The organism is Streptomyces sp. NPDC021080 (assembly GCF_044333225.1).
In the GTDB taxonomy this organism is placed as follows: Bacteria; Actinomycetota; Actinomycetes; order Streptomycetales; family Streptomycetaceae; genus Streptomyces.
In genome coordinates, this window is record NZ_JBIRQM010000005.1 from 566,743 (window position 1) to 607,942 (window position 41,200).

Annotated in this window: 33 protein-coding genes and 2 pseudogenes (1 of these 35 cut by a window edge); 23 read left to right on the plus strand and 12 right to left on the minus strand. The window is 73.6% G+C overall.

Annotated elements, in window-relative coordinates:
* Positions 1-205: the 5' portion of a response regulator gene (locus tag ACH4S8_RS15625; RefSeq protein WP_398394026.1), read on the minus strand. The gene continues 428 nt to the left of window position 1, outside the view; only the first 205 of its 633 coding nucleotides appear in the window; it begins with the start codon at positions 203-205; its stop codon lies off the left edge, out of view.
* 545 nt (positions 206-750) lie between these two features.
* Positions 751-2,025, minus strand: a pseudogene (locus ACH4S8_RS15630) (sensor histidine kinase); the annotation flags it as partial.
* Positions 2,026-2,248: 223 nt separating this feature from the next.
* On the opposite strand from ACH4S8_RS15630, the gene ACH4S8_RS15635 reads away from it, so the two are divergent.
* Both ACH4S8_RS15635 and ACH4S8_RS15640 read left to right on the plus strand, forming a co-directional pair.
* The gene (locus ACH4S8_RS15635) at positions 2,249-3,286 is read left to right on the plus strand and encodes an FtsX-like permease family protein (RefSeq protein WP_398394028.1); all 1,038 of its coding nucleotides are present in this window, start codon (positions 2,249-2,251) and stop codon (positions 3,284-3,286) included.
* A gap of 137 nt (positions 3,287-3,423) precedes the next feature.
* A complete protein-coding gene (locus ACH4S8_RS15640) occupies positions 3,424-4,110 on the plus strand; it encodes an ABC transporter ATP-binding protein (RefSeq protein WP_398394030.1) in 687 nt (228 codons plus the stop codon).
* Positions 4,111-4,184: 74 nt separating this feature from the next.
* Here ACH4S8_RS15640 and ACH4S8_RS15645 read toward each other — a convergent pair whose 3' ends face one another.
* Entirely contained in the window at positions 4,185-4,988 is an 804-nt protein-coding gene (locus ACH4S8_RS15645) for an IclR family transcriptional regulator (protein ID WP_398394033.1), read from the minus strand.
* Positions 4,989-5,334: 346 nt separating this feature from the next.
* Here ACH4S8_RS15645 and allB point away from each other — a divergent pair, with 346 nt between their 5' ends.
* Both allB and alc read left to right on the plus strand, forming a co-directional pair.
* A complete protein-coding gene (gene allB, locus ACH4S8_RS15650; protein ID WP_398394035.1) occupies positions 5,335-6,675 on the plus strand; it encodes an allantoinase AllB in 1,341 nt (446 codons plus the stop codon).
* 47 nt (positions 6,676-6,722) lie between these two features.
* Positions 6,723-7,847: an allantoicase gene (gene alc, locus ACH4S8_RS15655; RefSeq protein WP_398394037.1), complete on the plus strand. Its 1,125-nt coding sequence runs from the start codon at positions 6,723-6,725 to the stop codon at positions 7,845-7,847.
* A gap of 234 nt (positions 7,848-8,081) precedes the next feature.
* Here alc and ACH4S8_RS15660 read toward each other — a convergent pair whose 3' ends face one another.
* From ACH4S8_RS15660 to ACH4S8_RS15675, 4 genes are all read right to left on the minus strand, one after another.
* The gene (locus tag ACH4S8_RS15660; protein WP_398394039.1) at positions 8,082-8,831 is read right to left on the minus strand and encodes a 3-oxoacyl-ACP reductase family protein; all 750 of its coding nucleotides are present in this window, start codon (positions 8,829-8,831) and stop codon (positions 8,082-8,084) included.
* A 101-nt stretch (positions 8,832-8,932) separates the two neighbouring features.
* Positions 8,933-9,823 carry a hypothetical protein gene (locus ACH4S8_RS15665; RefSeq protein WP_398394041.1) on the minus strand — a complete coding sequence of 297 codons (891 nt, stop codon included), beginning with the start codon at positions 9,821-9,823 and terminating at the stop codon, positions 8,933-8,935.
* 217 nt (positions 9,824-10,040) lie between these two features.
* Positions 10,041-11,516: an ATP-binding protein gene (locus ACH4S8_RS15670; RefSeq protein WP_398394043.1), complete on the minus strand. Its 1,476-nt coding sequence runs from the start codon at positions 11,514-11,516 to the stop codon at positions 10,041-10,043.
* Positions 11,509-12,186: a response regulator transcription factor gene (locus tag ACH4S8_RS15675; RefSeq protein WP_398394045.1), complete on the minus strand. Its 678-nt coding sequence runs from the start codon at positions 12,184-12,186 to the stop codon at positions 11,509-11,511. Before ACH4S8_RS15675 ends, ACH4S8_RS15670 begins: the two co-directional genes overlap by 8 nt.
* A 150-nt stretch (positions 12,187-12,336) precedes the next feature.
* Here ACH4S8_RS15675 and ACH4S8_RS15680 point away from each other — a divergent pair, with 150 nt between their 5' ends.
* Positions 12,337-12,924, plus strand: coding sequence for a hypothetical protein (locus ACH4S8_RS15680; RefSeq protein ID WP_398394047.1), 588 nt, complete (start codon positions 12,337-12,339; stop codon positions 12,922-12,924).
* 69 nt (positions 12,925-12,993) lie between these two features.
* On the opposite strand, the gene ACH4S8_RS15685 is transcribed toward ACH4S8_RS15680, so the two are convergent.
* Positions 12,994-13,965 (minus strand): M56 family metallopeptidase, encoded by a 972-nt coding sequence (locus ACH4S8_RS15685; RefSeq protein WP_398394049.1) that lies wholly within the window; start codon positions 13,963-13,965, stop codon positions 12,994-12,996.
* A 4-nt stretch (positions 13,966-13,969) separates the two neighbouring features.
* Positions 13,970-14,398, minus strand: coding sequence for a BlaI/MecI/CopY family transcriptional regulator (locus ACH4S8_RS15690; RefSeq protein WP_398394051.1), 429 nt, complete (start codon positions 14,396-14,398; stop codon positions 13,970-13,972).
* A 141-nt stretch (positions 14,399-14,539) separates the two neighbouring features.
* Between ACH4S8_RS15690 and ACH4S8_RS15695 the strand changes: the two genes are divergently transcribed.
* From ACH4S8_RS15695 to ACH4S8_RS15710, 4 genes are all read left to right on the plus strand, one after another.
* Positions 14,540-15,925: a glycosyltransferase gene (locus ACH4S8_RS15695; RefSeq protein WP_398394053.1), complete on the plus strand. Its 1,386-nt coding sequence runs from the start codon at positions 14,540-14,542 to the stop codon at positions 15,923-15,925.
* Positions 15,922-16,722: a polysaccharide deacetylase family protein gene (locus ACH4S8_RS15700; protein ID WP_398394055.1), complete on the plus strand. Its 801-nt coding sequence runs from the start codon at positions 15,922-15,924 to the stop codon at positions 16,720-16,722. The genes ACH4S8_RS15695 and ACH4S8_RS15700 overlap by 4 nt, the downstream gene beginning before the upstream one ends.
* An 85-nt stretch (positions 16,723-16,807) precedes the next feature.
* Entirely contained in the window at positions 16,808-17,620 is an 813-nt protein-coding gene (locus ACH4S8_RS15705; RefSeq protein WP_398394057.1) for an AIM24 family protein, read from the plus strand.
* Between the two features lie 221 nt (positions 17,621-17,841).
* Complete coding sequence (locus ACH4S8_RS15710) at positions 17,842-18,450, plus strand: dihydrofolate reductase family protein (protein WP_398394059.1); 609 nt, start codon at positions 17,842-17,844, stop codon at positions 18,448-18,450.
* Positions 18,451-18,539: 89 nt separating this feature from the next.
* Here ACH4S8_RS15710 and ACH4S8_RS15715 read toward each other — a convergent pair whose 3' ends face one another.
* Positions 18,540-20,168, minus strand: a complete 1,629-nt coding sequence (locus ACH4S8_RS15715) for a protease pro-enzyme activation domain-containing protein (protein ID WP_398394061.1) — start codon at positions 20,166-20,168, stop codon at positions 18,540-18,542.
* Positions 20,169-20,289: 121 nt separating this feature from the next.
* Entirely contained in the window at positions 20,290-23,205 is a 2,916-nt protein-coding gene (locus ACH4S8_RS15720) for an AAA family ATPase (protein ID WP_398394063.1), read from the minus strand.
* Positions 23,206-23,666: 461 nt separating this feature from the next.
* Here ACH4S8_RS15720 and ACH4S8_RS15725 point away from each other — a divergent pair, with 461 nt between their 5' ends.
* The 4 genes from ACH4S8_RS15725 (at position 23,667) to ACH4S8_RS15740 (ending at position 27,650) form a co-directional block, all read left to right on the plus strand.
* The gene (locus tag ACH4S8_RS15725) at positions 23,667-24,941 is read left to right on the plus strand and encodes a sensor histidine kinase (protein WP_398394065.1); all 1,275 of its coding nucleotides are present in this window, start codon (positions 23,667-23,669) and stop codon (positions 24,939-24,941) included.
* Positions 24,942-25,235: 294 nt separating this feature from the next.
* A complete protein-coding gene (locus tag ACH4S8_RS15730; RefSeq protein WP_398394067.1) occupies positions 25,236-25,907 on the plus strand; it encodes a response regulator in 672 nt (223 codons plus the stop codon).
* Between the two features lie 44 nt (positions 25,908-25,951).
* The gene (locus tag ACH4S8_RS15735; RefSeq protein ID WP_398394069.1) at positions 25,952-27,127 is read left to right on the plus strand and encodes a cytochrome P450; all 1,176 of its coding nucleotides are present in this window, start codon (positions 25,952-25,954) and stop codon (positions 27,125-27,127) included.
* Between the two features lie 31 nt (positions 27,128-27,158).
* Complete coding sequence (locus ACH4S8_RS15740; RefSeq protein ID WP_398394071.1) at positions 27,159-27,650, plus strand: hypothetical protein; 492 nt, start codon at positions 27,159-27,161, stop codon at positions 27,648-27,650.
* Between the two features lie 115 nt (positions 27,651-27,765).
* Here the strand turns inward: ACH4S8_RS15740 and ACH4S8_RS15745 are convergent, their stop codons facing one another.
* Entirely contained in the window at positions 27,766-28,779 is a 1,014-nt protein-coding gene (locus ACH4S8_RS15745; RefSeq protein ID WP_398394073.1) for a Gfo/Idh/MocA family oxidoreductase, read from the minus strand.
* Between the two features lie 116 nt (positions 28,780-28,895).
* Between ACH4S8_RS15745 and ACH4S8_RS15750 the strand changes: the two genes are divergently transcribed.
* From ACH4S8_RS15750 to ACH4S8_RS15795, 10 genes and pseudogenes are all read left to right on the plus strand, one after another.
* Positions 28,896-29,645, plus strand: coding sequence for a GntR family transcriptional regulator (locus ACH4S8_RS15750; protein ID WP_398394129.1), 750 nt, complete (start codon positions 28,896-28,898; stop codon positions 29,643-29,645).
* 197 nt (positions 29,646-29,842) lie between these two features.
* A pseudogene (locus ACH4S8_RS15755) lies at positions 29,843-30,404 on the plus strand (ATP-binding cassette domain-containing protein); the annotation flags it as partial.
* Positions 30,401-31,588, plus strand: a complete 1,188-nt coding sequence (locus tag ACH4S8_RS15760) for an ROK family glucokinase (protein ID WP_398394076.1) — start codon at positions 30,401-30,403, stop codon at positions 31,586-31,588. The pseudogene ACH4S8_RS15755 and the gene ACH4S8_RS15760, both read left to right, overlap by 4 nt.
* The gene (locus tag ACH4S8_RS15765) at positions 31,585-32,166 is read left to right on the plus strand and encodes a sugar kinase (RefSeq protein ID WP_398394078.1); all 582 of its coding nucleotides are present in this window, start codon (positions 31,585-31,587) and stop codon (positions 32,164-32,166) included. Before ACH4S8_RS15760 ends, ACH4S8_RS15765 begins: the two co-directional genes overlap by 4 nt.
* A 125-nt stretch (positions 32,167-32,291) precedes the next feature.
* Positions 32,292-35,282 carry an SNF2-related protein gene (locus ACH4S8_RS15770; RefSeq protein ID WP_398394080.1) on the plus strand — a complete coding sequence of 997 codons (2,991 nt, stop codon included), beginning with the start codon at positions 32,292-32,294 and terminating at the stop codon, positions 35,280-35,282.
* Entirely contained in the window at positions 35,279-37,609 is a 2,331-nt protein-coding gene (locus ACH4S8_RS15775; protein ID WP_398394082.1) for an SWIM zinc finger family protein, read from the plus strand. Before ACH4S8_RS15770 ends, ACH4S8_RS15775 begins: the two co-directional genes overlap by 4 nt.
* A 212-nt stretch (positions 37,610-37,821) precedes the next feature.
* Complete coding sequence (locus tag ACH4S8_RS15780) at positions 37,822-38,085, plus strand: DUF6059 family protein (RefSeq protein ID WP_398394084.1); 264 nt, start codon at positions 37,822-37,824, stop codon at positions 38,083-38,085.
* Positions 38,086-38,190: 105 nt separating this feature from the next.
* Entirely contained in the window at positions 38,191-39,486 is a 1,296-nt protein-coding gene (locus ACH4S8_RS15785) for an alpha/beta fold hydrolase (protein WP_398394086.1), read from the plus strand.
* 97 nt (positions 39,487-39,583) lie between these two features.
* Positions 39,584-40,219 carry an MBL fold metallo-hydrolase gene (locus tag ACH4S8_RS15790; RefSeq protein ID WP_398394088.1) on the plus strand — a complete coding sequence of 212 codons (636 nt, stop codon included), beginning with the start codon at positions 39,584-39,586 and terminating at the stop codon, positions 40,217-40,219.
* A 110-nt stretch (positions 40,220-40,329) separates the two neighbouring features.
* Positions 40,330-41,109 (plus strand): exodeoxyribonuclease III, encoded by a 780-nt coding sequence (locus ACH4S8_RS15795; protein ID WP_398394090.1) that lies wholly within the window; start codon positions 40,330-40,332, stop codon positions 41,107-41,109.
* The last annotated feature ends 91 nt before the right edge of the window (positions 41,110-41,200 follow it).

Below are 41,200 nucleotides of genomic sequence, written 5' to 3' on the forward strand. Positions count from 1 at the left end.
CCGTGGCCTCCGCCCCGTGCATCCCGGTGCCGAACTGGAGGTCCATGAGGACGACGTCCACGTCGTCGGCCCCGGCCCGCTCCACCGCGGCCTCCGCCGTCGCCGCCTCCGCGACGATCTCGAAGTCGGGCTCCGCGGACAGCACCGCGCGCAGTCCGGCGCGGACGACGGGGTGGTCGTCCGCGAGCAGCAGGCGGACGGTCATGTCCGGGTCCCCCCGGCGCGTGCGGGCCCGAGCCGGACGGCGTCGGCAGACGCGGCCTCGGCCCCGGTCCCGGCGTTGGTCCCGGCCCCAGGACGGGCTCCGGTCCCGGCCCCGGAGCCGAACCTGATCCCGAACCCGGTCTCGGATGCGGCCCCGGCCCCGGCTCCGGTCTCGGCCCCGGCCCTGGACCCGGCCTTGGACCCGGCCCCAGACCCGGTTTCGGTCCTGGCCCCGGTTTCGGTCTCGGCCCCAGACCCGGTTTCGGTCCCGGCCCCGGTCTCGGCCCCGGTCTCGGCCCCGGACCTGGCCCCGGTCTCGGTCCCCGTCCCGGTCCCGGTTTCGGTCCCGACCCTGGTCCCGGTCCCGGTTTCGGTCCCGACCCTGGTCCCGGTCCCGGTTTCGGTCCCGACCCTGGTCCCGGTCCCGGTTTCGGTCCCGACCCTGTTCCCAGTCCTGGTCCCGGTCCCGGCCCTGGTCCCGGTATCGGTCCCGGACGTGGTCTCCAGCGCTGTCCCCGGTGCCGTCCCGCGCGGTTCCGTGGTGGCGGGCAGTGGCAGCGTGACCGCCACCGCCGTGCCCTGTCCGGGCGCCGACTCGACGGTGAACGTCCCGCCCAGCGACCGTGCGCGCGAGCGCATCGCGGGAAGCCCGAAGCCGCCGTCCCCGCTGTCGCCCTCCGAGCCGTCCTCGGCCTTACGGGCCCGGTCCGCCCGCTCCTGGTCCGCCCGCACCCGGTCCGCCGGATGCCCGTCCGCCCGCTCCCGGCCCGTACGGTCCCCGCCCGGGCGCACGCCGCCGGGGGTGAAGCCGGTGCCGTCGTCCACCACGTCCAGGGCGACCGAGGTGTCCATGAAGCTGAGCGTGATCTCCACGCGATCCGCGTGCGCGTGGCGCAGCGCGTTGGCGAGCGCCGACTGCGCGATCCGCAGCAGGGCCACCTCGTACGGGGTCGGCAGCTCGTCCGGGGGCCCGCTCGTCGAGAAGTGGACCTTCGGCGTGTCCACGGCGGCCGACCGGCACAGCCGTTCCAGCGCGGCGGCCAGCGAGCCGCGTTCCAGATCGGGAGGCGTGAGCGCGCGGACGAAGCGGCGGGCCTCGGCGAGGTTGTCCTGCGCGGTCGCGCGGGCCTGCTCCAGATGCGGGGCGGCCGGGGAACCGGCGGGCAGCAGACGCTGCGCGGCTCGCATCAACAGCTGGATGCTGGACAGGCCCTGCGCGAGCGTGTCGTGGATCTCGCGGGCGAGCCGTTCCCGCTCGGCGAGCGTGCCCGCCGCGCGTTCGGCCTCGGCCAGCTCGGCACGGGTGGCGACGAGCTCCTCGATCAGCTCGCGGCGGCGCTCGCTCTCCCGGTACAGCGCCTCGTACCCGAGGACCGTGGCGACCGCGACCCCCGCCCCGAGCAGCGGGCCGATGAACGCGCCGGGCGTGAGGGGCGCGCCGTGCGCCACGAAGCTCGCGACGGCCGCCCCGGCGGTCAGGGCGACCGCGGGCAGGCTCCAGCGCACCGGCAGCAGGTGCAGCTGCAGGAAGTAGAGCGGGAACGCCACCCACAGGCCGTCCGGCGAGAGCGCGACCAGCACCAGCCAGCTCGCGCTGAGGCCGGCCACCCACAGTGCGGCCGCCCGCCGTGAGCGGTGCACCGCCGGGGAGACCGCGCCCGCAGCGAGGACCGCGCCCGTCACGAGGACCGACAGGACGACCGCCGTCGGATGCCCGGTGTCCCCGGAACGGACGGCGGTCAGCAGGAGGAGGCCCGCGAGCAGGACGTACAGGCACAGCCGCAGGACGGCGACGACGGGGGAGCGGCGGCGGACATTCATGGTCGTTCCAGGGTAGGCGGGGCAGGGCCGGCCCCGGTCAACCGAAAGGTTGAAAGAGGGCTGCTCCCTTCGTCGGCGCGGCGCCGCCCCCGCGTGGCCGAGCGGTCCGTCCTCCGGTCCCGCCCGGTGCGACCCCCGGTGATCCGGGCGCCCCTCCTTCGGCCGGGGTGAAGCATGCGCCGGAGCGATGCCCCGGACACCGTCCGGGCGGCAGGGTCGAGGCATGTTCGTCGCATGGAGAGACCTCCGGTTCGCCAAGGGGCGGTTCGCCCTGATGGGAGCCGTGGTCGTACTGATCACCCTGCTCGTGGGGCTGCTGTCCGGGCTGACCGCCGGGCTCGCCGAGGAGAACACCTCGGCGGTCACCGCCCTGCCCGCCGACCACCTCGCCTTCGCCGCGCCGGCGGCCGGGCAGCCCGTGTCCTTCACCGGCGCGCGGGTGTCCGATCGTGCCCTGGAGACCTGGGCCGGCAGGCCCGGCGTCACCTCCGCCGAGCCGATCGGCGTCCGCACGCTGAACGCGGCCGCCGGGAGCCGTACGGCCGCGGTGTCCTCGTTCGCCGTGCGGCCGGGCTCGGGCATCGCCCCGCCGGGGGTGGCCCCCGGCCGTGCCGTGCTGTCCGAGAAGGCCGCCGCCGCGCTGGGGGTGGGACCGGGGGAGCGGGTACGGCTCGGCGGCGCCGAACTGACCGTCGCGGCCGTGGCCGGCCGGGCCTCGTACAGCCACACCCCCGTCGTCTGGACCTGCTTCTCCGGTCCGGCGACCGTGATCGCCCTGCGTACCGACGGCGCCGACCTGCGGGCGGCCGACCGTGCCGCGGGCACGAAGACCTTCACCAGGACCGACGCCCTCACCGCCATCGGCTCCTATCAGGCCGAGAACGGCTCGCTCCAGCTCATGCGCGGTTTCCTCTTCGTCATCTCGGCACTCGTCACCGGGGCGTTCTTCACCGTCTGGACGATCCAGCGGGCGCCCGACATCGCCGTCCTGAAGGCGCTGGGCGCCTCCACGCCGTACCTGCTGCGCGACGCGCTCGGCCAGGCGGTGTTCATGCTCACCGCCGGGACGCTGCTCGGTACCGGGCTCGCCGCCGGAGCAGGCGCCCTCGTGCGGGGCGGCGACGTGCCGTTCGCCCTGGACGGGCCGACCGTGCTCGGACCCGCCGCCGTGACGATCGCTCTCGGGGCGCTCGGCGCGGGTCTGTCCGTCCGCCGGATCACCGCCGTCGACCCGCTGACCGCGCTGGCGGGCGTCCGATGAGGGCGGGAGAGCGGAAAGCGGGAGACCAAATCGCAGAAGGCCGGAGTGCAGGAGACCGGAGTGCAGGAGACCGGAGTGCAGGAGACCGGAGTGCAGGAGACCGGAGTGCAGGAGACCGGAGTGCAGGAGAGCGTCTGATGAGCCTGACCCTTGAAGACATCACCCTCACCTATCCCGACGGCGACGGTCGTCTGACCGCCCTCGACGGCGTCGGCCTCCGGGTTCCGGCCGGAACGATGACGGCCGTCGTGGGCCCCTCCGGGTCCGGCAAGTCCAGCCTTCTCGCGGTCGCCGCGACCCTGGTCGCCCCGGACTGCGGGCGCGTGCTGGTCGGCGGTACGGAGACGCGGTCGCTCACCCCCGCCGAGCGGGCGGTCCTGCGGCGGCGTGAGATCGGGATCGTGTTCCAGCAGCCGAACCTGCTGCCCTCGCTGACCGTGCTGGAGCAGCTCCAGGTGATGGGTCACCTGGACGGGCGCCGCCAAGTGACCCGGCGAGCCAGGGAGTTGCTCGCCGCGGTCGGACTCGGGGACCTCGCGCACCGGCGCCCCCACCAGCTGTCCGGCGGTCAGCGCCAGCGGGTGAACATCGCCCGCGCGCTGGTCAACGAGCCGTCGGTGCTCCTCGTCGACGAGCCGACCAGCGCACTCGACCACGAACGCGGCGCGGCGGTGCTCGACCTGCTGCTCCGGCTGACCCGTGAACGCGCCACGGCGACCGTCCTGGTGACACACGACCGCGCCCGCCTCGGCGAGGCGGACGCGGTGCGGGAGATGACGGACGGCCGCCTGGCGGCACCCGTCACGGCGCCCGGGACGCGGTGAGCCGGCCGTGGAACGGGTGTCCCCGAGGCGGGGTGGGGCGGGGGCGGAGTGGAACGGAGTGAGTCGGCCCTCGGTCAGCCGGCACCCGGACCCGAACTGGCCAGGGCCTCCGACAGCTCGGCCGCGACCTGCTGGAGCACCGGCACGATCTTCTCGGTGGCGGCCTCGGTGACCCGGCCGGCCGGGCCGGAGATCGAGATCGCGGCGGCGGTCGGGGAGTCGGGCACGGAGACGGCGAGGCAGCGGACGCCGATCTCCTGCTCGTTGTCGTCGACCGCGTAGCCGGTCCGGCGCACCTCGTCGAGCGCGGCGAGGAAGCCGTCCGGCGTGGTGATCGTCTTCTCCGTCGCGGCGGGCATCCCCGTGCGGGCGAGCAGCGCGCGCACCTCGTCGTCCGGGGTGTGCGCCAGCAGGGCCTTGCCGACACCCGTGGAGTGCGGCAGCACCCGGCGGCCCACCTCGGTGAACATGCGCATCGAGTGCTTGGAGGGCACCTGGGCGACGTAGACGATCTCGTCCCCGTCGAGCAGCGCCATGTTCGCGGTCTCGCCGGTCTCCTCCACCAGCCGCGCCAGATAGGGGCGGGCCCAGGTGCCGAGGAGCCGGGAGGCGGACTCGCCGAGGCGGATCAGACGGGGACCGAGCGCGTACCGGCGGTTGGCCTGCTGGCGTACGTATCCGCAGGCCACGAGGGTGCGCATCAGCCGGTGAATGGTGGGCAGCGGCAACCCGCTGCTCGCGGAGAGCTCGCTCAGACCGACCTCGCCCCCGGCGTCCGCCATGCGCTCCAGCAGATCGAAGGCACGCTCGAGGGACTGGACGCCGCCACTGGCGGCGGACGATCGGGCGTCGGTGGTGCTGGCGCTGGACGGCGGCACGGCGGCGGTCCTTTCGGGGCGCGGAATCGAGCGGGATGACCCGAAGAAATCTCGAGGAGCGGCAGGTGGCGGGCGGGCAGAGACGCAGCCTACCCGGCAGCCGATCGGCTGCCGGGTAAGGTACGGCCACATTCTGCTCACCGGAAGCTCTATTTCACGTTGCGGAAACTTCCCCTGTCGAGCACGTCGGGTGCCGGAGCGGGCCGGGTGTGGAGGAGGGTGGAGAAGAGGGCCCTTGACGGCGCGGGGGCCGGAGTGAAGACTTCTTCAACAGAAAGTTGAATTCCGTTACGCGGAAGCAACCCTGCGGCAACGGGAGTCGACGGCGGCGGAGAGAGGGGTCCGGGTGTCCGATGCCGAACTGGTGCTGCGCTCGACGCGTGTCATCACTCCCGAAGGGACACGCGCCGCTTCGGTCGCGGTCGCCGCGGGGAAGATCACGGCCGTGCTGCCGTACGACGCCGAGGTGCCGTCCGGTGCCCGGTTCGAGGACTTCGGCGACGACGTCCTGCTGCCCGGCCTCGTCGACACCCACGTCCATGTGAACGACCCCGGCCGCACCGAGTGGGAGGGCTTCTGGACGGCGACACGCGCCGCGGCCGCCGGCGGCATCACCACCCTGATCGACATGCCGCTCAACTCCCTCCCGCCGACGACGACGGTCGCCGGCCTCCGTACGAAGCAGGAGGTCGCCCGCTCCAGGGCGCACGTCGACGTCGGCTTCTGGGGCGGTGCGCTGCCCGGCAACGTCGAGGACCTGCGCCCCCTGTACGACGCCGGTGTCTTCGGGTTCAAGGCCTTCCTCTCGCCGTCCGGGGTCAAGGAGTTCCCGGAACTGGACCAGGAGCAACTCGCCCGCTCCCTCGCCGAGATCGCCGGCTTCGGCGGCCTGCTGATCGTGCACGCCGAGGACCCGCACCACCTGGCCGCCGCCCCGCAGAAGGGCGGCCCCGACTATGCCGACTTCCTCGCCTCGCGCCCCCGTGACGCGGAGGACACCGCCGTCGAGAGCCTCGTCGCCCAGGCCAGGCGCCTCGACGCGCGGGTGCACGTGCTGCACCTGTCGTCGAGCGACGCGCTCCCGCTGATCGCCGCGGCCAAGGCGGACGGCGTCCGGCTCACGGTGGAGACCTGCCCGCACTACCTCACCCTGACGGCCGAGGAAGTCCCGGACGGCGCCAGCGAGTTCAAGTGCTGCCCGCCCATTCGCGAGGCTGCCAACCAGGACCTGCTGTGGCGGGCGCTGGCCGACGGCACGATCGACTGCGTGGTCACCGACCACTCGCCGTCGACCGCCGACCTCAAGACGGACGACTTCGCGACCGCGTGGGGTGGCATCTCCGGCCTCCAGCTGAGCCTGTCCGCCGTCTGGACCGAGGCCCGCAGGCGCGGCCACGGCCTGGAGGACGTGGTCCGCTGGATGTCCTCCCGTACGGCACACCTGATCGGCCTGGACGACCGCAAGGGCGCCGTCGAGGCGGGCCGCGACGCCGACTTCGCGGTGTTCGCCCCCGACGAGACCTTCACCGTCGACCCCGCCGCGCTGCAGCACCGCAACCGGGTGACGGCGTACGCGGGCAGGACTTTGAGCGGCGTCGTGAAGTCGACGTGGCTGCGCGGCGAACGCGTCTTCGCGGACGGCGAGTTCACCGACCCGAAGGGCCGGCTGCTGACCCGTACGACCTGATCCCCCGCCCCGCGGCGGCCGACTCCCGAAAGGAACCCCTGATCACCGTGACGGCGACCCAGAGCTTCACCGGAGACGCGAACCCCTACGGAGGCGGCGACCCGTACGCGGACTACCGCACCGCCGACTTCCCGTTCACCCGGTACGCCGACCTGGCGGACCGGCGACTCGGCGCGGGCGTCGTCGCCGCCAACGACGAGTTCTTCGCCCAGCGCGAGAACCTCCTCCTGCCCGGGGCCGCCGAGTTCGACCCCGAGCGCTTCGGCCACAAGGGCAAGATCATGGACGGGTGGGAGACCCGACGGCGCCGCGGCGTCTCGGCCGAGCACCCGTGGCCGACCGCCGAGGACCACGACTGGGCCCTGGTGCGCCTCGGCGCCCCCGGTGTCGTCCGCGGGATCGTCGTCGACACGGCACACTTCCGCGGCAACTACCCGCAGGCGGTGTCGGTCGAAGGCGCCTCGGTACCCGGTTCGCCCTCTCCGGAGGAACTCCTCGCGCCCGACGTGAAGTGGACGACCCTCGTACCGCGTACCCCGGTCGGCGGTCACGCAGCCAACGGATTCGCCGTCTCCGTGGAGCAGCGCTTCACCCACCTGCGTGTCAACCAGCACCCCGACGGGGGCATCGCGCGGCTGCGGGTCCACGGCGAGGTCGTGGCCGACCCGCACTGGCTGTCCGCCCTCGGCACCTTCGACGTCGTCGCCCTGGAGAACGGCGGACAGGTCGAGGACGCCTCCGACCTCTTCTACTCACCCGCCACCAACACCATCCAGCCCGGACGCTCGCGCAAGATGGACGACGGCTGGGAGACCCGCCGGCGACGCGACCACGGCAACGACTGGATCCGCTACCGCCTCGTCGCCCGGTCCGAGATCCGCGCCATCGGGATCGACACCGCGTATCTGAAGGGCAACAGCGCCGGATGGGCGTCGGTGTCGGTGCGGAACGACGACGAGGGCGACGCGGGGGAGTGGACGGAGATCCTGCCCCGCACCCGTCTCCAGCCCGACACCGACCACCGCTTCACGCTCGCCGTACCCGCCGTCGGCACGCACGCGCGCGTGGACATCTTCCCGGACGGCGGCATCTCCCGCCTGCGTCTCTTCGGCTCCCTCACGCAGGAGGGGGCGGCGGCGCTGACGGCACGGCACCAGGAACTGGGCGGCTGAGCCGTCGGGCCCCGGCCGGTCCAGGTTCGGGGCCGGGGCCGTGCCGGGACCCTCGCACTCCTGACGAGGGCCCCGGCACGGCAGGCAGGGACCGCCCGCAGCACCCCCTGGCCCACAGCGCCCGCAGCGCCTTCCGGCGTGCGGGGACCGCCCACCGTGCCCGGCCTGCCTCCCCGCCCGCCACCGCCCGCGACGGCCGGCCCGCTCCCGTGCCCTGCTAGGCCGCGTGCCCTGCTAGGCCGCGTGCCCTCCGTCCACCGCGAACTCCGCCCCCGTCACGTACCCCGCCTCGCTCCCCGCCAGATACGCGACCATCGACGCGACCTCCTCGGCGACGGCGAAGCGGCCCACGGCGGTCATCGCGCTCTGGCCCGGGGCGTACGGGCCGTCCGCCGGATTCATGTCCGTGTCGACGGGGCCGGGATGGACGATGTTGGCGGTGATCCCGCGGGCGCCCAGTTCCCGCGCGAGTGCCTTGGTCAGGCCGATCAGCGCGGACTTGCTCATCGCGTAGAGCGTTCCCCCGGGGCCGGGGACCCGCTGTGCCATGCAGCTCCCGATCGTGATGATCCGCCCGCCGTCCCCGAGGTGCGGTGCGGCGGACCGGGAGGCCAGGAAGACCCCCCGGACATTCACGTCGAGCACCCGGTCCACGTCCGCCAGGGACAGGGACTCCAGCGGCCCGAGCACACCGACCCCGGCGTTGTTGACGAGGACGTCGAGCCGCCCGAACTCCGCGACGACCCGGTCGGCCGCCGAGCCGGACGCCGCCGGGTCGGCGGCGTCCGCGCACAGCGCCAGCCCCCGGCGCCCGAGCGCCTCGACACCCCGTACGACGTCCTCCGCGGCCTCCTTGCCGCTCACGTAGGTGACGGCCACGTCCGCACCCTCGCGGGCCAGGCGCAACGCCGTCGCGGCCCCGATGCCCCGGCTGCCACCGGTCACGAGGGCCACCCTGCCGTTCATGTTTCCCTGAGAAGTCATGCACCCATCCCAGCGGCCGCGCGGGTCCGACGCTGGCGGCGAACGGACACCGAATTCCCCGGGCGGGGGTGTGAATCCCGTCTGACTCGGCCTTTGACGGGTCAGCATCGGCGGTCGTGGATCGTTCGCAGCCACGGTTCCCTGATCGCCGGCATGCGTGTGAGCGTGTACCGGAACGCCTTCATGGACGGCTGGAGCGGGTAGTACGGGTGCGGTGGCAGGGGATCGTCCCGTTCCACGCCCGGCGGCAGCCCGCCGACCACCGGCAGCCGGGTCCGGTGCGGCGGGAAGGCGAGCTCGGCCCAGAGAGCGGCGTCCATGGGGACCGGCACCGCTCCGGCGCGCGGCTGCCAGGCGTCTCCGGTCTGAGGATGAACCGGCACCAGCGCCAGGTCGGTGGCCGGCTCGCCGTACCCCGGCCCCGCCAGGTCCAGTTGCTTCGCCCCTTTCCCGGCGGGCAGCAGCGCGCCGAGTGCCCGGCCGAGGAGTTCGGCGACCGGCCCGGGTGCCACCTCGACCGGCGCGCCCCCGGAGGCCACCACCACCTGGGCGAGAGCCGCGCCCGCCGGGATGTCCCGGTACCTGCTCAGCCGGTGCCACAGCGCGTCGGTGGCCAGCAGCTCCGACCACTCCATGACCGGGCGCTCCGGCGGGCCGGGCAGCCGCACCACGGCCTGCGGGACGAGCCGGACGACCTGCCAGCACCCGCAGTCGTCCATCCTCGTGCCGACCGGCAGATCGCAGCCCAGACAGGCAAGGTTCGGCCCGTCCCTCCCGTCGATCCCCATGCAGTAGCCCGCCACCCGCTCCAGGATCAGCCGGGTGCCGCGGATGTCGCCGGGCGCGAGAAGGACGGTGTCCGACGGTCCGTCGGACAGTGTGCCGAACGGCGGCCCGTACGGAGCGGGGTCGACGGCGTAGGTCCCGCCTTCCAGCAGCGGCGGATGCAGCGTCTCCCAGTGGGTGTCGGCCAGGTGGACCGGCAATGCCACCTGGGACACCGCCGCTGTCAGGACCGCACCGCAGCCCGCGCACCCGAACACCGCCAAGCCGTCCCCCCCGACCTCGAAACCCTTGGATCCCACCAGGCCGGCGGACCGGGGAGCAAGGGGTTTTCGGACGACGCCCCCACAGCCGGGCAGGGCGGGCTTCGCAGTCGCAGCCCGAGCCGGAAGCCGCCCCGGGCCCGTTCGGTGGTGCCGCCCGACCTCAGTCCCGGGTGCCCGTGCCGAGGCGGGTGCGGAAGGTGGTGCCGTCCGGGGTGTCGAGGACGGTGATCGTGCCGCCGTGGAGGGCGGCGATGTCCAGGGCTATGGGCAGGCCGAGGCCGGTGCCGCCGTCGTCGCGGCTGCGGGCGTCGTCGAGGCGGGCGAACCGTTCGAAGATCTTCTCCCGGTCGGAGGGGGCGATCGGGGAGCCGTCGTTGGTGACGTCCAGGACGGCGTCACCGGTCTCCGGGTCCGCCGACAGTCGTACGGCGACGGTGTGCCGGGCGTGGCGCTGGGCGTTGTCGAGGAGGTTGGTCAGCAGCCGGCCGAGCCACAGGGCGTTGCCGGGGACGGTGATGTCGTCCGGTGCGTGGAGGGCGACCGGGTGCGGGTCGGTGGAACGGACCGCCACGGTGGTGCGGGCGAGTTCGGCGAGGTCGACGGGTTCGGTGGGCCGGCTCTGTCCGGTGGCGTCGAGGCGGGCGAGCAGCAGCAGGTCGGCGGAGAGTGCCTGGAGCCGCTCGGTGTCCTGGAGGGCGCCGGCCACCAGGGTGTCGCGCACCTGCGGATCGGGGTGGGTGAGGGCGACCTCCAGCTGGGTGCGCAGTACCGCCAGGGGGCTGCGCAGTTCGTGCGAGGCGTCGGCGATGAACCGGCGCTGCCGCGCACCCGCGGCCTCCAGCCGTTCGAGCATGGCGTTCATGGTGTCGGCGAGGCGGGCGATCTCGTCGTCGCTGCGCGGGGCGGGGACCCGGCGGTCCAGGCCGCGGTCGCCGATGGCGGCGACCTCGGCGCGGATGGCCTCGACCGGCCTCAGCGCGCGGCCGGTCGTGCGCCAGGTCAGGACGCCGACGGTGGAGATCAGCAGGGCGCTGAGGGCGGCGAGGGCCGCGCCGGTGATGTCCTCGGCGGCGTCGGCGGTGCGCAGCGAGGCCCCGACGTGGATGGTGACCCGACCGCTGGGGCTGGTCGTGGTGACCGTGGTGACGCGTTGGTGGTGTTCCTTGCCGAGGACGTCGAGGTTGTACGTCCGGTGGCCGTTGTCGGTGCCGGTGGGGGTGAGGGCGGGCCGGCCGGTGAGGTTCTGGCTCTGCGCGACGACCTTTCCGTCGGCGTCGACGACCTGGATGAAGTCGGTTCCCGGCCCGAGCGCCAGCGGTTCGGGCAGGCGGCCGGCCGCGGCGAGCCGGGCGACGTCCTTCGCCTGCGCGCGGCCCCCGGTCTCCACGGTGCGTTCGAGGTTGCCGCGCAGCAGCAGCAGGACGACGGCCGACGTCGCGAGCAGGACGACGGCCACGCTCGCGCACGCGGCGAGGGTGGTGCGGGTACGGACCGAGCGCGGCGCCAGCCGGCGGATCAGCGCGGCCGCCCGGGGGTGACCGGTGAGGCGGTGCAGCACCGTACGGACCCGGCGGCGCGTTGCTGCGACGATCCCGGGGTGCCTCGGTCCTCGGGTGGTGGGATCCGTCTCAGCCACCGTCGGCCGCCAGCCGGTATCCGGCGCCTCGGACGGTCTGGACCGCGGCCCGTCCGAACGGTGTGTCGATCTTGCGTCGCAGGGCGCTGACATGGACCTCGACGGTGTTGGGGTCGCTGTCGGCGCCGCTGTCCCAGACCTCGTCCAGGATCTCGCGCTTGGAGACGGCCTCCCCGGCCCGCCGGGCGAGGTGGTCCAGCACGGCGAACTCGCGCGGCGTGAGCGGAACGGACACGCCGCCGCGGGCGCAGGTGCGGGCGGCGGAGTCGATCACCAGGTCGCCCAGCACGGTGCGCCTCGGGGCCCGGCTGCCGATCCGGCGGGCCAGTGCCCGCAGGCGGGCGACGAGCACCACGAAGGAGAACGGTTTGGACAGGTAGTCGTCGGCGCCGGTGTCCAGCGCCTCGGCCTCGTCCCACTCGCCGTCCTTCGCGGTGAGCATGAGGATGCCGACGTCGCTGCCGGTGGCCCGCAGCCGCTGGCACACCCGGTAGCCGTTGAGGCCGGGCAGCATGATGTCGAGCACGACCACGTCGTACGCGCGCTCGGTGGCCTTGGCGAGCCCGGACAGGCCGTCGTGGGCGACGTCCACGCTGAAGCCCTCGGCGCTCAGCCCGTGCCGAAGCGCCAGGGCCAGTCGGCGCTCGTCCTCCACCACCAGTACACGCATGCCCCCAGGGTGGCAGGTCACCGGGCGGGGCATGCGCCAAGCTGAAGGCGCCTTCAGGTCTTCAGGAAGTCTTCAGCACCCTCCGGCGATGCTGTGCCCGGACGACCGGGCACAGGGCCCGGACCTTTCCGGGAGATCGGGGTGGGCGCAGTGAGCGAATCCATGGGCGCGGGGGAACCGCAGGAACCGCTGGACGAGGACGGTCCGGACACGACGGAGACGAAGCCGGCCGGCGGGCGCCGGCTGCGCGGCCGCGGAGCGCGCTGGGCCGTGGCCGGCGCGGCGGCCGTTGTGGTGATCGGCGGCGGCGTCGCCGCGGCGGCGATCCACCATCACGAGGAGGACGGCCGCGGCGAGCGCAAGATGGTGTCCGCCGAGGGACCGGGATGGCGCGGCGGGTTCCGGGCGGAGTCCGAGGGCCGTGACGGGCACGACGGCCCGAAGGAGTTCGACGGCCGGATCCGGGGCGGCGAGCGCGGCTCGTTCGGCGAGGACGGCCGTGAGCTGTCGGTCGGCGAGGCCCCGGCCCCGCTGCCCTCGCTCTCCGCGGCGGACGCCGTGGACAAGGCCGCCGCCGCGGTCAAGGACGGCAAGGTCGAGTCGCTGGCGCCGGTCACGGAGCAGGGCGGCGGCCGGGCCTGGCGGATCGTGGTCGTCGGCCCCGACGGGGTACGGCACGCGGTGACCGTCGACGGCACCGGCGGCACGGTGACCGGCAACACCGTCCTGAACGGCTGAGCCGGAGCCCCCGAGCGGCGCGGCCCCGGCCGCGCCGCGCAGGAACGAGGGGGCCTTGGTCCGAGGGAGCTACGGCCTGCCGTCGTGACAGACGCAGTGCGGCCCGGCCGGGTGCGGTGCGACGGCCTGGCACTGGGCGCGTTGCGCGTCGTCGAGCAGGTCGTCGCTGTCGGCCGCGGCGTTGGCCAGGCCGGCACAGCAGAGGAGCAGCAGCAGCGCTCCGGCGGCGATGGGCAGCATCCGGCGCGGCGGGGGCGGTGCCAGCAGGGCGCGTACCCGCTGAGGTACGGCACCGCCGGTGGCGGCGAGTGCCCCGGTGCTGCCCGACGGGCGGGCCGCGGTCGCGAGGGCCGCGTGTCCGACCGCCCGGGCCACCACGGCGCGGTCGCCGACACGGGCCGCGGCGTCCTCGTCGGCCCAGCGTTCCAGAGCGAAGCCGCCGGCGGCGGCGAGGGGCCGCAGCAACGGGTTGGCGGCGGCCGTGAGGTGCCACAGGGTCTGGAAGTGGTGGTGGCGGTGGAGCAGGTGGGCCCTCTCGTGGGCCAGCAGGGCCTCGCGTTCGTCGGGGGCGAGGCACTGGAGCATGCCGCGCGAGACGACGATCCGGCCGGGCGATCCGGGAAGGGCGAAGGCCTGCGGTCTGTCGTCGTCGATGACGGACAGCTCGCTGTCACCGGTCAGCGCGGCGCATTCGCGCCGTGCCCACAGGATCTGGCGGGTGCGCCGTACGGCCGCGCGGCCCAGGGAGACGAGCTGGGCCGTCAGGACGAGGGCGCTGACCACCGCGACCGTGAGGTGGACCGGATCCTCGGCCCGCAGCGTGGGCACGGACCAGCGTCCGGCCTCCGCCACCTCGGGGATCTGGGCGACGGCGGTGAACGCGAGCAGCGCCATCGAGCCCATCCAGCCGACCGTCGTCACCGACGCGGCGCAGGCCAGTGCCCGGACGGCGGGGCGCGGGGGGAGCAGGCGGGCCACCGGGGGCGCGAGCACGGTCAGAACGGCGGTGACGACGAGCGGAACGTACACGCTGATCAGCACCGGTTCACTTCCCGCCGTCGATGTCGCCCCGGCGGCCCTGGTGCCCCTCGTGCGAGGACAGCAGTTCGTGCAGCAACCGCTCGTCCTGATCGGACAGTTCGGATACGAAACGGCTCAGCACCGCCTCGCGGTCGGAGCCCTCGTCCAGCAGTGACCGCATGCGCCGCGCCGTGTGCGAGGCCTCGTCGCGAACCGCCGCGTAGGCGTATCCGCGGCCCTCGGGCCGCCGGACGAGCATGCCCTTGTCGTACAGCCGGGACAGGGTCGTCAGGACGGTCGTGTAGGCCAGTCCGGCCGGCAGCCGCTGAAGCACCTGACGGGCGGTCAAGGGGTGGTCGGCCGACCAGAGAGCGGCGAGCACGGAGCCCTCGAGTTCGCCGCGGGCGCGCCTGCCGGTCGTACCGGAGGCTCCCTCGCTCCTGGGTTCCTTCACCGTTCGCCCTTCCGACGCCGTGCCTTCGGGCAAGGCTACCCCGGTGACCTACTACTAGTTGTAGGAGGTATGCTCCGGTCTCGATCTCGGCCTACTACATCTTGTAGTTGCTCGGTCTCCCACCTACGCAGAGGACAGCCCATGGCCAACGGCGGACGAGCGCACCTGACACCGGCAAGCGTGGGGCTGCCCCCTGGACGGGGCCCGGCGGCACACCCGGACCGCGTCGCGATCGTCTCGGCGAGTGTCGGCGCCGGCCACGACGGCGCCGCCGCCGAACTCCAGCGCCGCCTGACGGCGGAGGGGATCGCCGTCGACCGGTACGACCTGCTCGACCTCCTGCCCGCTCGTCTCGGCCGGACCGCCAGGGACGCCTACCACCTGATGCTCGACCGCGCCCCCTGGCTCTACCAGCGGATCTACTCCGCCACCGAGCGCGCCGGAGGCGGTGGCCGCGGCGCGCGTGCCCTGCTGAGGTCCGCCGAGAACCGTGTCCTGAAGGCCCTGCACCCGGGGACCGGCGCCGTCGTGTCGACCTACCCGGGTGCCAGCCGCGTCCTGGGGAACCTCCGGCTCGACGGACGGCTCGGCATCCCCGTACTCACCTATCTCACCGACTTCTCGGTGCACCCCTTGTGGGTGGCGGACGGCGTGGACGTCCATCTCGCCGCCCACGCCGTACCCGCCGCGCAGGCGCGGGCCGCGGGGGCCGAGGACGTCCGCGTCTGCGGACCGGTGGCCGACCCCCGCTTCCGCCCCTGCGACCCGCGGGAGCGTCTCCTCGCGCGGGAGCGGTTCGGGCTTCCCGCCACCGCCCCGCTCGCGCTCCTGGTGGCCGGATCGTGGGGAGTCGGCCCCGTGCGGCAGGTCGCCCGGGAACTGCGCGACTGCGGCGCCGTCGTCCCGGTCGTCGTGTGCGGCCGCAACCAGGCGCTGGCGGCGCGGTTGCGCGCCGACGGGATCGAGCACGTCCACGGCTGGGTCGACGACATGCCCGCCCTGATGCACGCGGCCGACGTCCTCGTGCAGAACGCGGGCGGACTCACCACGCTCGAAGCGTTCTCCGCGGGGCTGCCCGTGGCCAGTTACGGCTGCATACCCGGTCATGGCCTGACCAACGCCGACGCCCTCGACGAGGCCGGTGCGGCGGTCTGGATCCGCGACCGGGCCCAACTCAAGGACATCCTGAACGACTTGGTCAACGGTCCGCTCGGACTGCGCCAACGCGCCGCGGGACGCGCGCTGTTCGCGGACTCACCGGACCGCGGCCCGGCGGCGGAGACCCTCCGCGTGCTGCGCTCCCGGCGGTTGCCCGTGCCGCCGCAGCCCACCGGACGGCGACGCCTCCGGGCCCGACGGCTGGCCGCCACGGCCACCGTGGCCTGCGCGGTGTGGGCATGCGCCGTCGCCACCGGGGTCGCCACCAGCTACGAGGGCCCCACGCTGGTGCACACGCTGAGCCGGCACCTCGACCTGGACCTCGTCTCCAGCGTTTCCGGTCACGGTCCGGAAGGACATCACTCATGACGCGATCCCTCATGACGCGACCGCTTGGGACGGCGTCCCTGCTCACGGCCGTCGCCGCGGCCGTGCCGGCCGCCCTGGCCGCCGCACACTGCGCACCGGTCGTCTCCACGTTCGGGCCCCTGCGCAACCGTGTGATGCCCCGTCTCGCCGGCAAGGGCCGCGCGGATCACGTGGCCCTCACCTTCGACGACGGCCCCGACCCCAAGTCCACGCCCTCGTTCCTGAGTCTCCTCGCCACGAGGCGCGTACAGGCCACCTTCTTCCTGCTCGGCAGTCAGGCGCACCGCTCACCCGGCCTGGTCCGTGAGATCACGGCGGCGGGCCACGAGATCGCCGTGCACGGCTGGGCGCACCGCCCGCTGCTGCTGCGCGGCCCGCGCGCGACCCACACCGACCTGGCCCGCGCGCGCGACACCGTCGCCGAGATCACGGGCAGGGCGCCCACCCTCTTCCGGCCCCCGTACGGCGTCATGTCCGGCTCGGCCCACCTGGCCGCCCGCCGCCTCGGACTCACCCCGGTCCTCTGGACCTGCTGGGGCGAGGACTGGACCGCCAGGGCCACCCCGGAATCGGTCCACCGCACCGTCGTCACCGACCTGTACGGCGGAGGCACCGTGCTGCTCCACGACTCGGACTGCACCTCCGCGCCGGGCGCGTGGCGCTCCGCCCTGGGTGCCCTTCCGCGCATTCTCGACACGTGCGAGGAACGCGGGTACGAGGTCGGTCCGCTCCGCGACCACGAATTCCCGCCTCCCCGTCCGGCCGCCAGGGTCCGGCGGGCCGCCCCGGTCGGGTAGCGGACCGGCCGGGGGTGTGAGGAACGCGGCCGTCCCTCACACTTTCGGCCGGAACTCTTCCCTCCGTCTCCCGCGTTCTTCCGGTGTGACTCTTCAGCAAGAAATCGTCGGCAACGCCATGCAGATGGCGGTCGTCAACCTGCGCCTCGGCCAGACCGTGTACTGCGAAGCGGGAAAGTTCCTGTTCAAGACGACCAACGTGACCATGGAGACGCGCCTCTCCGGGCCGTCGGGCGGTGGTGGCGGGCAGCCGGGCGGCGGAGGCGGCATGGGCGGCATGCTGCGCCAGGCCGTGGGCACCGCCATGCAGGCGGGCCAGCGTGCCCTCGCGGGCGAATCGCTGGCGTTCCAGTACTTCACGTCGACGGGCGGTGAGGGCACCGTCGGCTTCGCGGGCGTGCTGCCCGGTGAGATGCGCGCCCTGGAGCTCGACGGCACACGCGCGTGGTTCGCCGAGAAGGACGCCTTCGTCGCGGCGGAGTCGACCGTGCAGTTCGGCATCGCCTTCCAGGGCGGCCGGACCGGGCGCAGCGGAGGCGAGGGATTCGTCCTGGAGAAGTTCACCGGCCACGGCACGGTGATCATCGCCGGCGCGGGGAACTTCATCGACCTGAACCCGGCCGACTTCGGCGGCCGCATCGAGGTCGACACGGGCTGTGTGGTCGCCTTCGAGGAGGGGATCCATTACGGCGTCCAGCGCATCGGCGGCCTCAACCGGCAGGGGCTGATGAACGCGGTCTTCGGCGGCGAGGGCCTGTCGCTGGCCACCCTGGAGGGCAACGGACGGGTGATCCTCCAGTCCCTCACCATCGAGAGCCTCGCCAACGCCCTGAGAAAGGCCCAGGGCGGCGACAAGCAGGGCCCGACGGGCGGCCTGTTCTCGACCCACGCGGGGTGAGCCGCCGGTCGGCCGGGCGCGGTCCGGCCGGACCGGGGAGGCCGTGACCGGCGCGTGGCGTGTCCTGGGCGGTGTGAGGAGTCCGGCGGGCGTGGGGTGCGCCGGGCGCGGGCCCGTGGACGGATCGCGGGGGGACCGTGTCGCGGGACCGATGAGTTGCGGGCGCCGGTGGGGTCTGCCCTGATGTCAGCAGACCCCACCGCAAGGAAGCAGGCACCCTCATGGGCAAGCTCACCCTCACCGCTTTCGTCACGCTCGACGGAGTCCACCAGGCGCCGGGCGGTCCCGAGGAGGACCGGAGCGGCGGCTTCGAGCACGGCGGCTGGAGCGTCCCCTACGGCGACGACGACTTCGGCCGCTTCGTCGTCGACAACTTCTCCCGCGTGGAAGCCTTCCTGCTGGGCAGGCACACGTACGAGATCTTCGCGGGCTACTGGCCGAAGATGACGGACCCGGCCGACCCGATCGCCTCCAAGCTGAACGCACTGCCCAAGTACGTCGCCTCCTCGACCCTCACGGAGCCCGCCTGGGAGGGCACCACCGTGATCAGCGGTGACCTCGGCAAGGAGGTCGCCGCGCTGAAGGACCGCACCGAGGGCGAGCTCCAGATCCACGGCAGTGCCCTGCTCGCCCAGTCCCTGTTCGCGCTCGACCTGATCGACACGCTGCACCTGATGACCTTCCCCGTCGTGCTCGGCACGGGCCGCCGTCTCTTCGCCGAGGGCACCCTGCCCACCGCGTTCCGGCGCACCGGCGGCACGGTCACCGGCGCGGGCGTCGCCGTCAACACGTACGAGCGCGAAGGCCGCCCCACGTACGGCAGTTACTAGCGGCACCGGCGCGGTGCCCGCAGACGTGCGGCGCGGGCGGGGAATGATCCCGGCCCGCGCCGCGCCGGCCGGTCCCCGGCCGCCGGAGGTCAGCCGAGCAGCTTGCTCGCCAGGGTCGCGGCGTTGTACGAGCCCCATCCGCTGGTGAAGTCCCAGCCGGTGGCGGCGGAGTAGGCGCCGTTGCTGCCGCTGGTGACGTCGTGGAAGCCGGTGCCGCTCGCCGTGTAGAGGGCGGGGTTGGCGAAGCCGAGGTTCGCCTTGCCCGCCGCCGCGGCCTGCTGGTTGTACAGCGCGGCGAACGCGGCCCATTCGGGCGCGGCGGCGCTGGTGCCGCCGACCGAGGTCCAGGAACCCTTCGAGTAGACCGAGACGCCGGGGCTCGGGTTGGCGTGGGCCGAGACGTCCGGCACCTGGCGGAAGCCGCCGCCGGCGCTCTTCTGCACCGCGGTCTGCCAGCTGGGGATCTTGAAGACGGAGGACTTTCCGCCGCCGCCTCCGGACCAGGCCACCTCCTTGCTCCAGGTGTTGGACGAGGTGACGGTCAGCTTGGTGCCGCCGACGCCGGTGACGTAGGGGTCGCTGGCCGGGTAGTCGACGGCGGTGGTGCCGTTGCCCGCGTCGTCGGAGCCGTCGTCGCCGGAGGCCGCGTAGAAGCCGAGGCCCTGGGCGGCGCCCGCCTTGAAGACGGCGTCCACGGCGTTGATGTTGGACGTGGTGCGCGCGCTCTCGGCGGCGCCCCAGCTGATCGAGGTGGTCGGGATCCCGCTGTCGACGATGGCCTGGTAGGTGTCGACCTCGCCGGCGTCGGAGTTGGGCCCCTCGAAGACCGTGACGTTCGCCTTGGGGGCGATCGCGTGCAGCACCTCGATGTCCAGCTCGACCTCGACCTGTCCGTCGCCGAGCGCGCCCGAGCCGCCGTCCACCTTCTGCACCGTCGGAGTGGGCGAGCCCAGGCCGTAGTTGGTGTCGTACTTGGTGATGTTGGACTGCTGGAAGCCGTCGAACTCGATCAGCGCGATCTTCTGGCCGCTGCCGGTGTACGTACCCGAGACGTTGTAGCCGCCCTTGAGCTGGGCCGGGGTGTACCCGCCGCCCGGGCCGTTGTGGGGGGTCACGGTGGAGGGCGCCTGGTGGTGCAGCTGGGCCCGGTTGTTGAGTCCGGCCACGTCGCTGACGAGGGAGGCGACGGTGGCCGGCAGGGTCGGCGCCGCGTCGTTGGCGTAGAACGAGCGCCCCGAAGCGGCGTCCTTCCAGGTCGACAGCCTGGTGCCGAAAGCCTTCTCCAACTGGGCTGCGGTGCCGTCGGCGTCGACCAGCAGGTTCCCCGAGTGGACGGCGGTGACGGTGAGCCCCTGCGCACGCAGATAGTCCTTGAGCCGCTCGACCTCGGCATCGGTCCGGCCGAAGCGGGCCGCGAACTGATGCTTCGTCAGGTAGTGGCCGTAGGAACTCGACCGGGGGTCGCTGACCTTGGCGACGAAGGTGTCGAGTGCCTTCGCGTTTCTGGGAGTCAGGCTGATCGCCACCGATATCCGCTTCCCGGCGGCGACGTTGCCGGTACGGGTCGCGTTCCTGTTCAGGCCCTTCAGGACATCTCCGGTGACGGCGGCGCGGGTCGGGTGCGGTTCGGGGGCGCCCGCGGCGTGGGCGGCGGGGACGGCGGCGGCGAGCAGGGCCGGCGCGGCGACCAGGCCGACCAGTTTCAGACGTGACTTCACTGAGGTCCTCCGGAGAGTGGGGGGTGGTGTCCCGAAGCGGAACTGCTTCAACGTAGGAACATCAGCCCCGCCCGCATAAGCGGGGGAACCCTTGCTTCACGTGTTAACTACTGATGTCACGTCAACGGCGTGTGTCGAGCGCACGGGGAATCCGAAGGCCGGGACCGCCCGGCTGACTGAACGTCATGGCCTGCTCCGGCGGCCTCATTTGACCGTCCTCCGCGGAATCCACCGCCGCCCCCGACGCGATGACCGCGGCCGCCATCGCATGCGCGAGCGCGGTGCGTGAGCGGACCCCGAACTTGCGGTAGACCCGCGACAGGGCGCCTTCCACCGTCTTCACGCTGATGAACAGCTCGGCCGCGACTTCCCTGTTGGTGGCCCCGCCGCCGACCAGTCCGGCGATCCTGGCTTCCGTGGGGGTGAGTTCGGGCCCTTCCGCGCCCGCCTCACCTCTCCGGTCTCCGCTCTCCAGCCGCGTCAGCTCGTCCCTGGCCCGCGCCGCGAGCGGAGCGGCGCCGATGCGGGTGGCGGTCTCCAGCGCCTCGCCGAGGGCCGTCCGCGCCGCGTTCCTGCGGCGCCCGCGACGTTCGACCGCGCCGAGCGCGATCAGGGTGCGCACCAGCTCCACGGGCAGCGGAAGCCCACGCAGGAGGTCCACGGCGGCACGCAGCCGTACCGCCCCCTCCTTCGCCCGGCCGAGCCCCGCCTCGCGCAGCCCCTCCGCGCGTTCGAGAGCCGCCAGGACGCTCCCGGGCGCATCGCCGGACACCCGCGCGCGGGCCTCGCCGATCACGGCCCCGGCCGCGTCGGACTCGCCCAGGACGACCAGGGCTTCGGCCAGGTCGCCGTACCAGCGCAGCAGCGGCGGGTCGGCGGCGGACATGGCCTCGCCGAGTTCCTTGACGCGTTGCAGCGCCTCGACCGCGGCGGCCGCTCCCTGCGGGTCGCCGACGAGCAGCCGGGCCTGTCCGAGCACCGCCAGCGCGCGCAGCAGGAACAGCCGGTCGCCGTCCGCCTCCGAGGCCCGTACCGCCTGTTCGGCCAGGCGCCGGGCCTCGTCGGCGGTGCCGCCCGCGGTGGCCGCGAGCGCCGCCGCGTACAGCGTCGGAGCCGCCTGTACGCCCGTCTCGGCCAAGGCGCTCGAGCAGCGGGCGGCGGTCCGCAACGCCTCACGGCAGAGCCCGGCGCGCACCTGGATACGGGTCAGCGCCACCAGCGTCGCCATGACCTCCTCGACCCCGGCGAACTCGCCGATGTCCGCGAGGAGTCCGGTGACCTGCTCCCGGGCCTCGGTCACCTTGTCGGAGTCCAGGGCGAGGATCGCCCGCATCCGGATCAGCCCCCAGCTCTCCGGGCCGGCGTCGGCGCCGCCGACCAGGGCGAGTGCCTCCTCGAGCGCGGCGTCGGCGGCGGCCGGCTCCCCGGCCAGGGACCGTACCCGGGCGAGGGTCGCGAGTGCTCCGATCCGGGTGTCCGTGTCTCCTGCCAGGGCCGCCTGCCGGGCGGCGCTCCCGGCGAACCGGGCCGCGTCCTCGAGCTCCCCGCACAGCAGGCCCCGCAGCGCCGCCCAGTGGTGCAGCCATGCCTGCGCCTCCGGATCGCCGGCGGCGTCCCTGAGGCCCTCCTCGATCAGGTCGTGGGTGCCCTCCAGCGCCTGCCCGGCATTGCGCAGGAGGATCAGCCGGGCCCGCACCCGCTGCCGTGCGGAACCCGATGTGCCGAGGACGGTCCCGGCCACCTGGCCGGCCTCCTCCAGCCGGCCGGCGTCGCAGGCGTACTCGGCCGCGGCCAGCAGCCGTTCGCCGCGGTCCTCGGGGTGGTCGCCCGGAGTGCGCCGGGCGGCGAACCCGGCCAGTTCGAAGGCCGCGTCGGGTGCGCCGTGGCGGCGTGCGTGCGCGGCGGCGGACATCAGCGCGCGGGCGACGGTCTCGTCCTCGTGCGGATGGGCGAGGGCGAGGTGGCGGGCCCGTTCCACGGGTTCGGTGACCGCACGGGCCAGCAGGGCGTGCGCCTCCCGGCGGCTGTGCGCCGGGGCGTCGGCGCGGACGGCGGCCCGGAGCATCGGGTGCCGGAAACGTACGGTCCCCTCGGCATCGACCGCCGCGACACCGAGCCCGTCCGCCTCCGCGAGGTCCGCGGCGGGGTCGTGGAGCCCGGCGGCCCGCAGCAGGGTGAGGCTGGGACGGGCGGCGGTGCTCGCGACGAGGAGGGTGCGCCGTGCCGTCTCCGGCAGCGTCCGTACCTGGTCCAGCAGCAGGGCGCGCAGCCTTCGGGGCACGGGCAGCGCCTGGCCGGAGCCGTCGGGTGCTCCCTCGCGCAGCGCCTCCCGCGCCACCTCCGACGCGTACCAGGGGTTCCCGGCGGCCGCGTCCTGAACGGCCCGCAGCAGTGCCGGTGGCACGCCCGGCCCGAAGCCGGTGCGCACGAGGTGGGCCACCTCGCTGTCCGTGAGCGGGGGCACAGGAAGAGCGACGGTGCCCGGTGGGCAGCAGCGCAGCCGTTCGGGCTGCTCGCCGTCGGCCACCCGCTCGGTGGCCACGACCCGTACGCCGACGTCCTCGATGCGGCGTGCGGCGAAGGCGAGCACCTCGGCGCTGGGCTCGTCGAGCCACTGGAGGCCGTCGACGACCAGCAGAACGGGGCCGGCGGCGGCCAGGGTCCGCAGCACTTCGAGGACGGCGACGCGAACCGCGAGACGGCTCCTGTCGTCGGCCGGCTCGCTGCCGCGCAGCAGTGCCGCCCGCAGTGCCGTCCGGGGCACGGGCGCCAGGGTCTCCAGGCAGCTCTCCGGTACACGTGCGAACAGGTCGATGAGGCCGACGAAGGGGAGCTTGACGTCCTCCTGCGCGGGCGAGCAGGAGAGCACCGTACCGGCCGGCCGGCCGTGCTCGGCCGAGGACGCCATGAGGGCCGCCACGAGCGTGGACTTGCCGATTCCCGGGGGACCGTGGAGGAGCACCCCGGGACGGGCCGTCAACTCGGCCCGCGCGGTGTCGAGCAGCTCGTCGCGCCCGGTCAAAGACCGTACTTCCACGGCAGCCGCCCACCCTTTGCCCCGCGGGTGCCTCCGGCGGCCCTCGTGCGTTCCGCACCCGTGCACGGGCTGCGACGGGCGCCGTGGGCGGAGCCGTCGGCTCGGTGGGCGCGGGGGACCCCGGGGCATCGCGGCAGCATATGTTCATGACAACCTTCGCGGATTCGGCTTGTCAATGACCTCCGTCACGCCGCCTGTTCGCCGGGGCCCGCTTCCTGGACCGGATCCAGGTGGTCCTGAGCGAGGGCGAAAGAGGCGGACACCTCCGGCACGGGCCTCATGGGACGGTCCTCGCCTCGGGGACCCCCTTCACGTACGGGGGCGCTGAGCGGAACCGGGTCCGGCTGGAGGTACGGGGCCTCGCGCCCCGGTCCGACGAAAGTCTGAACCGAGGCGACTTTGGTCGACGACCGGGCCCGTGGAGAGGTGACCGCGGGTCCGGCTGCGTAGATTTGTCGAACGTGAGTGGTGACGAACCGGCGCCCGTGCCGCGTGACGTTCCGGCGCCGGCCCTGCCCGCGCGGCGCTGGCTGCTGCCGTCGGCCGTGGCCGCGGACCTCGATCCCGACGCCGAGCGCGCGGGGTCCTCCGGGCGGCCCCGGCGCACCCTGCGCGACTGGTTCGTCGACTTCGGCTGCTTCCTGCTGGCCGTCGTCATCGGTCTCGCCGCCGCGAACACCGTCACCGACGACCCCGGAATCCCGTACGGCCTCGCCGTCGCCGACCAGGTGATCGGCGGGCTCGCCTGCGCGGCGGTCTGGCTGCGTCGGCGGTGGCCCCTGGGACTGGCCGTCGCCATGATCCCGGTCGGGCTGATCTCCAACACCGCGGGCGGTGCGGGTCTCGTCGCCCTCTTCACCCTCGCCGTGCACCGGCCCTTCCGGTACGTGGCCGCGGTCGCCGGCGTCCAGCTCGCGCTGCTCCCGGCGTTCTTCTGGCTGCGGCCCGACCCCGAGCTGCCGTATCCCGCCGCCCTCGCCGTCACCGCGCTGCTCACCTCCGCGGTGGTCGGCTGGGGCATGTTCGTACGGTCCAAACGCCAGCTCGTGCTGAGCCTGCGGGACCGCGCGCGGCGGGCGGAGACCGAGGCGGCGCTGCGGGCCGAGCAGGCGCAGCGGCTCGCCCGGGAGGCGATCGCGCGCGAGATGCACGACGTGCTCGCGCACCGGCTCACCCTGCTGAGCGTGCACGCCGGAGCACTGGAATTCCGGCCCGACGCCCCTCGGGAAGAGGTCGCCCGGGCCGCGGGGGTGATCCGCGAGAGCGCGCACGAGGCACTGCAGGACCTGCGCGAGATCATCGGGGTGCTGCGGACCGGGGACTCCGACGAGACCGGGCGACCGCAGCCGACGCTCGCGGCGCTCGACGGGCTGGTCGCCGAGTCGCGCTCCGCCGGTGCGAAGGTCGTCCTCGACAACCGTGTCCTCGACCTGGCCGCCGTGCCCGCGTCCGTGGGCCGCACCGCGTACCGCATCGCCCAGGAGGGGCTGACGAACGCGCGCAAGCACGCGCCGGGTGCGGAGGTGACGGTGACGGTACGGGGCGCCGCCGGCGACGGCCTGACCGTGACCGTCGCCAATCCGGCGCCGCCGGGGCCGGTGCCGAAGGTGCCCGGATCCGGGCAGGGGCTGATCGGGCTGACGGAGCGGGCGACGCTGGCCGGAGGGCGGCTGGAGCACGGGGTGCCGGAGGGTGGGGGGTTCCGGGTTCGGGCTTGGTTGCCTTGGGGGCCGTGAAGGATCGCTCGCGCTGGCGTCACCGGTTTCGGGTGGGTGGGTGGGTGGGTGGGTCGGGGCCGTGCCGGTGCATCAGCCCGTCGCCGTTGGATGAGGCGTGGCCGTCGGTGGCGACGGGCATCGATGTACCGGCACGGCCCCTTCCGCGCGTACCCGGCTGCGGGTGCGTCGTGGCCGGCGTGAGTTTCAGCCCCTCCGGCGTTTGAGGAGCGGGGTCTGGGGCGGAGCCCCAGGTTCGGGTCGGGTAGGGGCGGAGGGGGCGATGAAGGTCTGGGGAGATGGTTGGGTGGGGGCATGACGGTGATTCGGCTGGTGCTCGTCGACGACGATCCGTTGGTGCGGGCGGGGCTGGCTCTCATGCTGGGCGGTGCCGAGGACGTCGAGATCGTCGGTGAGGCCGCCGACGGCGGTGAGGTGGAGGAACTCGTCGATCGCGTTCGGCCCGACGTCGTACTGATGGACATCAGGATGCCGGGCGTCGACGGACTGACCGCCACCGAGCGGCTGCGCGGGCGGGAGAAGGCGCCGCACGTCGTGGTCCTGACGACCTTTCACGCCGATGAGCAGGTGCTGCGGGCGCTGCGCGCGGGCGCGGCCGGGTTCGTCCTCAAGGACACACCGCCCGCGGAGATCCTGGCGGCGGTACGCCGGGTCGCGGCCGGGGAGCCGGTGCTGTCGCCCGCCGTCACGCGCCGGTTGATGGAACACGCCGCGAGTTCCGCCCTCGACCTCCGCCGGTCGGGCGCGCGTTCCCGGATGGCCGTCCTGAACGAGCGCGAGCGCGAGGTCGCCGTCGAGGTCGGCCGGGGCAGCTCGAACGCGCAGATCGCCGCCGGACTGTTCATGAGCGTCGCCACGGTCAAGACCCATGTCTCCCGCATCCTCGCCAAGCTCGGCCTCAACAACCGTGTGCAGATCGCGTTGCTGGCGTACGACGCCGGATTGCTGGAGGTGGACGGGCACTGACCGGGGTTCTCGCGCGTTGAGCGGTGGGACGGGAGGGAGAAATCGTGATCGACCTGAGGGAGTACGGAGCGCGGTTCACCGAGGACCCGCATCCGGCCTACGCCGAGTTACGCGCGCTCGGTCCGGTGCACCGGGTGAGACTGCCACCGCCGGACGAGGGGCATGAGACCTGGCTCGTCGTGGGGTACGAGGAGGCGCGGGCCGCGCTCGCCGACCCGCGGCTGGCCAAGAACGCGAACACGGCGGGGTTCGCCTTCTACGAAGAGGAACTGATCGGCGAGCACATGCTTCTCGCCGACCCGCCGCAGCACACCCGCCTTCGGACCCTGATCGCGGGCGAGTTCACCGGCCGGCGGGTCGCGGCACTGCGTCCGCGGATCCAGGAGATCACCGACGAACTGCTCGACGAGATGCTTCCGCGCGGGCGGGCCGACCTCGTCGAATCCTTCGCCTATCCGCTCCCGCTCACCGTCATCTGCGAGCTGCTCGGCGTGCCCGAGCCGGACCGGGCGGCCTTCCGCGCGCTGTCCACGGAGACGGTCGCTCCCACCAGCGCCGAGAGCGAGCAGAAGGCCTTCGTCGAACTGGCTGCCTATCTGGGTGATCTGATCGAGGACAAGCGGTGCGCGGGTCCCACCGACGACCTGCTCAGCGGTCTCATCCGCACCACCGCCGAGGACGGTGACCGGCTCTCCGCGCGGGAGTTGCGCGGCATGGCGTTCCTGCTCCTCGTCGCCGGACACGAGACGACGGTCAACCTCATCACCGGCGCCGTCCGGTCCCTGCTCGGTCATCCCGCCCAACTCGCCGCTCTGCGGGCCGACATGACGCTGCTCGACGGCACCATCGAGGAAACCCTGCGGCATGACGGGCCGGTGGAGAACGCGACCTTCCGCTATGCCGCCGAGCCGCTCGACATCGGCGGCACGGCGATCGCGGCAGGGGAAGAGGTGATGATCTGCCTCAGCGCGGCCGACCGCGACGACGTGCGCTATCCGGAGCCCGACCGCTTCGACCTGCGGCGCGAGCCCCGCGGGCATCTCGCCTTCGGGCACGGCATCCATTACTGTCTGGGCGCGCCGCTGGCCCGGCTCGAAGCCCACGTGGCCCTCCGCTCCCTGCTGGAGCGGTGTCCGGACCTGGCGCTCGACGGACCGCCGAGCGGCTGGCTGCCCGGCATGCTGATGCGAGGTGTGCGCCGTATGCCGGTGCGCTGGTGAGCGGCCCGGTGCCGCGTGAGGAGTGAGGGCCGTGCTGCGTACGGCGGAGATCACCGCGGAGCTGACCGGCCTGGACGACCGGCACCAGCTCTACTGGCGCTCCCGGCTGGAGTTCAGCCTCGACTGCTTCGTCTGCGAGCGGACCGGGCGGACGACGGTGTTCGAGCGCGGGGCCGAGCAGGCCCTGTGCTCCGGCAGCCGCAGCGGGTTCAAGAGCCACCGCACCGCCGCCAGGATCGCGGGGTTCGACACGACGAGCGGCCGGGAGCGGCTCGCCGTCCGGGCCCTGGTCGACTTCTGGTGGGCGCCCTTCACCGACACCCGGGACGGCAGGAAGGCCGCCGCGCCCACCAGCCACCCCTGGGTGCGGCTGCACCTCGCCTACCACTGCCCGGAGGCGAAGGAGTCGGGCACCGCCGGTCTCCAGACCAACCTGGTGCGACCGCACCGTCTGACGTGCAAGCACTGTGACCAGCCGCTCGGTGTGGACCGCGAGGCTCCCGCCGTCCGGCTCCTGGGATGAGGGACCGGCCGCCGCGCGGCCGTGCCCTCGGGCGCGGTGCGTGCCCCTGCTCGGTGCCGGCCGTATCCGTCTCGCCGGTGCCGGTGAGACGGATACGGCCGGTGACCGGTGTCTCTCAGAGCCTGGCGCCCGGGATCTCCGCCGGTGAGACCGGGCGGCGCTCGCGCCGGGACAGCTCGCAGGCCTCGGCGATGCGCAGCGCCTCCAGCGCCTCGCGGCCGTCACAGGGGTTGGCGCGCTCGCCGCGGACCACCTCGACGAACGCGGCGAGCTCCGCCTCGTACGCGGGGCCGAAGCGTTCCAGGAAGCCCGTCCACGGCTTGTCCGCGGGCGGCGGACCGGCCGGTTCGGTCGAGGCGATCGGCGTACGGTCGTCCAGACCGACGGCGATCTGGTCCAGCTCGCCGGAGAGCTCCATGCGGACGTCGTAGCCCGCGCCGTTCATCCGGGTCGCCGTCGCCGTGGCGAGCATGCCGTCGTCGAAGGTGAGGACGGCCGCGCCGGTGTCGATGTCGTTCGCCCCGCGGAACATCGCGGGCCCGGCGTCGGAGCCGGCCGCGTACACCTGGACGACCTCGCGGCCGCTGACCCAGCGCAGCATGTCGAAGTCGTGGATCAGGCAGTCGCGGTAGAGCCCGCCGGAGAGCGGGAGGTAGTCGGCCGGGGGCGGCGACTGGTCCGACGTCATCGCGCGTACGGTGTGCAGCCGGCCGAGCCGGCCCGAGCGCACCGCCTCGCGGGCGGCCGTGTAGCCCACGTCGAAGCGGCGCTGGAACCCCATCTGCAGAACCGTTCCGGCGGCGTCGACCTCGGCGAGTGCGGCCAGCGTGCCCGCGAGGTCGAGGGCTATGGGCTTCTCGCAGAACACCGGGAGCCCGGAGCGCGCCGCCCGGCCGATCAGTTCGGCGTGGGCCGAGGTCGCGGCGGTGATGACCACCGCGTCCACGCCCCAGGTGAAGATCTCGTTCACCGTGGGCGCGGCCGTCGCGCCCAGCCGGTCCGCCAGCCGCTGAGCCCGTCCGGGATCCGCGTCCGTGACGATGAGGGAGCCGCCGACCTCACGGTGACGGCTGAGAGTGGCCGCATGAAATGTGCCGATACGGCCTGCTCCGATGAGTCCGATGCGCATGGGAACAAACTGGGGGGCGACCCGACACGCTGTCAATGGTTTGTCCGGACAACCGAACTTCACAACTTCCCGTCAACATCTCCCGGAGCTACGCTCGAGCCGTGGCCAAACCAGATGTGGATCCGACCGTGTCGCTCCAGCTCGGCGTCGACCGCACCAGTCCGGTCCCGCTGTACTTCCAGCTGGCGCAGCAGCTGGAGGCCGCCATCGAGCACGGGGCGCTGACCCCGGGCAGCCTGCTCGGCAACGAGATCGAGCTCGCCGGGCGCCTCGGCCTGTCCCGCCCCACGGTCCGCCAGGCCATCCAGTCCCTCGTCGACAAGGGGCTGCTCGTGCGGCGCAGGGGCGTCGGCACCCAGGTCGTGCACAGCCAGGTCAAGCGCCCCCTGGAACTCAGCAGCCTCTACGACGACCTGGAATCGGCCGGCCAGCGCCCCGCGACCCAGGTGGTCCTCAACATCGTCGAACCGGCGTCCACCGAGGTCGCGGCCGCCCTCGGAGTGGCCGAGGGCAGCGAGGTCCACCGTGTCGAACGCCTGCGTCTCGCGCACGGTGAGCCGATGGCGTACCTCTGCAACTTCCTGCCCCCCAAGCTGATGGAGCTCGACAGCGACCGGATGGAGGCCACCGGTCTGTACCGGCTGATGCGCGGCGCCGGCATCACCCTCCACAGCGCCCGCCAGTCCGTCGGCGCCCGTGCGGCCAGCCCGGACGAGGGCGAGCGGCTCGGCGAGCCGGCCGGGGCCCCCGTGCTCACCATGCAGCGCACCACGTTCGACGACACCGGCCGTGCCGTCGAGTTCGGCTCCCACATCTACCGCGCCTCGCGCTACTCCTTCGAGTTCCAGCTGCTCGTACGGTCCTGAGGAAACGGTCCCGGGGAAAGGATTTCCGTGGCCGGAGAGAGCATGGACGTCGCTCGGGGCCGTTGAAAGCATCGGGCGGATGGCCGATGACAATGGAAAACGTGCCTCGATCGCGTGCGATGCCGCGCTGTTCCTGGTGATCGGCTCCGTGCATCTCGCTGACGAGTCACCGCCGGGCAGCCTGCCCGCCGGAGATGCTCGACCACGTGCGGCGCACGACCCACGCGGAACGCCTGCCCATGGGCGTCGGCCCGCGTGACGTCGACCGGCCGATCGACACCCCCTCCGGAGGCGGGCGCCGGCGCGTGGTGATCGCCCGCGCCGTCCATGCCGGCGCCGAGGTCCTCGTGCTCGACGAGCCCACCGCCGTCCCCGGGGTGGAACCGTCCGGTGCGGTCTTCGAAATATGTGGCCGCCGCACCGGCCGCCGGACCGGGTGTTGTATTTATCACCCATAATCCGCATCACGCCTCTTTGGTGCGTGATCGTTTCGTTCCGCTGCGGCGCGGCACCCTGCCGGGCAGCCGCACCCGGGACCGGGTCACACCGGACGGGCCGACGCGCCGGACGGCGGGCGGAAGCGAGCCGGACGACCTGCGGCACGAGCCGGAGAACCGTGCCGGACGAGGAGCGCGAGCCGTGACCCGGACGGCCGGGCGGGCCGGCCGGGGCAGGCCGCGGAGGGCCCACACGTCACATGCGTCACCACGCTTCCACGGTGCGGCTCCGGTGCGGCGTAGGGCAGAATCGGCGCGATGAGCACCTACCGCGACCTCGCGCTGCCCCGAGCGCTCGGCTCCGCCCGCGCGGGGGGCACCCCCATCGGCTCCGCGCGGGCCACCGTCCTGCGGACCGTGGGCACACGCGAGCGCCGTTCCCACCTGACGGCACCCCGCGTCCCCACCGTCGGCATCGACATCGGTGGCACGAAGGTGATGGCGGGCGTGGTGGACGCCGACGGCAACATCCTGGAGAAGGTCCGCGCCGAGACGCCGGACAAGTCCAAGAGCCCCAAGGTCGTCGAGGACACCATCGTCGAGCTGGTGCTGGACCTCTCCGACCGGCACGACGTGCACGCCGTCGGCATCGGGGCGGCCGGCTGGGTGGACGCCGAGCGCAACCGCATCCTGTTCGCCCCCCACCTGTCCTGGCGCAACGAGCCGCTGCGCGACCGCCTCGCCGGGCGGCTCGCCGTGCCCGTCCTGGTCGACAACGACGCCAACGCCGCCGCCTGGGCCGAGTGGCGCTTCGGCGCGGGGCGCGGCGAGGACCACCTCGTGATGATCACGCTCGGTACCGGCATCGGGGGCGCGATCCTGGAGGACGGCCAGGTCAAGCGCGGCAAGTTCGGGGTCGCCGGAGAGTTCGGCCACATGCAGGTCGTGCCCGGCGGGCACCGCTGCCCGTGCGGCAACCGCGGCTGCTGGGAGCAGTACAGCTCCGGCAACGCGCTGGTCCGCGAGGCCCGCGAACTCGCCGCGGCCGACTCCCCGGTGGCCTTCGGGATCATCGAGCACGTCAAGGGCAACGTCGGTGACATCACCGGCCCGATGATCACCGAGCTGGCCCGCGAGGGCGACGCCATGTGCGTCGAACTCCTGCAGGACATCGGCCAGTGGCTCGGCGTCGGCATCGCCAACCTGGCCGCCGCGCTGGACCCCTCCTGCTTCGTCATCGGCGGCGGGGTGAGCGCGGCCGACGACCTGCTGATCGGTCCCGCCCGCGACGCCTTCCGCCGGCACCTCACGGGCCGCGGCTACCGCCCCGAGGCGCGGATCGCCCGCGCCCAGCTCGGCCCCGAGGCCGGCATGGTCGGCGCCGCCGACCTCGCGCGTCTCGTCGCCCGCCGCTTCCGGCGCGCCAAGCGCCGCCGCGTGGAGCGCTACGAACGGTACGAGCGCTACGCCGAGACCCGCCGTACGACACAGCAGGAGTCGCGGTGACCGCCTCGCTCCCTCGTCAGGCGATGTCCCCCGACGAGCCCCAGCGCCCGCCGGAGGACCCGCGCCACAGGTTCCGCCGCCGCGCCCTGACCCTGCTGATCATCGTGCTGCTCATCGGTGTACCGGCCGGCTACCTGGTGATCTCCGCCGACCAGAGCCGCAACAGCGGCAAGGACAAGGAGGCCAAGTACTCGGCGACCGGCCTCACCGCGGGCTGGCCCTCGCGCGTCCAGCGCCGCCTCTACCAGGTGGCCATGCCCGCCGATTCGACCGATGTCGCGTACTACGAGACGAACAACTGGAAGACCAGCCGGCTGTACGTCCAGTTCGGCACCACCCGGGCGGGCCTCGACTGGTTCCTCAAGACCGTGGGCACCAGCCGCGCCGCCCTGAAGAAGGACCACATCACCATCAACGACCGCAACCAGAAGGTCGTCGGCTGGGAGTTCACGGGCCCCGGCCCCTGGTGGGGGCTCGTCCACAAACAGAAGGACCCGGCACCCACCCAGGACATCGTGGTGAACGGTCCCGAGTCCGACCACCCCATGGTGTACCTGGTCTCGCGCACGGTCCCGTAGCCGGGCCGAGCCGAGTCGGGCCGGGCCCGTGGCCGCTCGCGGCGGCCGTGGGAGCCGATTGTCAGACCCCGCCCGTAGAGTCGAAGACAACTGATTCGACCGACGGGCGGGAGGCGACCGGGCGTATGCGGGACGGCGTGGACGTGGTGACGGCATGGGTGCCTTCCGCGGGTGTGCCCTCGGTCCCGGCGCGCTCCGCGTCCACGGGGGATCCCCGGACGCGGGAGCCCGCGCAGCCGCTTTCCGGCCGGCCGCCGTCCGCGCGGCTCGCCGCCGTCTTCCTGCCCGCCCCGGTGCCCCGCGAGGGACGCGTCGCGTTCTGGGACCCACGGGGCGAATCCGTGCCCGCCGAGGACGACGGGGACACCCCGAGGCCGGGGGAGCACCCCGACAAGGTGACAGCTCCCGTACCCGGCACGGGAGCGGACGCCCGGGAGCACACAGAGCTGACGGTCGTACGACCGCACGGCTCGGGAGTGCGCAGGAGCACCGTCCCCGCCCGGATCCTCTCCCTGGGGGAAGCCCTGCCCCTGCTGGCCGGAGCCCGGCGGGACCCCGCGGCCCATCCCGCCACCGCCTGCTGGGGAGCGGCGGCGCTGCACGCGCTGCGCCTCGTCGCCCGCGGACGCCTGCTGCCGGGGATCACCCCCGACGGCTTCGACGCCTGGCGCGCGGGCCCCCTGGACCCGGACGACATCGCGCACCTGAGGTCGGTCGCCGAAGCCCTTCCGTACGAGGGACACGCCGTCCCCCTGCCCGGCAAGGGACCGATCCGGCTGCCCGAGCCCGAGGCGCTGATGCGGTCCTTCCTGGACGCGGTCGCCGACACCCTGCCGCGCACCCCCGCAGCTCCCCACACCTGCGGCAAACCCTTCGCGGCCCGCGAGCCGCAGCGGCTGACCGGAGCCCAGGACTGGGCCGCGGAGGTCGCCGCCGGCATGGACGCGGGCGTACGGATCTCGCTGCGTCTGGACCTGTCCGCCCACCAGCTCTTCGACGACGGCGAGGGGGCACGGCGTGCGGGTGCCGCCGTCGTCCAGGTGCACAGCCTCGCCGACCCCACGCTCGTCGTCGACGCGGCCGCCCTGTGGGCGGGGGACGCCGACACGGTGTTCGGACCCCGTGCCCGCGTCGACGCGGCCCTCGCCGTCCGTCGTGCCGCCCGGGTCTGGCCGCCCCTCGACCGGCTGTCCGAACAGGACGTGCCGGACGTGCTCGCCCTCTCCGAGGAGGAACTCTCCGATCTGCTCGGGGTCGTCGCGACCCGGCTCGGCGCGGCCGGTGTCGCCGTGCACTGGCCCCGGGACCTGGCGCACGACCTGAGCGCCGCCGCGGTGGTCCGGCCCGCACCCGGATCGGCGACCGACGGGACCGGATTCTTCGAGAGCGAGGAACTCCTCCAGTTCCGCTGGCAGTTGGCCCTTGGCGGAGATCCGCTCAGCGAGGCCGAGATGGACGCCCTGGCCGAGGCCCACCGGCCGGTCGTCCGGCTGCGCGACCAGTGGGTCCTGGTCGACCCCGCCCTCGTCCGCAAGGCCCGCAAGCGCGAACTGGGCCTGCTCGACCCGGTGGACGCCCTGTCCGTCGCGCTCACCGGAACCGCCGAGGTCGACGGCGAGACCGTCGAGGCGGTGCCGGTCGGTGCCCTCGCCGTGCTGCGCGACCGCCTCACGGCCGGTGTGACACCCGTCGAGCCCCCGTCCGGCCTGGACGCCCGGCTGCGGGACTACCAACTCCGCGGTCTCGCCTGGCTGGACCTCATGACCTCCCTGGGCCTCGGCGGCTGCCTCGCCGACGACATGGGTCTCGGCAAGACCGTCACGCTCATCGCGCTCCACCTGAAGCGGGCCCGCAGCGAACCGACCCTGGTGGTCTGTCCCGCCTCGCTCCTCGGCAACTGGCAGCGGGAGATCACCCGTTTCGCACCCGGCGTTCCCGTGCGCCGGTTCCACGGCCCCGACCGCACCCTCGACGGCCTCGACGGCGGATTCGTCCTCACCACCTACGGCACGATGCGGTCGGCCGCCGCCCACCTCGCCGACCAGGGCTGGGGCATGGTCGTCGCGGACGAGGCACAACATGTCAAGAACCCGTACTCGGCGACGGCGAAGGCCCTGCGGACGATCCCGGCCCCCGCGCGTGTCGCACTCACCGGCACCCCCGTGGAGAACAACCTCTCGGAACTGTGGGCACTGCTGGACTGGACGACCCCGGGACTGCTCGGCCCCCTGAAGTCCTTCCGCGCCCGGCACGCGCGCGCCGTGGAGAACGGGGAGGACGAGGAGGCCGTGGCCCGCCTGGCCCGGCTCGTCCGCCCGTTCCTGCTCCGCCGCAAGAAGTCCGACCCCGGCATCGTCCCCGAGCTCCCGCCGAAGACGGAGACGGACCACCCCGTCCCGCTCACCCGCGAACAGGCCTCGCTGTACGAGGCGGTGGTCCGCGAGTCCATGCTGGCCATCGAGACGGCCGACGGCATCGCCCGCCGTGGACTGGTCCTGAAACTGCTGACCTCCCTCAAACAGATCTGCAACCACCCGGCCCTGTTCCTGAAGGAGGAAGCGCGGGCCGCCGCGCTCGGGACATCCGCGCGCTCGGGCAAACTGGCGCTGCTCGACGAGCTGTTGGACACGCTGCTAGCCGAGGACGGCTCGGCACTCGTCTTCACGCAGTACGTGGGCATGGCCCGCCTGATCACTGAGCATCTGACCGCCCGCGCCGTCCCGGTCGAGCTCCTGCACGGCGGTACACCGGTCGCCGACCGCGAACACATGGTGGACCGCTTCCAGAGCGGGGCGACCCCTGTCCTGGTGCTGTCGCTCAAGGCGGCCGGGACCGGCCTGAACCTCACCCGCGCGGGCCATGTCGTCCACTTCGACCGCTGGTGGAACCCCGCGGTCGAGGAGCAGGCCACCGACCGCGCCTACCGCATCGGCCAGACCCAGCCCGTCCAGGTGCACCGGCTCATCACCGAAGGCACGGTCGAGGACCGGATCGCCGAGATGCTCGAAGCGAAGCGGGCCCTCGCCGACGCGATCCTCGGTTCCGGCGAGGCGTCCCTGACGGAGCTGACCGACCGCGAACTGTCGGACCTCGTCTCGCTCCGGAGGCCGGCATGAGCGTGCCCGAGGGAGAGGAGCCCGGCGTGCCCGAGGCAGGAACCGGCGGCGCACCGGCCGAGGGCGCGGATCCGCGCCCTCCGGTGACCGGTGACCGACCCGCCGACGAGGCCCGCCGGGCCCTGCGCGCCGCCCGGAGGGCCGCGACGGCGACGGCAGACGATCACTCGGGTGCGGGTACTGGTGCGGGTGGGCGGCCTGAAGCGGGGGAGGAAGGAACACCCGGTTCTTCCGGCGCCGAGGGGCCGGGAGGCGCGCGTCCTGGTGACATCGTCCGCGAGGCGTTGCGTCCCGCCGGGACCGCGGCGGCCGCAGGAGCGTCGCCGGGTCCGGCCCGGGTGGCGGAGCCGGCCCCGGCCGGTCGTTCCGGTGCGGAGGCCGGGGGCGGCGCGCGTCCTGGTGACGTCGCCCGTGAGGCGCTGCGCGCCGCGCGGCGGCTTCGGTCCGAAGAGGCGGACGGCAGCGGCGAGCGGTCGACGGAGGCCGAGGACGAGGGGGCCGGCCCGAGGCGCCACTCCGCCAGGACGTTCCCGTCCGGAGCCCGAGGACGACGGAGTTCTCCGCACCCCGTGACCACGGATCCGGCGTCTCAGCAGCGCCGGCTCCGCAATCTGCTCGCGGACGCCTTCAAGCTGCCCCCCGAGGTGGCCGCCGCCACCGGGCAGCCGGCGCGTCCCGCCGCCGACGGTGACACCCGCGAGGCGACTCGCGACCGGAACCACGACCGACTCGCAGGCTTCGAACACCCGCAACACGCGGAATATCCCGAGCACGCCGAATCCCCCCGGCACGGGGAACACCCCCGGCACGGGGAACACCGTCAACCCGCAGAACAGCCCCAACACACGGAACAGTCCCAAGACGCCGAACACCCCGCGCACCCCGTGCCCGGGTGGGAGGCGTCGGCGGCGGCCACGGAGCCCTTCACGGTCGGCTCCCTCGTCCCGGGGCTCTTCACCTCCGAACCCCTCGCGGAGTCTCCAGAGGACCCGGCGTCCTTCGGGTCCCCGGCGTCCACCGGCGAACGGACCACTCCCGTCCCCGCCGAGCGGCTCCCTCGCTCCATGGCGTCCCCGGGCCGCGACGGCGCGTTGCGCCGTACGTTCCCCGCCTTCCCCGCACGGGTCCGGGAGGAGGGCCCGTTCGCGGAGACATGGTGGGGCAACGCGTGGATCACGGCGCTGGAGGAAGGGGCGCTGGACGCGGCACGGCTGGCGCGCGGACGGACGTACGCCGGGCACGGACACGTCGACGCCGTCACCGTCACACCGGGCCTGGTGCTCGCCTATGTGCACGGGAGCCGGCCGAGACCGTACCGCGTCCAGATCAGGGTGCGGACGCTGACCGACGGCGACTGGGACCGTTTCCTCGACGCCGCCGCCGAGCGGCCCGGGCACATCGCGGCGCTGCTCGACAAGGAGATGCCGAAGTCGCTCGCGGACTGCGGTGTCGAACTGCTTCCCGGCCCCGGCGAACTCGAACCGCACTGCAGCTGCCCCGACTTCGGGCACCCCTGCAAGCACGCGGCCGCGCTCTGCTACCAGACCGCGCGGCTGCTGGACCAGGACCCCTTCGTCCTGTTCCTGCTGCGCGGCCGTGGTGAGCGGGAACTGCTCGACGAACTCTCCCGGCGCAACGCCACCCGCGCGGCCCGCGCCGCCCAGGAGCGGGAACCGGCCCAGCCGGCCGGCGTACGTGCCCGTGACGCGCTCGCCCGGGGTGCGCTGCCGCCCCTTCCCGCCCCGCTGCCGCCGCCCGCGCATCCCGAGCAGCCGCCGGCCTACCCGGGCGTACCGGGCGGCCCGGACGCGTTCGCGCTGGACCAGCTGGCCACGGACGCGGCGGCCCGCGCGCACGCACTGCTGACGTCGGGCCGCGATCCGGTCGCGGAACTGACGCTGTGGCAGGACGCGGTGCGCGTCGCCGCGGCCCGCCCGGGATCGGGGCTCACCGCCGCCACCCGCGCCCTCTATTCCTCGCTCGCCTCCGCGACCGGCCGTACCCCGGCCGATCTGGCACGGGCGGTCGCCGCCTGGCGGCAGGGCGGATTCGAGGCGCTCGGCGTGCTCGAAGATCCCTGGGACCCCCCTGCGGGCCGGTTCGACCGGGCCCGGCCGCTGCTGATGGCCGCCGATTTCCCGGCCTTCCGCCCCTGGCGCAACCACCTCACCCACCCGCGCGGCCACGCCCAGCTCCGCCTCGGCCGCAACGGCCTGTGGTACGCCTACGAGTCCGAGCCGGGCCATGACGACTGGTGGCCCCGCGGCACCCCGGACCTCGACCCGGTCGGCGCCCTGACCGGCCTCGGCGCACCGGGCGAGCTCTGACACCTGCCGCCACCGCGCGGCGTCCGGTTCGACGGCCGAGGTCCTGGACGGTCCACAGGACGACCGCACCCGGCGGCTCGTCGCCGTCCTGCCCGTCCCCGGTCCGGTCGGCCAGGCCCGCCGACGGGACCTGATCACCGACGTCCACGGCGACCGGGTACCGTTCGCCCTCACAGTGCTGTCGACGCCCTCGGCGAAGGAGCGGCAAGGACATGACCGACAGGCGCCGCGCCCGCCGATGGGCCGACGTGCTCGCCCGGTGGACCCCCGGTCTGCTGGCGGTCGGCTGCCTGTTGTCGGGATGTCTGCTGCCCGAGCCCTCCGTCCACGGGAAGGAGCCGGAGGGGACGCCGGACAGGAACGGCCGGCCACCGGCCGGCCACCCGGAGTGTCCCGCGGCGCACATCCCGCCGACGGACGTGGAACGGGAGCTGTGGTCCGCTCTGGGTGTGGACGTTCGACGAACAAATACGTGAAGCCGGGGTGGAAGACCCTCACGGCGCCACCCCATAGGGGGACGGCCCGTACGGGATTCAGGCCCGATCACGTGAGAATTCGTGTGATGTGAGACCGTGCAGGGCGTGAGTGAGACACCGACGAATACTCTGCAATACCGCCTTGACGGTCCGGAAGACGCTCCGGTCCTCATACTCGGACCCTCGCTCGGCACCACCTGGCACATGTGGGACAGGCAGATTCCGGAGCTCTCGAAGAGCTGGCGGATCTTCCGTTTCGACCTCCCGGGACACGGCGGAGCCCCCGCGTATCCGGCCGGATCGGTGACCGAGCTCGCCGAGCGGCTGCTGACCACCCTCGACCGGCTGGGCATCCAGCGTTTCGGCTACGCGGGCTGCGCGTTCGGCGGGGCCCTCGGGCTCGAACTGGCGCTGCGCCGTCCGGAGCGCGTCGCCTCCCTCGCGCTGATCGCCGCCTCGCCCCGTTTCGGTACGGCCGACGAGTTCCGGCAGCGTGGGGTGGTCGTGAGGTCGAACGGCCTCGACCCGATCGCCCGTACCTCGCCGGAGCGCTGGTTCACGAGCGGCTTCGCGGCGGCCCAGCCCGCGATCACCGAGTGGGCCGTACAGATGGTGCGCACCACCGACCCGGGCTGCTACATCGCGGCCTGCGAGGCGCTCGCCGCCTTCGACGTGCGGGGCGACCTGGGTCTGGTGGGGGTGCCGACGCTCGTCCTGGCCGGCTCCGACGACCAGGTCACCGGGCCCGCGGAGGCGCGCACGCTGGTCGCCGGGATACCGGACGCCCGTCTCGCGGTCGTCCCCGGTGCCTCGCACCTGGTTCCCGTGGAGCAGCCCGCCGCCGTCACGGATCTGCTGGTGCGGCACTTCTCCGGCGCATGGCTGCCGGCCTTCGACTCGTCCACCGGCCAGATGGCGGTCCAGGCCCCGCAGGCCTACCCCGTGCAGGCCGCCCCGCCGCCGGTCGCGCCGTTCGCGGAGATCGGCCCGGCCCCCATGGAGCCCGAGCTCTCGGAGCGGCAGGATCCCTACGAGATCGGGATCAAGGTGCGCCGCGAGGTGCTGGGGGACGCGCACGTCGACGGGGCGCTGTCCGCGGCGGACGAGTTCTCGGGGGACTTCCAGGAGTTCATCACCCGGTACGCGTGGGGCGAGATCTGGGACCGGCCCGGACTGGACCGGCGTTCGCGCAGTTGTGTGACGCTGACCGCCCTGGTCGCGGGCGGCCATCTCGACGAGCTCGCCGTCCACACCCGTGCCGCCCTGCGCAACGGTCTCACCCCGGTGGAGATCAAGGAGGTGCTGCTCCAGACGGCCGTCTACTGCGGTGTGCCGGCGGCGAACAGCGCTTTCCGGGTGGCGCAGAAGATCATCCGTGAGGAGACGACCCCACAGGAGTAATGAGCGGACGACCCCGCAGGAGTGAGGGGACGGGCTCGTCCGGCGGACTCGTCCACAGGCAGCGCCCTGCGGGCGGGTACCGGGGCAGGATGGACCCATGAAGCTCACGAAGAAGTCGCACGCCTGCGTCCGTCTGGAGAAGGACGGGCGGACGCTCGTCATCGATCCCGGGGGTTTCAGCGAGGAGGACGCCGCCCTGGGCGCGGACGTCCTCCTCGTCACGCACGAGCACCCCGACCACTTCGACGAGGAGCGGCTCCGTGCGGCCATGGAGGCCAACCCGGCGGCCGAGATCTGGACCTTGCGGTCGGTGGCGGAGAAGGTCTCCGCCGCCTTCCCCGGCCGGGTGCACACCGTCGGTCACGGTGACACCTTCACGGCCGCCGGTTTCGACGTCCAGGTGCACGGCGAACTGCACGCGGTGATCCATCCGGACATCCCGCGCATCACCAACGTCGGCTATCTCGTCGACGGCGGCCGCGTCTTCCACCCCGGGGACGCCCTCACCGTCCCCGACCGGCCGGTCGAGACGCTGATGCTCCCGGTGATGGCCCCGTGGAACAAGATCTCCGAGGTCATCGAGTACGTACGCGAGGTCCGGCCGCAACGTGCGTACGACATCCACGACGCCCTGCTCACGGACCTCGCCCGGCCGATCTACGACCGCCAGATCGGTGCCCTCGGCGGTTCCGAGCACCTGCGGCTGACACCGGGAGCGTCGGCGGAGGTCTGAGCCGGCCGCCCGGGATCCCCCGATGGCTCCCGGGCCGGTCCGGTGGCGCGGGACGGCACGGGGTGTCCGGGGCGGGCCCGCTGTCGTACCCGCCCGGTAGGTTGTGAGGCATGCGTATCGCCACCTGGAACGTGAACTCGGTCACCGCCCGTCTCCCGAGGCTGCTGGCCTGGCTGGAGAGCAGCGGCACGGACGTGCTGTGCCTCCAGGAGGCCAAGGTCGCCGCGGAGCAGTTCCCGTCCGAACAGCTGCGGGAGCTGGGCTACGAGGCCGCCGTGAACGCCACGGGACGGTGGAACGGCGTGGCGGTGATCTCCCGGGTGGGCCTGGAGGACGTCGTCAAGGGCCTTCCCGGCGGCCCCGAGTACGAGGGCGTGGAGGAGCCCCGGGCCGTCTCCGCGACCTGCGGTCCGGTCCGCGTCTGGTCGGTGTACGTGCCGAACGGCCGCGAGGTGGACCACGCCCACTACGCGTACAAGCTGCAGTGGTTCGAGGCCCTGAGAGCGGCGGTGGCGGGTGACGTGGCGGGCAGCCGTCCGTTCGCGGTGCTGGGCGACTACAACGTGGCGCCCACGGACGACGACGTCTACGACGTGGCCGCGTTCGAGGGGCTGACCCATGTGACCCCGGCCGAGCGCGCCGCGCTGGCGGCACTGCGCGAGGAGGGCCTGACGGACGTGGTCCCGCGCCCCCTCAAGTACGACCACCCGTACACCTACTGGGACTACCGCCAGCTGTGCTTCCCGAAGAACCGCGGCATGCGCATCGATCTCGTCTACGGCAACGAGGCGTTCTCGACGGGGGTCAAGGACGCGTACGTCGACCGCGAGGAGCGCAAGGGCAAGGGCGCATCGGACCACGCACCGGTCGTGGTGGACCTGGACGTCTAGTGCTGTGACCGCGAAGGTTCACCGGGGTGGGGTGTATCGATGGCTCCCAGCGGCAGTACAGTCGGCGCGCTGAAGGAGCAGAGGAGCCCCG

What these genes read in the sequence shown, in the direction of transcription:
- ACH4S8_RS15745 (WP_398394073.1), bottom strand. Translation starts at nt 28,779, where the DNA reads ATGCGCATCGGACTCATCGGAGCAGGCCGTATCGGCACATTTCATGCG.
- ACH4S8_RS15790 (WP_398394088.1), top strand. Translation starts at nt 39,584, where the DNA reads ATGAAGCTCACGAAGAAGTCGCACGCCTGCGTCCGTCTGGAGAAGGAC.
- ACH4S8_RS15695 (WP_398394053.1), top strand. Translation starts at nt 14,540, where the DNA reads ATGGCCAACGGCGGACGAGCGCACCTGACACCGGCAAGCGTGGGGCTG.
- ACH4S8_RS15635 (WP_398394028.1), top strand. Translation starts at nt 2,249, where the DNA reads ATGTTCGTCGCATGGAGAGACCTCCGGTTCGCCAAGGGGCGGTTCGCC.
- ACH4S8_RS15640 (WP_398394030.1), top strand. Translation starts at nt 3,424, where the DNA reads ATGAGCCTGACCCTTGAAGACATCACCCTCACCTATCCCGACGGCGAC.
- ACH4S8_RS15760 (WP_398394076.1), top strand. Translation starts at nt 30,401, where the DNA reads ATGAGCACCTACCGCGACCTCGCGCTGCCCCGAGCGCTCGGCTCCGCC.
- ACH4S8_RS15780 (WP_398394084.1), top strand. Translation starts at nt 37,822, where the DNA reads ATGACCGACAGGCGCCGCGCCCGCCGATGGGCCGACGTGCTCGCCCGG.
- ACH4S8_RS15730 (WP_398394067.1), top strand. Translation starts at nt 25,236, where the DNA reads ATGACGGTGATTCGGCTGGTGCTCGTCGACGACGATCCGTTGGTGCGG.
- ACH4S8_RS15770 (WP_398394080.1), top strand. Translation starts at nt 32,292, where the DNA reads ATGCGGGACGGCGTGGACGTGGTGACGGCATGGGTGCCTTCCGCGGGT.
- ACH4S8_RS15675 (WP_398394045.1), bottom strand. Translation starts at nt 12,186, where the DNA reads ATGCGTGTACTGGTGGTGGAGGACGAGCGCCGACTGGCCCTGGCGCTT.
- ACH4S8_RS15775 (WP_398394082.1), top strand. Translation starts at nt 35,279, where the DNA reads ATGAGCGTGCCCGAGGGAGAGGAGCCCGGCGTGCCCGAGGCAGGAACC.
- ACH4S8_RS15710 (WP_398394059.1), top strand. Translation starts at nt 17,842, where the DNA reads ATGGGCAAGCTCACCCTCACCGCTTTCGTCACGCTCGACGGAGTCCAC.
- ACH4S8_RS15660 (WP_398394039.1), bottom strand. Translation starts at nt 8,831, where the DNA reads ATGACTTCTCAGGGAAACATGAACGGCAGGGTGGCCCTCGTGACCGGT.
- ACH4S8_RS15700 (WP_398394055.1), top strand. Translation starts at nt 15,922, where the DNA reads ATGACGCGATCCCTCATGACGCGACCGCTTGGGACGGCGTCCCTGCTC.
- ACH4S8_RS15795 (WP_398394090.1), top strand. Translation starts at nt 40,330, where the DNA reads ATGCGTATCGCCACCTGGAACGTGAACTCGGTCACCGCCCGTCTCCCG.